The 57,671-nt window shown below is 43.2% G+C and carries 44 protein-coding genes and 1 pseudogene (2 of these 45 running past the window's edge); 34 read left to right on the forward strand and 11 right to left on the reverse strand.

Annotated elements, in window-relative coordinates; translation table 11 throughout:
* The 5 genes from NST40_RS14640 to NST40_RS14660 form a co-directional block, all read right to left on the reverse strand.
* Positions 1–898, reverse strand: the 5' portion of a protein-coding gene (locus NST40_RS14640; protein ID WP_342410825.1) for an FtsX-like permease family protein. Its footprint begins 1,691 nt before the window's first position; the window shows 898 of its 2,589 coding nt (coding positions 1–898); its start codon is at positions 896–898; its stop codon lies off the left edge, out of view.
* A complete protein-coding gene (locus NST40_RS14645) occupies positions 895–1,581 on the reverse strand; it encodes an ABC transporter ATP-binding protein (RefSeq protein ID WP_342410826.1) in 687 nt (228 codons plus the stop codon). Before NST40_RS14645 ends, NST40_RS14640 begins: the two co-directional genes overlap by 4 nt.
* Before the next feature lie 82 nt (positions 1,582–1,663).
* Entirely contained in the window at positions 1,664–2,653 is a 990-nt protein-coding gene (locus NST40_RS14650; RefSeq protein ID WP_076217557.1) for a HAMP domain-containing sensor histidine kinase, read from the reverse strand.
* Positions 2,640–3,326 carry a response regulator transcription factor gene (locus NST40_RS14655; RefSeq protein WP_341002522.1) on the reverse strand — a complete coding sequence of 229 codons (687 nt, stop codon included), beginning with the start codon at positions 3,324–3,326 and terminating at the stop codon, positions 2,640–2,642. Before NST40_RS14655 ends, NST40_RS14650 begins: the two co-directional genes overlap by 14 nt.
* Positions 3,327–3,819: 493 nt before the next feature.
* Positions 3,820–7,299 (reverse strand): sugar-binding domain-containing protein, encoded by a 3,480-nt coding sequence (locus tag NST40_RS14660; protein WP_342410827.1) that lies wholly within the window; start codon positions 7,297–7,299, stop codon positions 3,820–3,822.
* 470 nt (positions 7,300–7,769) lie between these two features.
* Here NST40_RS14660 and spoVB point away from each other — a divergent pair, with 470 nt between their 5' ends.
* Entirely contained in the window at positions 7,770–9,326 is a 1,557-nt protein-coding gene (gene spoVB / locus NST40_RS14665; RefSeq protein ID WP_342410828.1) for a stage V sporulation protein B, read from the forward strand.
* A 1,241-nt stretch (positions 9,327–10,567) separates the two neighbouring features.
* Here spoVB and shc read toward each other — a convergent pair.
* Together shc and NST40_RS14675 are read right to left on the reverse strand one after the other, a co-directional pair.
* The gene (gene shc, locus NST40_RS14670; RefSeq protein ID WP_342410829.1) at positions 10,568–12,460 is read right to left on the reverse strand and encodes a squalene--hopene cyclase; all 1,893 of its coding nucleotides are present in this window, start codon (positions 12,458–12,460) and stop codon (positions 10,568–10,570) included.
* A 121-nt stretch (positions 12,461–12,581) separates the two neighbouring features.
* Positions 12,582–13,028: an OsmC family protein gene (locus tag NST40_RS14675; protein WP_076217562.1), complete on the reverse strand. Its 447-nt coding sequence runs from the start codon at positions 13,026–13,028 to the stop codon at positions 12,582–12,584.
* Between the two features lie 191 nt (positions 13,029–13,219).
* On the opposite strand from NST40_RS14675, the pseudogene NST40_RS14680 reads away from it, so the two are divergent.
* The 11 genes and pseudogenes from NST40_RS14680 to NST40_RS14730 form a co-directional block, all read left to right on the forward strand.
* Positions 13,220–13,387: pseudogene (locus NST40_RS14680) on the forward strand (formylglycine-generating enzyme family protein); the annotation flags it as partial.
* 115 nt (positions 13,388–13,502) lie between these two features.
* Complete coding sequence (locus tag NST40_RS14685) at positions 13,503–13,832, forward strand: hypothetical protein (RefSeq protein WP_342410830.1); 330 nt, start codon at positions 13,503–13,505, stop codon at positions 13,830–13,832.
* Between the two features lie 225 nt (positions 13,833–14,057).
* Positions 14,058–15,413, forward strand: coding sequence for an extracellular solute-binding protein (locus NST40_RS14690; protein ID WP_342410831.1), 1,356 nt, complete (start codon positions 14,058–14,060; stop codon positions 15,411–15,413).
* 57 nt (positions 15,414–15,470) lie between these two features.
* Positions 15,471–16,370 carry a sugar ABC transporter permease gene (locus tag NST40_RS14695; protein WP_076125692.1) on the forward strand — a complete coding sequence of 300 codons (900 nt, stop codon included), beginning with the start codon at positions 15,471–15,473 and terminating at the stop codon, positions 16,368–16,370.
* The gene (locus tag NST40_RS14700; protein ID WP_076125690.1) at positions 16,370–17,209 is read left to right on the forward strand and encodes a carbohydrate ABC transporter permease; all 840 of its coding nucleotides are present in this window, start codon (positions 16,370–16,372) and stop codon (positions 17,207–17,209) included. The genes NST40_RS14695 and NST40_RS14700 overlap by 1 nt, the downstream gene beginning before the upstream one ends.
* Before the next feature lie 104 nt (positions 17,210–17,313).
* A complete protein-coding gene (locus NST40_RS14705) occupies positions 17,314–19,080 on the forward strand; it encodes a sensor histidine kinase (RefSeq protein WP_076217565.1) in 1,767 nt (588 codons plus the stop codon).
* Positions 19,070–20,674: a response regulator gene (locus tag NST40_RS14710; RefSeq protein ID WP_076276501.1), complete on the forward strand. Its 1,605-nt coding sequence runs from the start codon at positions 19,070–19,072 to the stop codon at positions 20,672–20,674. The genes NST40_RS14705 and NST40_RS14710 overlap by 11 nt, the downstream gene beginning before the upstream one ends.
* 201 nt (positions 20,675–20,875) lie before the next feature.
* Positions 20,876–21,268 (forward strand): hypothetical protein, encoded by a 393-nt coding sequence (locus tag NST40_RS14715; RefSeq protein WP_076125684.1) that lies wholly within the window; start codon positions 20,876–20,878, stop codon positions 21,266–21,268.
* On the forward strand, positions 21,255–21,740 hold the full coding sequence (locus NST40_RS14720; RefSeq protein WP_076184571.1) for a nitroreductase: 486 nt from the start codon (positions 21,255–21,257) through the stop codon (positions 21,738–21,740). The genes NST40_RS14715 and NST40_RS14720 overlap by 14 nt, the downstream gene beginning before the upstream one ends.
* Positions 21,741–21,758: 18 nt before the next feature.
* Positions 21,759–23,498, forward strand: coding sequence for an ABC transporter ATP-binding protein (locus tag NST40_RS14725; RefSeq protein ID WP_076276502.1), 1,740 nt, complete (start codon positions 21,759–21,761; stop codon positions 23,496–23,498).
* Positions 23,485–25,350 (forward strand): ABC transporter ATP-binding protein, encoded by a 1,866-nt coding sequence (locus tag NST40_RS14730; protein ID WP_081387453.1) that lies wholly within the window; start codon positions 23,485–23,487, stop codon positions 25,348–25,350. The genes NST40_RS14725 and NST40_RS14730 overlap by 14 nt, the downstream gene beginning before the upstream one ends.
* 317 nt (positions 25,351–25,667) lie before the next feature.
* Here the strand turns inward: NST40_RS14730 and NST40_RS14735 are convergent, their stop codons facing one another.
* Positions 25,668–26,213 (reverse strand): TetR/AcrR family transcriptional regulator, encoded by a 546-nt coding sequence (locus NST40_RS14735; RefSeq protein WP_076276503.1) that lies wholly within the window; start codon positions 26,211–26,213, stop codon positions 25,668–25,670.
* 168 nt (positions 26,214–26,381) lie between these two features.
* On the opposite strand from NST40_RS14735, the gene NST40_RS14740 reads away from it, so the two are divergent.
* Together NST40_RS14740 and NST40_RS14745 are read left to right on the forward strand one after the other, a co-directional pair.
* Positions 26,382–27,128 (forward strand): SDR family oxidoreductase, encoded by a 747-nt coding sequence (locus NST40_RS14740; protein ID WP_076217570.1) that lies wholly within the window; start codon positions 26,382–26,384, stop codon positions 27,126–27,128.
* Between the two features lie 12 nt (positions 27,129–27,140).
* Positions 27,141–27,866: a RibD family protein gene (locus NST40_RS14745; RefSeq protein ID WP_342410833.1), complete on the forward strand. Its 726-nt coding sequence runs from the start codon at positions 27,141–27,143 to the stop codon at positions 27,864–27,866.
* Positions 27,867–27,942: 76 nt separating this feature from the next.
* On the opposite strand, the gene NST40_RS14750 is transcribed toward NST40_RS14745, so the two are convergent.
* Positions 27,943–29,073 (reverse strand): glycosyltransferase family 61 protein, encoded by a 1,131-nt coding sequence (locus NST40_RS14750; protein ID WP_342410834.1) that lies wholly within the window; start codon positions 29,071–29,073, stop codon positions 27,943–27,945.
* Positions 29,074–29,425: 352 nt separating this feature from the next.
* Here NST40_RS14750 and NST40_RS14755 point away from each other — a divergent pair, with 352 nt between their 5' ends.
* Positions 29,426–30,406 (forward strand): aldo/keto reductase, encoded by a 981-nt coding sequence (locus tag NST40_RS14755; protein ID WP_076125870.1) that lies wholly within the window; start codon positions 29,426–29,428, stop codon positions 30,404–30,406.
* A 460-nt stretch (positions 30,407–30,866) separates the two neighbouring features.
* Here the strand turns inward: NST40_RS14755 and NST40_RS14760 are convergent, their stop codons facing one another.
* On the reverse strand, positions 30,867–31,730 hold the full coding sequence (locus NST40_RS14760) for an AraC family transcriptional regulator (RefSeq protein WP_342410835.1): 864 nt from the start codon (positions 31,728–31,730) through the stop codon (positions 30,867–30,869).
* Between the two features lie 143 nt (positions 31,731–31,873).
* Here NST40_RS14760 and NST40_RS14765 point away from each other — a divergent pair, with 143 nt between their 5' ends.
* A complete protein-coding gene (locus NST40_RS14765) occupies positions 31,874–33,370 on the forward strand; it encodes a glycoside hydrolase family 43 protein (protein WP_076276507.1) in 1,497 nt (498 codons plus the stop codon).
* Positions 33,371–33,889: 519 nt separating this feature from the next.
* On the opposite strand, the gene NST40_RS14770 is transcribed toward NST40_RS14765, so the two are convergent.
* Positions 33,890–34,798, reverse strand: a complete 909-nt coding sequence (locus NST40_RS14770; RefSeq protein WP_076190385.1) for an AraC family transcriptional regulator — start codon at positions 34,796–34,798, stop codon at positions 33,890–33,892.
* 156 nt (positions 34,799–34,954) lie between these two features.
* Between NST40_RS14770 and NST40_RS14775 the strand changes: the two genes are divergently transcribed.
* From NST40_RS14775 to NST40_RS14860, 18 genes are all read left to right on the forward strand, one after another.
* Positions 34,955–35,545, forward strand: coding sequence for an SDR family oxidoreductase (locus NST40_RS14775; protein ID WP_076276508.1), 591 nt, complete (start codon positions 34,955–34,957; stop codon positions 35,543–35,545).
* 15 nt (positions 35,546–35,560) lie between these two features.
* Positions 35,561–36,544, forward strand: a complete 984-nt coding sequence (locus NST40_RS14780; RefSeq protein WP_076276509.1) for an aldo/keto reductase — start codon at positions 35,561–35,563, stop codon at positions 36,542–36,544.
* A 289-nt stretch (positions 36,545–36,833) separates the two neighbouring features.
* Complete coding sequence (locus tag NST40_RS14785) at positions 36,834–38,648, forward strand: hypothetical protein (protein ID WP_342410836.1); 1,815 nt, start codon at positions 36,834–36,836, stop codon at positions 38,646–38,648.
* A 170-nt stretch (positions 38,649–38,818) separates the two neighbouring features.
* Positions 38,819–41,179 carry a glycoside hydrolase family 95 protein gene (locus tag NST40_RS14790; RefSeq protein ID WP_342410837.1) on the forward strand — a complete coding sequence of 787 codons (2,361 nt, stop codon included), beginning with the start codon at positions 38,819–38,821 and terminating at the stop codon, positions 41,177–41,179.
* 179 nt (positions 41,180–41,358) lie between these two features.
* On the forward strand, positions 41,359–42,252 hold the full coding sequence (locus NST40_RS14795; RefSeq protein WP_051491014.1) for an ABC transporter permease subunit: 894 nt from the start codon (positions 41,359–41,361) through the stop codon (positions 42,250–42,252).
* Positions 42,253–42,270: 18 nt separating this feature from the next.
* Positions 42,271–43,134 (forward strand): carbohydrate ABC transporter permease, encoded by an 864-nt coding sequence (locus NST40_RS14800; RefSeq protein WP_076125649.1) that lies wholly within the window; start codon positions 42,271–42,273, stop codon positions 43,132–43,134.
* Positions 43,135–43,305: 171 nt separating this feature from the next.
* Positions 43,306–44,331, forward strand: coding sequence for a response regulator (locus tag NST40_RS14805; protein ID WP_341002544.1), 1,026 nt, complete (start codon positions 43,306–43,308; stop codon positions 44,329–44,331).
* Entirely contained in the window at positions 44,331–46,157 is a 1,827-nt protein-coding gene (locus NST40_RS14810) for a histidine kinase (RefSeq protein WP_341002545.1), read from the forward strand. Before NST40_RS14805 ends, NST40_RS14810 begins: the two co-directional genes overlap by 1 nt.
* 209 nt (positions 46,158–46,366) lie before the next feature.
* Positions 46,367–47,929 (forward strand): extracellular solute-binding protein, encoded by a 1,563-nt coding sequence (locus NST40_RS14815; RefSeq protein WP_111504065.1) that lies wholly within the window; start codon positions 46,367–46,369, stop codon positions 47,927–47,929.
* Between the two features lie 56 nt (positions 47,930–47,985).
* Positions 47,986–49,188 carry a glucuronate isomerase gene (locus NST40_RS14820; RefSeq protein WP_342410838.1) on the forward strand — a complete coding sequence of 401 codons (1,203 nt, stop codon included), beginning with the start codon at positions 47,986–47,988 and terminating at the stop codon, positions 49,186–49,188.
* Between the two features lie 16 nt (positions 49,189–49,204).
* The gene (locus NST40_RS14825) at positions 49,205–50,236 is read left to right on the forward strand and encodes a glycoside hydrolase family protein (RefSeq protein WP_341002549.1); all 1,032 of its coding nucleotides are present in this window, start codon (positions 49,205–49,207) and stop codon (positions 50,234–50,236) included.
* Positions 50,237–50,283: 47 nt separating this feature from the next.
* The gene (locus NST40_RS14830) at positions 50,284–51,450 is read left to right on the forward strand and encodes a glycoside hydrolase family 88 protein (RefSeq protein ID WP_076190378.1); all 1,167 of its coding nucleotides are present in this window, start codon (positions 50,284–50,286) and stop codon (positions 51,448–51,450) included.
* Positions 51,444–53,246 carry an alpha-L-fucosidase gene (locus NST40_RS14835; RefSeq protein ID WP_342410839.1) on the forward strand — a complete coding sequence of 601 codons (1,803 nt, stop codon included), beginning with the start codon at positions 51,444–51,446 and terminating at the stop codon, positions 53,244–53,246. Before NST40_RS14830 ends, NST40_RS14835 begins: the two co-directional genes overlap by 7 nt.
* 239 nt (positions 53,247–53,485) lie before the next feature.
* Positions 53,486–54,229, forward strand: coding sequence for a metal ABC transporter ATP-binding protein (locus NST40_RS14840; RefSeq protein ID WP_342410902.1), 744 nt, complete (start codon positions 53,486–53,488; stop codon positions 54,227–54,229).
* A complete protein-coding gene (locus NST40_RS14845) occupies positions 54,222–55,064 on the forward strand; it encodes a metal ABC transporter permease (protein WP_036677866.1) in 843 nt (280 codons plus the stop codon). The genes NST40_RS14840 and NST40_RS14845 overlap by 8 nt, the downstream gene beginning before the upstream one ends.
* Positions 55,061–55,981, forward strand: a complete 921-nt coding sequence (locus tag NST40_RS14850) for a metal ABC transporter substrate-binding protein (RefSeq protein ID WP_036677864.1) — start codon at positions 55,061–55,063, stop codon at positions 55,979–55,981. Before NST40_RS14845 ends, NST40_RS14850 begins: the two co-directional genes overlap by 4 nt.
* A gap of 213 nt (positions 55,982–56,194) precedes the next feature.
* A complete protein-coding gene (locus NST40_RS14855; RefSeq protein ID WP_342410840.1) occupies positions 56,195–57,085 on the forward strand; it encodes a hypothetical protein in 891 nt (296 codons plus the stop codon).
* Between the two features lie 221 nt (positions 57,086–57,306).
* Positions 57,307–57,671 carry the 5' portion of a BglG family transcription antiterminator gene (locus tag NST40_RS14860; protein WP_341002552.1) on the forward strand. 1,558 nt of this gene lie beyond the right edge of the window, so 365 of the gene's 1,923 nt are visible here — the first part of the coding sequence; its start codon is at positions 57,307–57,309; its stop codon lies off the right edge, out of view.

The following is a 57,671-nucleotide window of genomic DNA, read 5'->3' on the forward strand; positions in this document are numbered from 1 at the left end:
TGTTGAACGAGTTATAAATCAGAAAAATCGAGCCTATCATTATTATGGCAACCAAAATGCCGCCAACTGAGTACAGAAGCGTGTTGAACAGTTTATTGTCCGAAGCGCCCATGAAGCGCAGTACATCATCGTTAAAGACATAAGCTCCTGCTCCGACTGTACTGCTTGCGTAAGCCGTTACACCGTGCGGATTTTTCAGTGTGACAAATATACTGAAGTTGTCCGCTTGGTCTTTAGGATCTGCTTTCGTTATCAAGGTGTATCCCGGTGCGGAATGTTCCTCAAAACTGGGTCTTTCGCAGATACCTACAACCTTGTAGGTTCTCTCTGATTTTGGAACAAGGGTTTCTTTGTCCTCTCCCGATTCACCCCCGGTCTGATAAGGGTCGTGTTGGCCGAGATTCTTGTTTCCATTCAATCGGCTTCCAACAGAAAGTGAAAGTGTGTCGCCCAACTTAAATCTAACACCGCCCTTTGCAGTAACGTGAGACGGGACGAGAATCTCCTTGCTATTTTCAGGAAGCCTGCCGGAAATCAGGCTTGTGGGTAAGGTATCAAAGGCTTCCTCACTGAATCCGGCGATGAAAAGATAGGGCTTTTCAGGGCTTTTCCCGCCTTCAAGCGTTGCATAACCGATATTTTCAAATGCTGCGCTGTTTGCAACTTTACTGTCATGGGTTCTCTCTTGCACGAAAGAGGAATCAACATCCAAAAACTCAACGTGCCAACCGCCGTATTTCGCAATAGAACCGTTTACCAGATAATTTAACAGGGAAGTGCCAAAGGTAGCGACAGCCGTAATCATGGCGGCGGACAGAACAACTCCGATCACCGTGACAATCGTTCGGGAACGGCTTTTTTTCATACTTTGCAGTGTGACTTTGTTAAAAATATTCATGGCCGAACCACCTGTTCATCCCGCGTTACTTTGCCGTCTGTTATACCGATAATACGGTCTGCTTGCAGGGCAATATTTTCGTCATGGGTGACGAGGATCAGGGTCTGCCCATATTTTTTATTGCTTTCTTTGAGCAGCTTGATGATTTCATGTCCATTTCGGCTATCTAAGCTGCCCGTGGGTTCGTCGGCAAGCATGACCGCCGGGGCATTCATCAAAGCGCGTCCTATGGAAACACGCTGTTGCTGACCACCTGAAAGCTGATTGGATAAATGCGTTTTTCGATCTTGCAACCCAAGCATTTCGAGCAGGTCATTTAGCCTTTCCTCGTTGACCTTGCGCTTGTCCATAAGGATAGGCAAGGTGATGTTTTCCACTACATTCAGAGTGGGAATGAGGTTGTGAAATTGGTAAATCAGTCCAACTTGCCGTCTGCGGAAGATGGCGAGTTTTTCATTGCTTTGGCTATATACATCTTGCCCGTTCAAATATACCTTTCCGCTTGTCGGTACGTCTACGCCCCCGACGCTGTGAAGCAATGTAGATTTGCCCGAGCCGGACGAACCGATGATTGCGGTGAATCCTCCCTTTTCAATTGTAAGTGAAACATGGTCAAGCGCAGTAACTTGATTATTTCCCTTACCATAGACTTTGCATAAATTTTCAATTTTTAAAAACTCCATTATGTGAGTCTCCTTTCTGATGGGTTACCCATATAATAGAACCTTCAACTTACATCTCTGTGACTTTCAGGTGAGAGATCTGTCACTTTGAGAAACGAATGGTAAAGATTGCGCCGCCTTGCGGGTGGTTTTTTGCGGTAATCGTTCCTCCTTGCCGCGTTATAATCATCTTGCAGAGAGCCAATCCAATCCCGTATCCTGTAGCGTTTGGGTTTTTCCCGCGATAAAACCTGTCAAACAAGCAGTGCAAATCTTCTTTCTGAAAACCCGCACCGCTGTCGTGGATGGCAATCTCGGTAAATAACCGGTTATCCGTACAATCAATCTCAATCCTCCCGTGCTCGCCTGCACTTTCTATACAATTTTTGAGGATGTTTTGAATTGCTTGCGAAATCCAACCTGGATCGCCTTGAATAAGTACTACTTTCGGCACGTCTATTTGCAAATCAATATAGCGCAGTTCTATTGGGATTAGGAACGGGCGAAGGGCGGAGCGTATCAAGCTATTTACATCTATCTGCTCGTTTTGGAACACCACAATGCCCGCGTCCAAGCGAGATAATTTTAGTAGAGAAGTAATCAGCCAATCCATCCGCACAAGCAATTCTTCTGTTTCTCGTATAAATGCTTTCCGTTCGTTTTCATTAGGGCTATTCTCTAACAAAGACAGAATGAGGTTGGCTGATGTGAGTGGGGTTCGGAGTTGGTGGGCTATGTCGGCCAGCGAATCGGCAAGATGTTCTTTTTCTTTTTTCAGCGCATCGTTTTGCTCCCGAATGCGCAGTAGCATTTTTGTTATCTCGCTGTGCAGAATAGAAAGCTCGCCCTCGTCCGACTCTTCAATGTACAGAAGGTCAGCATTATGAAGCACAAGGTCGATTTGATGTGAAATCCGTGCAATGCTTATGTATCGGGCTTTGGTAAACACGAAAAACGCTATGCCAAAAGCGGCGGTAGAGGTAGTGGTAAGGATTCCCGCCGCCATATTGATTGCAAATCCCAGCGTCACAGCGGAGGTGGCAATTAAGGAGAACAAAATGACAAAATGTCGAAACTCTCTATTCCGAAGCATACTCGTTCCCCAATCTATATCCCGTCCCACGAACAGTCAGAATAATTTGCGGACTTGCTGGATCGTTCTCTATCTTCTCCCGCAAACGTTTGATGTACACGGTCAGTGTATTGTCATTGACAAACTCGCCTGCAGCGTCCCACAATTCGTCAAGCAGCCTGCCTCTCGTGATAATACTTTTCGAATTGCTAATAAACATCAGCAACAAGCGGTATTCTAATGCTGAAAGAAAGACCTCGCTACCGTTTTTCTCCACAATGCCACTTGCCATATCGACATGAAGCCCGTGAATTTTAAAATCAGATATGGAACGCCCACTTTTTCGCAAGGCGGCTCCAATTCGTGCAATCAATTCACGCGGACGAAAAGGCTTAGTGATATAGTCGTCCGCGCCCATGTTCAGCCCGGTAACAACACTTGACTCATCGTCAGAAGCCGTCAGAAAGATTATGGGAATATCTTGCGTTTTTTTGATTTCCGTGCAAACCGCAAAGCCATTTCCATCAGGCAAAGAAATATCAATCAACGCCAAGTCAAATTTATTTCCGGCAAGCGCGGTAAGGGCTTCACTCCGCGTAGGGACATGAGAGACTGTAAATCCCTCTGAGCGGAGCAGAAGCACAAGGTTTTTAGCGATTGTCTTATCGTCCTCAACCAAAAATATCTGGTTCATTTATTTGCACCGTCCTTTACTTTACTGCAACTATATCGTCCGTTAGCCGGGTTTTTAGCGTCAATTGGAACAAGGCAAGTATTTCCCATTTTTTCGCTGATTCCTTTGTCGTTATATAATCTATGCATAACACCTCCTTAGATCTATTATATTTCTTTTGACAGAAACATACAGTCCGAGGTATAAACAAAAAATAAAGGGTGTGTAAACTTATATTAAAGGCAGAAATATGAACGCTAAAATGTAATAGGGTTAAATAGTATGAAGCTAAATGTAACAGGAAGAAATCTCTCGAAAGAAAAGAGTCTGCAAATTAAGGATGAATTTCAAAAGCAATGTCTGATAAAAGGTTTAAAACAAGAAAAAAGCCGTAGGACATGATAATCCTACGGCAAATCTCAAAAGCCGAAAACATCCTTATTGAACCGTGACAAATGCGCAGGGGATTTGTTCTGTAATAAAGCTATCCATCTAGTTTAAAGTTGAAAATACCTTACTCTGCTTGGAACTGGAACCACTTAAAATCAAACTGGCTCCCCGGTAGAAATATAAAGGTGACGGTTTGCGGACCGGTTATGCGCTCCAATACAAATTCTCTTTCGCAATAATCACTTGACTGTGTAAACTCCACAAGCTGTCTCTTTTCACCCTCTGGTCCGCTAAATAGAATATGCAGAGTATTTTTATCGATAGGCGAATGCCCGCATAAGGTTAGTTTAGTGCTTCCAGTATGACCGAAGTCCATATCTTTAAAGATGAGAGAGACGTTGTTACCAATATTTTTGATTTGTCCATCTGCCAGCGTAAAGGAATCCCCATAAATCTGATTGTATTCCAGAACGTTAAGTTGTTCGTACGCTTTTAAAGGTTTGTTAAACTGAAAGCCCTTGAGATGAATCTTTTTATTAAGAACAAAACAAAGGGTGGTGACACCTTTTATTCGCTCAGGTAATGAGTAGGTTTCCTCTTGATATACATTCCATATGGATGGTTTTTGATAGGTTACCTGTGTCAGCAGAGCTGCGTTTGGAGCATCCGGTGTACCTTTCCATATATCAATCGTATATTTATCGTTATCTAGCGCGAAGATAGGAAGGGTAAGTTCAGTAGCTCCATAATCACCGAAATCGATATTGTCGAAACATATCCAGCTTTCTCCTTCTCTTGCAGTAGCCACTCCGCGTTCATTCCCATTTGTTAAGTTCCGGCTCGTATTGCTATGATAACCAGCGGAAACAAACTCATAAGGATTCAAAAAGGCAGCTCCCATATCTCGAATATGGAATTCCATAAGCGAATACAGGCGCACTTGATCTGCACCGTTTTTCGTTGCACACCGTACATAGACGTCTCCGTCTCCCAAAGCCGAAATTACTGCTTCATGTCCATTTGCCTCAAGAACGGCTATATTGGCGTCAATACCGGCAGCATTCGTAACTCGCCATTCAATTTCCTGATAGGTTGCGTTCTCTGGATGAATTTGCACACGAACCGGAAGTGAACGGGTGTCCTTCGCTAGCTGATTTCCTTGCGGGCATATGATTTCCAGCTTGCGAACGGGAATTTCATCTGATAAATAGTCTTGGGATAACTCGCTCACATCCGATAGTGATTGTGATGAGTGTTGATAAAGTACAAGCTCTTCGTCCTTAGAATGATCTAGCTCTCGTGCTTCAGAAGTCAGTGTAAGCTCAGCAGACTGTAAGCCATGGGAAGATGCACGTACAACGATTGTACCTGACTCCAATGAAGAGGCAATGACCGCAAGCAATTTGCCGCTGAACATCCGGCGACTTGTTCCTTTATATGAATCGTAGTCAGTGCTGTCACCATTATCCAAACCAACAAGACGCCCCGGTCCTTCTACAGAGATTTGAATACGATTATTGGCGTTCTCCACGGGACGTCCTTCTTGATCGAGGGTCGAGATCTCCACAAATACCAAGTCCGATCCGTCAGCAGTCATCTGAGTTTTATCAGGATTCATGACCACAGTGGCCGAATCTCCGAAAGAAGTTACCGTATCATCAGCGATCTGTACTCCGTGTTCATCATAAGCGACTGCTCGGAGAGTACCTTTGCTATAGGGGAGCTGCCATTCCCCAAGCAGCTTTTTACCATGTTTATGGTCAATGTTAACCGTGCCCATGGATTGATCATTAAAGAACAATTCGATTTGTGGTGCGTTGGAGCATACTCGCACATCAATAAGCTGCCCTTCAGAAAAATCCCAGTACGGAAAAATATGAATCATCGGGGCGACCTTGTAATCCGTCCATTCTGCTTGATAAATATAATAGGAATCCTTTTTGAATCCCGCGGTATCCAGTTGACCAAAATACGAGTTTTTAGTGAAGTACGGGGTCGGCTCCCCAATATAGTCAAATCCAGTCCAAATAAATTGTCCAGGTGAGTAGGTCGCATCACGATCTGCGATGATGCAAGCTTCTGTGTTTTTGGCACCCCAGCTAGTAGAACTGTTCCCTAAGGCTGAGCATTGTTCATCATCGTCAGACAATACAGACTGAGCATAAGGGAAGTGGTAGATGCCTCTGCTCTGTACAGTAGACGAAGTTTCACTACCATAAATAATCCAGTCGGGATGTTCCTCATGATGCTGGTCATAGTATTTTTCGGCATAGTTATACCCTGCGAACTTCACTAGATCTGCGCATTTCTGTGCATTCTCCCATGGCATATAGTTGGAACCGATAGTAACCACTGCATTTCCTTTAGGGTCATGAACCTGCACCAGATCACGTAATTCTATGGTTAACTCTTGGCCGCGTTCATCGGCATGGGTGTCGTATATTTCATTTCCGATACTCCACATGAGCATGGAGGGGCGATTTCTATCCCGGCGTACCCAGCTGGCAATATCTTGTTTCCACCAATCCGGATAAAATCTGGCGTAGTCAAAAGGAGTTTTACTGCGTTCCCACATATCGAATGCTTCGGAAACTATGAGCACGCCCATCTCATCCGCTAGTTCCATCAGTTCAACGGCTGGCATATTGTGGGCCGTACGAATAGCGTTTACGCCCATCTCCTGCAGGAGGATAATCTGTCTTTTTAGAGCTGCCTTATTCACCGCAGCCCCCAAACATCCCAAATCATGATGTTGGCATACGCCATGAATCTTCACCTTTCGGCCATTCAAAAAGAAACCTTGTTGGCTGTCAAACTCCATCGTACGGAATCCGAAGGTTTGGATTTCTTCTTCTATTACCTGATCATTCTCCAGCAGTTCAGTTTTTAGGGAATAGCAGTAAGGCTGGTTAATATCCCAGAGCATTGGATTGTTGACGGATAAGAGGGCAGAGCTGGATACAGCAGACCCGACTTGTACTGGACTTTCATTTTCTGCATGAGAGATACAGATACCTGAAGCGTCCAGTATACTGTGACGAATTATGTAGTGTTTTGCGCTTTGCAATAGATCATTGCACAAGACTTCGGTATCTACCTCAACATTCCAGGAATCCTCTTTTTTGTGAGTAGAGATATAAATACCATCAGGCACAATATGTGTCCCTGGATACGTCTTCAGCCATACACTGCGATAGATGCCCGCACCGGAATACCAGCGTGAATTAGGAGACTCATGAACCACTTGAACATAGATTTCGTTGATACCTTCAATAATGTATGGCGTGATATCTATTTCAAACGTCGAGTATCCATTTTTCCAGACGCCTGCGATATGGCCGTTCACATAGAGAGTGGAGTCCATGTATACGCCTTCAAAACGAAGCGAGACAAGACTATTTGGCACTTTCTCATCTATAATTATGCTTTTACGGTACCAGCCTTCTCCGCTTTCATATAGATTATGTGTATCAAAAATTAGCCAGTCATGGGGTAAGGTTACGTCCATCCACTCCGAATCAGCTGCTATCACCGATTCTAAAGTGGACTTAAGCGGCTGTTTGCTGAATAACCAGTCATTATTTAATCTTGTTTTCTGACTCATGAATGAAGTTCTCCTTTATCTTTGGAAAATTTAGAAGTGGTTATTAACGATGTGAATGATTTCCGTAAAGCCTTTTGTATTCTTTTTTATCATATCAAAGATTTTGCAAAAAGACATTCACGAAGAAGAGTAAAAAAACTGTTATAACAACGCTATTGAAATCGCATTCAAAATGGTAACATGCCATTGGTAAATTATCTATTTATTTCTTAATATATCTTTTATTGCGGAGGATGAAATTTATACAAAAACAGTACTAATGAACAATACAGAGAAGTATCTCTGGTCTATGAAAGATGTTATTGCTACAGAAGCTAATGAAAGTGAGGAAAATGCCTGGTATACCGGCTTAGATGTGTCGGGCTTATTGCTGATTAAATACTTTACAAATACTTGTCTGCATGTACTTGCGTTTGTTCGAATAAGTTAGAAAGAAGGACAGGACAAACCATAGGTGGAGATGCGTATAAATGGGGATGCGTAAACAAAGTTTTATTCGTGGCACGTTCATATTAACCGTGTCGTCATTTTTCACAAAAGGGCTTGGTTTTTTGAACGGAGTCTTGCTGGCACGTTTTTTGGGAGCAGAGGGAGTAGGGCTGCTTATGATTGCTCATCCACTGCTTCCCTTATTTATTACGCTAACAGAGCTGGGGCTTCCTGTTGCGATTTCAAAGCTTGTATCGGAAGCTGAGGTTAAGCAGGATGAAGCGCGAGTAAAGCGTATTCTCACAGTATCCTTAAGCATTACGGGTACGTTGAGTATTATATTAACTTTAGTGGCTCTGTTTGGCTCCAAATGGATCGCATCGATTTTTTTGGCCGATCAGCGGGCGTATTATGCTATGGTTGCTATTACGCCGATCATTCCAATTATTGCGATGTCTGCTGTACTGAAAGGTTATTTTCGTGGAAAACAGAACATGAACCCACTTGCCTTTTCCGATATTATTGAGAATCTGGCGCAAATCATTGTCATTATCGGTGTTGTCAACGTTTTGTTGCCCTACGGTATTGCCTATGCGGCTGCTGGTGCAATGGCTGCCTCCGTTGTTGGGGAAGGTTTTGGTTTGCTCTATTTATTCGCTGTTTTCAAATGGGCAAATCGAGGTAAGATCAAAACCTTTTCACCACCTACGTCAAGAATTTCACTTAAAGGAGACAGTACGTTGAGAGATTTGCTGCGTATCGGCTTACCGATGACAGGCAGCGGTTTTATTCATTCGCTCTATCATGCCTTTCTACCACTGCTGATTACGAAAAGTCTAGTACTGTTTGGTGTAGGTGTTGAGATGGCGACCAAGCAATTCGGACTTCTGGCGGGTTATGCTCTTCCCATGTTGTTTCTCCCCAGCTTCTTCACACAATCGTTGTCGACTGCATTAATTCCGGCGATCAGCGAAGCAAGTGTGAGCAACAATAGCAAGCTTATGCATAATCGGATGGATATGGCTATGCGATCCGCGCTTATAGTAGGTTTCCCATGTACAATCATCCTGTACTTATGGGCTGTACCCTTAACAACCATGATCTATCATTCGCCAGAAGCGGGCGAGCTGTTAAAGTTAATAGCACCCTTATTTTTTCTTTATTATTTCGGAGCGCCACTGCAAGCAATTTTGCTTGGTTTGGGGAAAGCATCAACCGTTATGTGGAATCATATTCTTACGAATATTTTTGAAGTGATTGCGATCTTTGTTCTAGGTTCTAATATTGGAATCGAAGGGGTGGCCATGGGATTCGGACTGGGGCTCTTGCTGCTGACACTGTTGAATTTTTTATCTGTGGCAGGAACGATCGGGTTTTATTTTGACTTTCGTATTGTATTCAAGGTGGGAGCGGGAGGAATTGTCATGGCGCTTAGCGGGTTGGCGGCTCACGGAATTCTTGAACGATTGCACCTGGGGCAGGTCATTGAACTGTTCGGAGCGTTGCTTGTTTCGTTAATCACCTATGCAGCAACATTGCAGGTAACCCATGCGTGGGAAAGGGCACCGAAACCACCAACGATTACACCTGTTTCTTGAAAGAGGATATTTCGGTAGCATGCTCCAAAAAGTAAAATGAGTAATGCAACCCTCTATGTACCCGTATGGGGGCGGATGAAAGTAACGGATGGGGAGCAGCGAGGTGTTTAACTGTATTTTGTGCAGCTATAATCGTTCAAAATAGTTGTGCATTGAAAATAGCTGTATTTCTTACAACTATTCTCATGAGATTAAGGCTTCTAGGTGTTTTCTTTTGATTTTAATTGTATAGAATGCAGTTAAAGTCGGAGTTATTCCCTAGCAATATAGATTAAGTTTATAAAATGCAGTTATTTCATTAGATTGCGTGAAAATCTTGCGCTACAAATATACGGAGTGGGGATATCAGAAGTTACAGTCATAATTTGCTCAGGAAAAACGCCAGTGATCCTAAATATCAGGCAGCGATCCTTGATTATCGGAGATTGCGCCTGATTGACTATGTGTGAACTACGCTCAATTGACTCCATGCAAAAATGGAGTCTATCTCATAAGTAATTTAAGTAATTCCTATAGGGATGATTCATATGGCAAGTTGGATTGATTAGGTAACATTTTGCGCACACGTATTTGCTATCGGACACAGCTGACCTTAAGAGCAGATTTAGCTTACATTTGGAATTTTATCGGACCCCATCGCAGTTATTACCATGAAAAACACCAAAAATGGCTCTCTTTTTAAGGAATAATTGCACTGGAGTCCGTAACCTAACTCAAAAGCCTAAAAACAAGCAAATAGCGTCTTCTGAGTCCGAAAGCTCTAATCTTAATTAAGACTGGGTGATTTAGGTAGGTGCAACGGATAAAAGCATTCGACCCCCGGTTCATAACAGCAAAGCAACGATTCTCCTATAACGGATGTTAGCTGCTCTGCTGTTTTTTACTAAAAGAAAAAGCAGGTGGTCTTAATGGAAAGAAAACATGTAGTTTAGTTTGAACAAAGGAATACGTACTGGAGTAAGTTATTGGAGAGGGTAGGGTAGCTGATATACCAATCTCTATGGCATTTAATGAATGATTTGGTTGCATTACTGGGTCGTACCCGTTTACGGACCGACTGAAATGGAGATGTAGACTATTAAGTAAGAACTGATAAGGAGAGTTTGTCAAAAAGGACGGCATAGGGCGCGATTCAAGCTTTTACGAGACAGTTAAAAAGTGGAGCAGGACAACGCTAGTTATTACCGAGTATTACTGAGTATTACTGAGTATTACTGAGTATTACCGAGTATTACCGAGTATTATCCTTGACCGTATTTTTTTCTGTAATGACTCAGTGTGAGTAGTGGCCAGATATACTGATAACTATGATAATTGGAATAGAAATTACCGGGGAGACCAGCGCCAGTGGGATAAGAAGTTTTCCAATCCTCTTCATGAATAGACGTAATTAGTCTTTGAATTCCTTTTTCCACCGCAGCTGTTGGCTCTGGCTGAACGGCGATAATCGCATCAAGTGCCCAGGCGGTTTGTGAAGGTGTGCTTTCTCTTAAAGGAACATATTGTAGAAGACGGTCGCTGTGACAAGACTCCCCCCAACCGCCGTCCGAGTTCTGAATGCTTAGAAACCACTTCACTCCTTTTTGCAATGTATCATGATTTATAGGGAGCCCAACAGCCTGCAGGCCTGTTAATGATGCCCAAGTGCCATAAATATAACAAACACCCCATCTTCCATACCACGACCCATCCTTCTCCTGATGTTGAAGCAGCCATTTCGTACCCCGTTTAATGAACTCGTGTTGTGTGTTTAAACCAGCGAAGTTTCCGAGAAACTCCAAAGTTCGTCCGGTAAGATCTGCTTCCGAAGGATCAATGGCTGCAGATTTAGCACCATCGATAGCGAGCCATGTGAGCATTTCTTTATTGGTGTTTTTTTCGAATGCCGGCCAGCCGCCGTCGTTATTTTGCATCGATAGGACCCAATTCAGTCCGCGATTCCATGATTCCAGATATGAAGGGTGAATGGTTGATAAGCTTCGGATGGCTCGCAAGGCTGCCGTTGTATCATCTACGTCCGGATTGATTGTATTAGACTCAGAGAATCCCCATCCACCGGGAACTATATCCGGATTATGGATGCTCCAATCAGCAGGTTTATGATGCTGTTTATCCAGAAGATAAGATGCAGCGTGTTTTATTCCTTTGTGATCAACCGGAATTTGAGCCTCTTGCAAAGCATAGGAGATTAACGCTGTATCCCATATTGTAGATGGAGAGTTTTGAATTGTAGTATTATGATTTGATTGGCATTGCAGTGCGGTGAGACCTTGAATGGCCTGTGTAATTATCGGATGCTGCCGATCATAATCGAGAGCAAGCAGGGCAAAAACCATAAGAATTGTACTGCTGGCATAGCTGTAAAAGGTACCGTCGGATTCGATTCGCTGGAGCATATATTGCTCCGCTTTGTTTTTGGCAGCTTCATGTATGTAGTGTGGACTCCCGAGTAATCTGCTCAAACCCATTTGAATAACATCCTGCATCTCCTGATATCCACGGGTAGGCGATTCATCTGTATCCAATCGTGTCTCTATAAGATCTGACAGATCAGGAGCATGGGTTGTAGTGATCGAAAATCGCCGATCGGCCATAATGAGCATAGGAGTGAGGTGTACCCTAGAGTAGCCAGAGAATTCGAAATAGTTAATAGGGAAGTAAGAGGGAAACAAAAGCACCTCCAGTGGAATCGAAGAAATTGCTAAAGGCCACTTGCTTTGACCCGTTGCAGCGAGTATGACTCTAGTTAAGATACTTGTGACTTTGCCTAATCCACCTTTAGACAGTATATAACGCTTAGCCCGAAGTATTGGCTCGTCTGTTATCTTACTGTATCCAGAATAGAGCAGGGCATAATAAGCTTCGACTGATGTGGATAAGTTCCCAGCTTCTTCGTCCTTATATAACTGCCAGCAACCCTCTCGCTGTTGTGCATCAAGAATGCGATCATGTAGCTGCCGAATGAGCGTTTCATTCTGTAGGTTCAACACCCTAAAGAGAATGATCATATAAGCATCGATCACAATCCCGTTCTCAAAACAAAAATGCCATGAGCCGTCATCCTTCTGCTGTTGTAGCAAGAACGTTGACAAACGTTCGATTTCTTCATCTACTTTACTTAGTATATCCGTCATTTTTTGGGTTCCTCCGAAGGCATCATTTTTAACATTATATGAAGTCGGAGAACAGGACATGAAAAAGAGCTGCTTAGTCGCTTTTACGCAACTTTGCAGCTCTTTTAGCATTATTAAAAGGTTAATTTTCAATCACAATACGATTTAGCTTGAGATTAACCGGAGCAGCAATGGTGTCACCTACAGGGCATTTGCTCTCCAGAAATTGTACGAACTGTTCGACCTTCTCAGCAGGGGATGGAGTCTTTATGTAGAATGTATACCGAATATCGGAATAGCCAGGACGTACTTCAGAGCGGTTGAAGAATCCGTCGAGATCCAAGTCACCTTCCACATCTACTCTGAAATCTTCAAGATCCACCTCAAATTTAGAGGCGTAGACCCGAGCTACAATGGATTGGCAGGCACCCAAAGAAGCGAGCAAAGCTTCAACAGGATTCATTCCTGTATCCGTGCCCCCTAGACTTGTCGGTTCATCGATGACCAGCTCGAATTGTCTTGCATTAGTAACGACCTTTACGCCGTCTTGCAAATGAGCAGTTGCTTTGAAAGTTTGAACATTTGGCATGTGTTTACACTCCTTCTTGTGGACAAACTAAGGATGATTTAATGTTTCTTATTTTTTTGTAATTCATAGTATGTTTCTTGGAATTGTATAGATTATAGTTCTATTCTGTATACCCGTCAATACATGATTAAAATTATAGTTAGGAGGCAGCTAGAGTGTCGACCGAAATTGAGGGCTATTTGGACTATCCTATGGTTGCAATTCCAGGGGGAGAAATAGAATTAAGAGACGATCGGATAAAGCGTAGTTGGAAAGCACAATTCAAACCGTTTCTTCTTGCACCCTATCCTGTAACTATGGATCTATCCAATGCTATAATTAATAACTCATCTCAGGGAGATCTAAAGCCGTTTGTGAATATAAAGGTGAAGATGGTATACACATTACTTGGATAAGGAGTCAGACGGCTTCCATCTTACCCGGTCTTATTAATGGGCTATGGTTTTGTAAGTGGAATTAGAGGAGGGAATAATTATGCGCGAAGGGCACATAGATAAGCACGGTTATAACGAGCATCGAGAATACGGAGAGCATGAAGAAATGAATATAAATGGAGTCAAGGAGGGTTCGGAGCATCCTCACAAAAGCGCTCAGACCTTTCGTCGTGCTAGGGCTATCGCATTTTTGGACAAGCTAATGATTAATCGTTCGGCGTTGCAGCAGCAGCTAAACGAGTCAGAGATTGAATCGGCAAAACAAGTCATTAGTGGTGAACTAAAAGCTACGGAAGCGATCATCGATGAGTTCTTACATATGTTTCAGATTCATGAGATAACTTCTGATAATAGAGAAGAGAGAAGATAGAACCTAAGCCACTCAGCTATATAGAGGTGTTCATTCCCTAAGTTTTGATATGAATGAAAAAAAGACTTCTGAAGAAATCAGAGGTCTTCTTTATGTGTAGCTAATAAAGAAAAATGTCTAATGTAAAGAGAATACATCATTAAGTAAAACGCTTTCATGTTCACTCGATAAATTGATTTATATAATTAGTCCTGTAAGCAATATAAAAATGGGGGGCGAAAAAGAATGAAAAAAGTCAACAAAAAAAGGATTAGCCTAACTCTAACAGTGTTGATGGCTATGTCCATACTTATCACTGCTTGTGGTGGGAACAACGGGAATAACGTGAATTCTGAGGCTAATGCAAACGCAGGCAAAACGGGAAAAAACCCTGCGGCGGAAGAGAAGCTCAAGATTACTATGTGGTCCCAATTCGCGGATCCAAATTCTAAAGACGGCGGGTTTGTTGGTTTTTATAAAGCACTTGAAGCAACCCAGGCTAAATTTCCTAATGTTGAAATCGAGCATGTGGGTGTTGGGGGCGAATCTTATAAAACAAAAGTGAAAGCGGCTTCAGCCGCCAATGAGCTGCCCGACATTTTTTACACCTGGGGTGGCGGATTCTCTGAGCCATTTATAGCGGGGAACCGGATTTTGTCCATTGATGATCTCGCAAAAGATGGAACGCTGGACCAAATTGTACCAGGTACGACAGACAATTTCATCTTCGACAGCAAGCTTTACGGTCTGCCGATCAATATAGCTACTGCTCAAATGTACGTCAATAAAGAACTATTTGAGCAAGCAGGAGCGAAAATTCCGGAAACATGGGATGAGCTTGTTGCTGCGATTGAAGCACTAAAAGCAAAAGGCATTCAGCCGATTGCACTTGGGGCTAAAGACAGATGGCCGGCAATGCAATGGAACGCGATTCTAGCCATCCGGATGGCAGGCGTGGATGCTGTAAATGCCGCTTTAACGAAAACAGGATCATTCGACACAGCTGAATTCACAGAAGCTGCTGCGAAATACAAACAATTGATTGATGCGGACTCCTTCGGCAAACATTTTGTTGGAACTTCTTATGATGACGCGACAAATATGTTCCTATCAGGCAAAGCAGCTATGATGTTCATGGGCGCTTGGGTTAACGGACAGATTGAAGATGATAACTCTCTGGTCAAAGGTAAAGTGGTACCGATTAAATTTCCAACCATTCCAGGGGGGAAAGGAAATGCTGACGAGTGGTTCGGAGGTTCGGGTGAAACATTCGTGCTCAATGCCGATCTGAAAAACAAGGAAAGAATATGGGAAGTATACAAGTTCTTTATTGAGACCATGTCTAAAGAAGTATTTCTGGCTGGTTCAGGCTCCTCAGCATGGAAAGTTGATGTAGGTGACACTTCTCAAATGAATCCACTGGCTCTGCAAATTGGTGAATTGTCCTCATCAGCAACTGGTTTCTCCTACTGGTGGGATCAAATGCTGAATGGTAATGACACTGAATCTATGTTCGGTTCGCTGATGAAATTCGTCGCCGGAAAAACAACACCTGAAGACTACACGAAAGAACTACAGAGCAAGGTTAATCAAGGACAATAATCTGCGTCAGGCGGCGAGAATTGTTCGCCGCCTGATCGATTTAAGGTGGAGTGAAGCATGCATCAAGTATTCGGAAACAAAAAGGCTATCGCCGTATTTGTTGTTCCTGCTTTGATTTTATACATTCTTGTTGGTTTTTTCCCGATCCTTCAGTCTATGTATTACAGTCTGTTGGACTGGGATGGGATACAACCGGCTAAATTTATTGGTTTAGCTTCTTATAAGGATTTATTTTTTGCAGATACGTACGGCATGGATTTTAATCATTCGATACTTAATACGTTGTATCTGGCAGTTCTTTCTGTTTTCATGCAACTTCCGATAGCTCTGGTGCTCGCACTGGTTCTTGCCAGAGGGGTGTGGGGTGAAAAGCTGTATCGTACTTTGTATTTCATTCCAGTCTTGGTATCCTCCTCTGTCATCGGGGTTATGTTTCTGAAAATCTATCAGCCTGAATATGGCTTGCTGAATACGATACTCAATCAACTAGGCTTGTCCTCCTGGACACATGATTGGTTAACGGAAAGCGGAACTGCACTAATAAGTGTTATGATTCCAATCGTTTGGCAATATATCGGCTACCATATGCTTCTAATGTACGCTGCCATCAAAGGGATTCCTGAAGATTTGTACGAGGCTGCAAAAATTGACGGAGCATCAAGTATAAGAACCGCCTTCTCTATCACTATTCCACTTATTTCACCGATCCTGAAGGTATGCGTCATATTTGCTGTTTTGGGATCATTGAAGTTTTTCGATTTAGTCTTCATTATGACCAATGGCTACCCTACACCGGAAACTAGTGTTCCAAGTACATTGATGTATTCGTCGATTTTTAATCGCAATATGTATGGGTACGGCAGCGCGATGGCCGTGTTTATGGTTGTGGAATGTCTCTTTTTCTACTTAGTTCTACAAAAACTGATCAGAACCTACGATGATAAGGAGGAGAGCTAATGACAACAACACATAACCGCCGCTGGCCAAAGGTTGTTTTGCAGATTGCGTTTCTAATCTTCGCAGTTATTCAACTGTATCCGCTCGTGTGGCTTGTATTTTCCTCCTTTAAAACAAACATAGAAATTACAGGCTCAAATGTGATGGGCTTGCCTAATGAGTGGCGGTGGGCGAACTACGACTACGCACTTTTTAAGGCGAATATCGCACGTAACTTTTTGAACAGCCTTATGTATACAACGGTAACTGTCATTATTTCTGCTCTGTTATCGGCAATGGTTTCTTTTGCTGTCGCAAGAATGAAGTGGAAGCTTAATAATGTGGTGCTTACTTTCTTCATGCTGGGATTGATGATCCCCGTTCATGCTACGCTGCTACCTGTCTTTCAGATGTTAAAAATGACAAGCTTGCTGAATACGCCTTGGGCCTTAATCATTCCTTATACCGTTAGTGCACTTCCTACTACAATCTTTATCATGATTGGTTTCTTTAGAGCGCTGCCAGGTGAGTTGGAAGAAGCCAGCGTTGTAGACGGCTGCAATATTTATCAGGTTTTTTTCCGTATTATGCTTCCGCTTGTAAAGCCGGCTATCGTAACCACTTCCATCTTTACTTTTTTATCCGCTTGGAACGAACTGATGTTTGCCAATACATTCATTAATGATCCTGACTTAGCAACAATTACCGTCGCCATCAATTCGTTTAAAAGTGCCTATGCCACAGAATTTGGACCTATGTTCGCAGGAATGGTTGTGGCTACACTACCCATGATCATTATCTACTTGTTCCTAAGTAATCAAGTCCAAAAAAGCATTATTGCCGGGGCAGTTAAGGGTTAAAGCAATGGGATAGGAATCTTTCGAAAAATGCTATACTAGTGTCGTATTGAAGAAGCTATAAATAAAAGTCCGTATTCGCTTAATTGTCGGTCAGGAGGTTACCGGTGAGGTTTGCACGTATCCGATCACAAATCGTTTTTTACTACTTGGCCTTATTAGTGGTTTCCATGATTGCAAGCGGTATTATGTACCAACGAATCAATGAGAAATTCACCGAGGAAAAGGTAGGTGAGGTATCGCTTCAAACCTTGAACGCCATGAATTCCGGAATCGAATCACTTCTTGACAGCACGAATAATTATTCCAAGATGATCGTGTCGAACAATACGGTTCAGGAAATTTTGGGCAGTGATCTGGCGGGTAACGACATCGGAATTTTAACTTACAAGCTAGAGGTTGCTCTGTCAGATTTTATGCTCGCAGAGCCCTCTATCTCTTCTGTCTATCTATTCGATAATGCAGGACGTAAGTTTGCGATTGATTTGCAGTCTGCAAAACCGATCAGAACGGATGGGATCGAGTCAGCGGAATGGTACTCCGAGGCGGTCGCCTTAGACGGAAAAGCAATTTGGAGGAAAAATGCCGGAGGTATCTTCAATTTTGAGACGAAGGAACCCCAGCAGGATCCACAATATATTTCTCTGATTCGCATCGTAAACGACATGAACACTTCTAAGAAAATAGGAGTATTAGTCGTGAACATTACAGTTCAGGAGCTAAAAAAAAGCTATGAACGTTCGATCAACGATAATAAACCTGATTTAATGATCGAAACTGGATATGAGACACTCCTTGATTTTACACGGCCTGAATTATCGACTTATACAAACTCTTCTATGCTTGATGTGCCGCTCGGCAGTAGCAAAATCGTAAAGATCAAAGATCATAATTATCTGATCTCTTCTCTGGTTTCAATGGATCGTGGTTGGAGGTTTACTAGTGCTCAGCCTCTTGGGGAATGGGAAAGCCCTTATCGTCAATTTAATCTGATGCTGTTAATGATTATGTTGTTTAATTTCATTTCTATATTTTTAGGCTCCGTCTGGATTTCTAGATTCATTACTACACCTATTTTACATATGCTGCGATCCATGAAAAAAGTGGAGATTGGAGATTTCAGTTTGGTTCGGTACGAGGCGAGAACGGATGAGCTGAACCAGTTGAAAGATAGGTATAACAATATGATTATGACCATTGAGCAAGCGCTGAAGCGGGAGAAAGAAGAACAGAAATTGATTCGGAAACTCGAATTGGATATTTTGCAGCAGCAAATTAAACCGCATTTTTTATATAACACGTTAGAATCAGCTGGCTATTTAACTTTGTCAGGAAATAATAATGAGGCGTACCAGATTATTTCTGAGCTTGCAGCCTTCTATCGTCAGAGTCTTAGTAAGGGCAGTGATGTAGTAACGTTAAGAGAAGAAGTAGAGATCACTAAAAGTTATTTGAGTATACAAAATATTCGCTATCCAGAAATTTTCATCAGTGAAATTGAGGTGCCGGAAGAAGCTGAGTATGTTCGGATACCCAAATTGACGCTTCAGCCGCTTGTAGAAAATGCGCTTTATCATGGTATTCGCCCTTTAGGGGAGTGTGGTAAGATTCGCATCCTTGCCCGAATTCAGGGGAATCGACTGAAGCTAGTCGTGGAAGATGATGGTGTGGGGATGAATGAAGACAAACGTCGGGAAATGCAAGCTGAGCCCTATGGGCAAAATGAGTCCAGTTTTGGGTTGCGCGGTACTTTGATGCGTTTGAAGCTGTACTATGGGGCGGACATGAATTGTAGTTTGGTCAGTGCACCGGGAGAAGGAACTCGGATTGAATTGGAACTACCGCTTGAGGAGGGGAATAGTCATGGAGCTTGAACTGCTCAGAGCCATTATTGTGGATGATGAAATTAATGCGAGAAAAATTGTTCCCATCATTATAGATTGGCAAGCGGTTGGTTACAGATTCGTAGGTGAGGCCTCGAATGGAAGCGAAGCGTTAGATCTGATCGAAACCATGAAACCGGATGTAGTATTTACAGATATCAGTATGCCTTTTATGGATGGACTGGAATTAAGCCGGTTGATAAAAGAAAGGTATCCGCTAGTCAAAATTGTGATCATCACTGCACATCCCGAATTCGAATATGCAAAAAGAAGCCTGGACATTGGAGTACAAAATTTTATCTTGAAGCCGCTCCAAGCCGAGGAGGTACGAAGAGTTGCGGTAGATCTTCATGGGAAAATCCGGGAAGAGACAGAGCGGTGGAACGAATATCAGGAGCTGAACCGACAGTTAAAAGAACACGCCGTTCAACTAAAAGAAAAATTTCTAAATGATTTGCTATCAGGCCTCTGGGACCCCGATCAGCTGGATAGCCGATTCCATTACTTTTTTCCTGAATCAGCGAACAGCTTGTTTTCAATCATGCTTATTGAACTTCAAATTCCCTTAGAAGAAGGGGAGGAACAACGAATCCTGCAGTCTTTGCGTTGTAAGAGGTTTATTGATTACGCGCTTGAAGAGTATGAGGGAATCGAAGTTTTTTTTGATAACAGTCAACGGATTGTCCTTCTTAATAGAAAAGATAATCAGAATCTTACGAAGATTGGAGAGTGGCTGGCCCAATCGCTCCATGAAAAGCTTGGATGTAAAGCTTGCATTGGCGTAGGTAGTACCTGTACAGATTTCAATAGGATCAAAGAATCCTATAAAGAGGCGCTGGAGGCAGTTAGATATGGTAAGTTAAAGGGCAGTAACGCTATCTATTTTTTTAATGATGAAATTCATTTCGGGGGCCGATCCTGGGAAGTTAAGACGATTGAAATTGAGGAAATTTTGTTTTTTGTAAAAGCTGGTGTCTTAGACAAGGCTGTGCAATCCATTGAGAAAATGTTTCAGGATTTGGAGAAGTCCGAGGCTTTTTCTGTGGAACGAGCTAGGCTGGTTTCCGCCCAATTTGTCTCCACATTAATCAATTCACTCGCTGAAATGGGAGTTATACTAGATAATAATCTTTCTTTCGATATTTCGCCATATAAAAGGATTTTTGAGCTCGATAGCCTGCCAGACATGCAACAGACATTACTTGAACTCACAGAGAAGGTAACCTCTCAAGTAATCCAGGCACGAAGCAAAAAAACTAATAATATTATCCATGAAGTTAAAGATTTTATTCAACAGGAGATGCACATTCCGGAGATGTCTTTATCCTATGTATCGAATAAATTCCACATGAATTCCAGTTACTTTAGCCGGATCTTTAAGCAGGACACAGGGATTAGCTTTACGGATTATCTTCTCAAGTGCAGAATGGAAAAAGCGGTGAAGCTTCTGAATGAAACGGATTGGAAAGCTTATCAAATTGCTGAAAAGGTCGGCATTAAAGATCCATTTTACTTCAGTAACTGTTTTAAAAAAGTAATGGGAGTATCCGTTCAGGAGTATAAGAAAAATAGCTTTTCCCTATAAATCACTCCGTTGAATTTGATAATTTTTCTCTTTAAGCCCGCACTTTATGCGGGTTTTTTATTGTTTTTTTAGATATAAAGTAAGCAATAATGATGTTACAAAATGGAAAAATGATCTTGACAGAAATGGTTTCTATCGTATACATTTGTATACATGAAGAGCACGTATACAAATGTATACACCGCAAAAGGAGGAAATAAAATGCGTGAAGGACATGTCGGCAAACGTGGCGGTCATAGGGAACATGGAGAGCACAGAGATCGTGAGGGACGTGGCGAACACAGAGATCGTGGCTTTATGAAACATGGGATGACGGAATCAATGGATCCACATCCTAAAAGTGCTCAAACTTTTCGCCGTGGCAGAGCCATCGCTTTTTTAGATAAGCTTATGGTTAACCGGGCTACATTACAGCGGCAGTTAAATCAGCCTGAGCTTGAATCGATTAAACAAGTGGTTAGCGGTGAATTAAAAGCAACGGAAGCGATCATTGAAGAGTTTAAACAAATCTTTCAGATTCATGAGATCGCTCCAGAAGATACAACATCAAAAGTTAATAAAGAGGAGAGTAAAGAAAAAGATGAAAATAACTGAGCTTATTAAAACCCGTAGAAGTACAAAACAATTCAAACAGACTCCAATTCGTGAAGAGGAGTTACATTCATGGCTGGAGGCTGCAAGTTACGCTCCTAATCATCGTATGACCGAACCTTGGGAGCTTCTTTTCATCGGACCCAATACTAGAGCGAAATTAAAGCATAAGACGGATTTTGGCAACGCACCTGTTGTTTTTGCAGTTCTGTCTAAGCCTGCCGCAACTGCGTTTGAACGCGATGAGAATGTTATGGCTGCTGCTTGTTTCGTACAAAATTTCTTATTAGCTGCACATGAAGCAGGTGTAGGTACGTATTGGGCTTCGCTGGGGGCTTTGCCTCATAATCGTGAGATTCTTAGTGTTCAAGAAAATTACGATGTTATTGGGATATTTGGAATGGGGTATCCGGAGGAAGTGCCGAATGCGAAACCCAGAACACCGATTAGTTCTAAAATCACGTATTTATCTTAAACAATTGAAGGTGGCGGAATGTGGAAGCTTAAGCATTATTTGAGGCCATATTGGGTGTGGTGTGTGTTGGCACCATTGCTGATGCTGGTCGAAGTGACTATGGATTTACTGCAGCCCACGCTCATGGCAAGCATTGTGGATAAGGGTGTCATGACAAAAGATTTGTCTCATATTTTCTCGACCGGACTGATCATGCTTGGTGTAGCGTTTATCGGTCTAATTGGTGGGGTGGGCTGCACTATTTTTTCGAGTATTGCTTCTCAAAACTTCGGAAATGATTTGCGGATTAGCTTGTTTGAACATATTCAGAAATTTTCTAATAAGAACCTGGATCAATTGAAGACGGGCTCACTGATTACACGATTAACAAATGATGTGGTACAGCTGCAAACCTTTGTGCAAATGATTTTGCGGAGTATTCGATCTCCCTTGCTATTAGTCGGAAGCTTGGTGATGGCGATTCGGATTAGTCCTATGCTGACCCTCATCCTAGCCGTTGCCGTGCCACTCTTGAGTTTAATTTTGTATGGGTTAATCCGACTTTCTTTTCCTTTATTTCAGAAAATGCAGGTCAAATTAGACGGTGTGAACACAGTGTTGCAGGAAAATTTATCAGGCATTCGTGTAGTCAAAGCATTCGTCCGCGCTAACCATGAACAGAAACGCTTTAATACAGCTAACAAGGATTATACAGAAATTGCGATAAAAGCGGTACGGTTAATGTCATTAAATATGCCGCTAATGATGCTTGTACTAAATGCCAGTATTGTTGCTGTACTATGGTTTGGGGGAGTGCAAAGCTGGAACGGTGGGCTGCCAGTTGGTCAGCTGATCGCTTTTATTAACTATATAACCCAATTGTTGATGTCAATGCTGATGTTAAGCAATATGTTGACCTTCTTCTCACGAGCCAAGGTTTCTGCCGATCGGGAGAATGAAGTATTTTCCACCATTAGTGAGATTACAGAAGTTGCCAACGCTAAAAAAGATGCCATACACAACGGTCGGATCGTATTTGACAATGTATCTTTTGCTTATGATCCTACGGATGAAAATCTAGTGTTAGACGATATTAATTTCACTGCGGAGCCAGGAGAAACAGTGGCCATTCTTGGTGCCACCGGTACTGGTAAATCATCATTGGTCAGCCTCATTCCCCGGTTTTACGAAGTGTCCTCTGGATCCATTACAATTGATGGCTCCGACACTCGTATGATTGTCCTTGAAGATTTGCGTAGCAGAATCGGATATGTTATGCAGCAGGCTATTCTGTTCAGCGGTACTATCCGCGATAATATCCGATACGGCAGACCGGATGCCACAGATGAGGAAGTGAAAGAAGCAGCAATAGCCGCTGAAGCTCACAATTTCATTTTAGAACTTCCACAGGGTTACGATACAGAGCTCGGCCAGCGTGGCATTAACCTGTCCGGTGGGCAAAAGCAGCGGCTTTCGATTGCACGGGCACTTTTAATTCAGCCAACAATCCTCATTATGGATGACAGCACTAGTGCGCTCGATGCAGCGACAGAGTCACGAATCCGGCAGATGTTAAAAACACGGCTGCGCAGCAGCACGAATATTTTGATAGCTCAGCGTGTCACCTCTGTAATTGATGCTGATCGTATTCTGGTATTAGAAAACGGCCGAATTGCTGTACAAGGTACACATGATGGACTTATGAACAGCAGTGAAATATACAGAGATATCTGGAGATCACAGATGAAGGGAGAGGAGGTGCCTTATGTCAAAGCTTAATAATGGCATGAACACCACTCCTTTTAATCGATCAGGCGGATTCGGACCTGGATCTGGATCTGGACCGGGATCTGGCCCCGGACGGGGCGGAGCTGTGCCAATCGTACGTGCTAAGAATCAAGCGGGAACACTCAAACGCATCTGGATGTATTTGAACCGCCAGCGGTTCGGGTTAATCATTGTGTATGTATTTACTGTGTTAAATGCAATTCTTTCGTTGATTGGGCCTTATCTAATCGGTAAAGCGATTGATACTGCGGTAATTCCTCACGATTATCAGGGTCTTATTCGTTTTTGTCTACTCCTAATAGGTATTTATGGGCTAAGCAGTGTGGTTGCTTGGGTGCAAGCCTATGTTATGACATCCGTCTCACAGAATACCGTGTTTGAGCTGCGTCGTGATCTGTTCAGCAAATATCAACAGCTACCGATTAAGTTTTTTGACACGCAAGCTAACGGAGAACTAATGAGCCGGGCAACCAACGACATAGAGAGCGTATCCAGTACACTTAATCAGAGTGTGACCCAGTTATTAAACAGTTTGATCACCCTAAGCGGTTCACTAGTGATCATGTTAATGATGAACGTTCCGTTGACCGTAGTTTCACTGATAACGATCCCTCTTGTGTTATTGTCCAGCCGTAAAATCATAGGTTTAAGTCGAACTTATTTTAAAAATCAGCAACGCCATCTAGGTGAGTTGGGTGGATTTATCGAAGAAACCATCAGCGGACAAAAAGTAGTCAAACAATACAGCAGGGAAGAGACAGAAGTGAAACGGTTCCGCAAAATCAGTGGAGAGTTGAATAAAGTCGGCATTAAAGCACAAATTGTTTCCGGATTAGTGGGACCGGTCATGAACATGATTAATAACCTTGGATTTGCGATCATTGCCGGGGTGGGTGGCTGGATGGCTTTTCATAACATGGCTACGGTTGGCGTAATCGTTAGCTTCCTTACGTATTCCAAACAGTTCGGACGACCGATCTCCGATCTTGCTAACCAGTACAATCTAATTCAGTCGGCAATTGCTGGTGCGGAGCGTGTGTTTGAAGTTATGGATATGCCATCCGAATACGGTGACGGTGATGAACAAAGTGACGATCTGCCAAGGTTAAAAGGGAATGTTATTTTCAAAGACGTTTCATTTGCTTACAAGCCGGATTCACCGATTCTGAGCGGGGTTACGTTTGAAGCAAAACCCGGAGAGAAAATTGCGCTTGTTGGCCCAACGGGAGCTGGAAAAACGACCATTGTCAACTTGCTGATCAGATTCTATGATTTGAGCGGCGGCTCCATATTCATTGATGGCCGCGATATTGGAGAGCTGGATAAAAATGCACTTCGTAGTCAATTGGGAATGGTATTGCAAGACGCGCATGTATTCTCGGGAACGATTCGGGAAAATATTCGCTTTGGCCGTCTTGATGCGACTGACCAAGCGGTAGAGGAAGCGGCAAGATTGGCCAATGCAGACGCCTTTATCAATAGACTGCCGCATGGATATGAGACTATTCTCCATGCGGAAGGCAGTAATTTGAGCCACGGCCAGCGTCAGCTTTTAACGATTGCCCGCGCCATTCTAGCTGATCCAGCTATTTTGATCCTAGATGAGGCAACCAGCAGTGTGGATACGCGTACGGAAATGCATATTCAACAGGCGATGGAAAAGCTAATGAAGGGACGAACAAGCTTTGTGATCGCCCATAGGCTTAGTACCATCCAGGATGCTGATCGTATACTCGTTATTCAGGGTGGCGGAATTGCCGAGCAAGGCAGTCATAAAGAGCTTCTTGCGCTGCAAGGCGTTTATTACGAGCTGTACAATACCCAGTTCAAACGAGCGATTTAAAAAAACTTTACTTGAACCGATAACATTTGTAAGGAGATGCTTTTATCGGACTCCTCTGACATTAAAGGCGAGATTTTCTGATTTTCAGAATGTTAAAGGACCCCACAGTAGCTATTGGCATGAAAAACACCAAATATAAGTCACTTTCTAAGGAATAACGTCCTTGAGGTCCGAAGCCCTGCTTCAAGAGCTGAAAACTACCAAATAACGTCCTCTGGGACCGAAGTCCTTAAAAAGATGTGTAATCTATCGGCGTAATTAATGCCCGATAAAAAAGAGCGGCGATTCACCTATTATAGGAGAATCGCCGCTTTTTTTTATAAATTCCTCTCTAATAACGTTCCGAGTTGTTCAGCCAAGACTTGATAGGTCACAGGTCTTTCATTCTTGAACCACCATTCCACTACCCCTGCATAAGCCGATGCAACAAAACTAATAATAACCTCTTCATGTAACCCTTCGTTTATGCCTTCGGTGGTAGTTACTTCATGTCTAAACTCATCGAGAAGAAAGCTTAAGAAACGATTTCGGAAATAAGGAGCACCTTTACTCGCTAGCATCATAGAGAAGAAAGAATAATTTTTATCGAAGTATTCCGTCCAGGTCAACGTTGCCTCGATAAAATCCAATTCAGACGCCGATTCACAAAGTGTTCTTAGGACCTCTATATGTTCTTCGATAAGTTTATCTAACAAATCATATTTATCCAGATAATGAAGGTAGATCGTTCCCCGGCTTACATTTGCTGTGTCGGAGAGATCCTGTATGGTAATGTCGTCAAAATTTTTCTCAGACATTAGTTCAATAACAGCCTTTTTAAGCGCATCTTGAGTTTTGAGTATTCTTCTATCCACTTTAGACATTCGTGGTTCACCTAACTTTCAGAAAATACTGAACACATTCATAGGATCTGTTCAGTATTGAACAAAACAGAATCATCGTACAATTGAATGTATTTTGTAACTGTTTATAATAATAGACTATAGTCCATTAATGAATCAATATTCAATATCGAAAGGATGTTTATTCGCATGTCTAATATCCAAGATAAAGTCGTAATTATTACAGGTGCTTCTAGTGGGATTGGGGAAGCCGCTGCTATAGAACTAGCCTCTAAAGGAGCTAAGCTTGTCCTAGGCGCACGTCGTGAGGAACGTCTACAAAAGCTACAAGGAGAAATTGAACAAAGTGGTGGAACGGCCATCTACAAAGTAACAGACGTGACTTCCCAAACACAGATGGAAGAACTGGCTGCTTATGCACTTAAAAAGTTTGGCAAAATTGATGTATTAGTTAATAATGCGGGAATCATGCCACAAGCCTTTCTTTTTAAGAAAAAGGTGGATGAATGGGATCAAATGATTGACGTAAATATCAAAGGGGTTTTATATGCGATTGCAGCTGTTCTCCCCTCAATGAGAGAGCAAAAATCAGGTCATATTATTAATCTGTCATCGGTTGCTGGCCATAACATTTACCCAGGGGGTACAGTATATTGTGGCACCAAACATGCGGTTAGAGCAATTTCTGAAGGGCTTCGTCAAGAAGAAGCGATGAGTGGAACCAATATTCGTGTCACCAATGTTTCTCCAGGTGCCGTCAGCAGCGAATTGTTAGCTACTACCTCAGATGCAGAGTCAAAAGCTGGCTTGGATGAATTTTACAAAGTGGCTATTGATGCAGACAGCATTGCACGTGCGATCACATTTGCCATTGAGCAACCGTCAGATGTAGCTATCAATGAAATGATTATTCGTCCAACTGTTCAAGTTGGTTAAAAGGGGATCATTATGGACAGACCCTATATTATTTGCCATATGCTTACCTCATTGGATGGTAAAATCATCGGAGATTATTTGGATGAAGAACGGACTGCCTATTTTATTGATGAGTACGAAAATATTCATGATCGGTATGGATGTAAAGCTTGGATATGTGGCAGGATTACCATGGAGGAGAATTTTACATTAGGCAATAAACTAGAATTAGAGCAGAGTAACCTTTCAAGCATTCCAAGAACAGACTATATCGTTCAAAAAGATGCCTCAACATATGCAGTAGCTGTAGATCCCACTGGAAAATTAGGCTGGACCCAAAACTACATTTCAGAAGGAAGTCACAATAGAACAGAGGATCATATCATTGAAGTGCTTACAGAACAGGTATCTGATGCTTATCTAGCTTATCTGAAAAATCTAGGAATCTCATATATATTTGGTGGAAAAGAACGATTGAATTTTTCTGTAGTCGTGGGAAAGCTGAAACAATTATTCTCAATCGATAAATTGATGCTGGAGGGTGGGGGCGTTTTAAACGGGTCTTTCCTGAATGAAGATTTAATTGATGAGTTGAGCCTGGTTATAGTTCCCATCGCAGATGGTGCCTCTAATTCTGTGACCTTATTTGAAATGGATGCATCTATGAAACAACAGCCCCCAGCAAATCTTAGCTTAAAAAGTGTAGAAAAACTTACGGATGATGGGCTATGGTTGAAGTATGTAACACGGCGTGATTAAATCTATGTTTCTTAAAAAGCGCAAAGCAAAATATGCTTTGCGCTTTTTGAATTCGAGAAAGTAGTAAGCAATCTTCTCATTCCAAGCCTGCCAGATGCATCGTTTGTTTCAGACGATCTACGTTCACATAGATGTCCTCCAGTCCTGGAAAACGAATCGCAGGATCGGGTACACCTTGCCCGTACACCATATAATATTCGAGATTATTATGGTTGCTGATCATCCAATAGGTTGGAATAACATGCTGGGCATGGAAAATTTCAATGACCTGTGTTCCAGGCTGGCAAAAAGCCAGATTAGCGAGTCCAGCACCATGTGGACCTACGATTACTTTTGCTGAGGCGAATAATTGGATTTGCTGGGCAACCGTCCAGTCCTCTAGACAAATCGGTACGATATTATATTTTTCAAGGCAGCAGATGACTTCATCTTCATTAACCAACCGTCTTGAGCTAGCTTTTTTTCGTGAAATATAAAAACGTTCCGGAGTGACTAGTGTTGTTTCTCTATGCGGTAACAAAAATCTCCGCAGTGTATCCGTGGTCCAAGGAGGATAATGTGAATTCATCATTAAGGAAGGGACGAGTAACTGGTCAGCCTGAACATATGCTTCTGAATTCGTCCGGATCACCAATGACTCGGATATCCCAAGCATGGTCCACGTTTGTTCCACAAAGGGTCCATACGGATTTGGATTCATGATAATAGTGGAATAAGTGATTCCGCTCGATTGAAGCATCGCTAATCTAGGAAGCACATCATACATCCAATGAAAATAGTTATGGGCTCCGCAAAAGGTTAACACCGCCGCGGTCCCGGCAAAATGTTGAAGCTGCGGATCATTCCACCGGTGAAACACTGGGTGCTCATCTGCTTCAAGCATCCTATATTGCTTGGCGTCATATTCTTGGGAAAGATCAAAGATCAATTTCCCTTCTGGTGTTAGAACAGCACCAGATTCTCCCCATACCTTCCCTCTGGAAATGGTGGCAACGTATCCGCCAAAGGGCTTCAAACAATAAGGTGTTAGTGCTGGAGCAATACTCGTTTCAATGCTTTTAGGCGCTCTGAACTCAGCCGCCCGTCCGAAGTCAAAAGGAACGACATTCCCCGCTTCCTTTGTACTGTTTTCGTTGTGGGAAGTAAAGTCCCAGATGCTTTGGTAATATCCTTGGGGTGGTACCCCTTGTGCAGAAAATAACATCATGTCACCTCATATTCCCAAGTAGAAGCGCAGAAACCTTATTAAGCTATTTTATGAAATGAAGAATCTTCGGACACAGACTTACACGGAAAGAGGCGGATGAACAAGATTTGATTCAAATGCTGTTATTACTTGATTAATAGGCTTGACATGGACCAGGATTGAATATAAATTCAGTTTATTCAAACGCCGTTTAAATCATCGATTAGGTGCAATGTACTGCCGGAAGTGTTAACTATTCCGCAGTTCCTTTTCATCGGTATGCGTTGGAGCTGTTTTATGAATTAATATGTAACCCTTTAAGACAGGGCAATAGGATATTACAATTTAATTGGAAAGTGTGGATTCGAGATAAATGAAGTATACAAAACTTGGAAAAACGGGGCTGGATGTATCCCAACTGTGTTTAGGTTGTATGAGCTTTGGCGTTGCCGAACGTTGGATCCATCAATGGGTGCTTGATGAGAAGCAGAGCCGTGTTATCATAAAAAAAGCGCTTGACCTGGGTATTAATTTTTTTGATACAGCGAATGTATACTCCGATGGAACGAGTGAAGAAATCGTTGGACGAGCGCTTAAGGATTATGCCAATCGAGACGAGATTGTTTTAGCAACTAAGGTCTTTAACCGTATGCATGAAGGTCCGAACGGAGCAGGATTATCCCGGAAAGCAATTATGAGTGAGATTGATAAGAGTCTCAAGAGGTTGGGAACAGATTATGTAGATCTATATCAGATTCATCGCTGGGATTATCACACACCTATCGAAGAAACGATGGAAGCTCTTCATGATGTAGTGAAGGCTGGTAAGGCAAGATACATAGGTGCCTCAGCAATGTATGCTTGGCAGTTTCAAAAAGCGTTATATGTAGCGGAGAAAAACGGTTGGACCCGATTTGTATCTATGCAAAATCATCTCAATCTTATCTATCGTGAAGAAGAACGAGAGATGTTGCCGCTTTGTAAGGAAGAGAATATTGGTGTTATTCCCTATAGTCCCCTTGCATCAGGAAGACTTACGCGAGACTGGGCGGTATCAACTCATCGTTCAGAAACTGATCAGATTCAAAAATCTAAATATGATGGAACTGCCGATACCGATCAATTAGTCGTGGAGCGAGTTGCGACAATCGCCGAAAAACACGGTGTTCAACGGATTCATATCGCTCTTGCTTGGTTGCTTCAAAAAGAACCTGTTACGGCACCTATCATCGGGGCTACAAAAACATCGCATCTCGAAGATGCCGTAGGTGCGTTATCCATTACTTTAACCTCTGAAGAAATTGCGTTTTTAGAGGAGCCTTATGTACCACATTCCATCGTTGGTTTTAATTAATAAAAAATCAATGGGGGAGGATAATCCCGTAGAGCCGAAGTCAGCGATGTTTACCAACGTTTAACTGTATTTTGTACAGCTATATTCCTTCAAATCACTCAGCTCGGGGATATAAGTGTACTTCGTACATCTATTTCCTTGATTTTCTACCCATTAGGTAGGTTTGGTTGTTTTTAGTTGTATAAAGTGCAATTAAAGTATGAAGGTTCTTTCTGCGTACGGAATAAGTGTATAGAATGCAGTTATTTTCCAGATTCGATTAAGACGTAGAGCTAGAAGAATGCGGAGAGGAACTTCCGATCGCTTCAAGTCCAAGGTTTGTTAAAAGCGATTAGCGACCATTAGTCTGTTTATATTCACTTGCCCATAATCTGATCAGGTAATGCGCATTAATTCAAAAACACCAGGGAGTAATTTGCCAATAATAGGAGAATCGCTGCCTGGTGTTCTTTTTTTACACTCAAAGCTTGTTCCTATAGACCTTGGGTGACATCCCATAGATTTTAGTGAATTGGCGAGTAAAATAATTACTATCACTAAACCCGCATTCATGTGAGATTTGGGTGATACTGAGATTAGAATGCTTTAATAGCCCGCAAGCCCGTTCCAGACGTAAACGATGAAGATAAGCGATCGGGGTTGTCTGATGGTAGGAGCGAAAGATCCGGTTTAAGTGTCTGACTGATATGTCCGAATGTTTGGCGATCTGATCCAGTGTTAACGGCTCAAGATAACGATCTTCCATATATGAGAGTGCATTCGCCAAATGCATCAGATGGTTCCCCTGAATCCCTTTTTCCTGTTGGTCATATTGTCTGGACAAATAGACGACCAGTTCCATAAACTTGGAGCCCAGCATGGTCTGATAACCCTGTAGCTTGTTGTGATATTCTTCAATCATGCCCGCAATGAGAAAAGAGACATACTCCAGGTTAGGAATCGGCAAGCTGAGTTTGCTTGTGTAGGAATGTTTATGGCGATACAGGGGTTCCAACACAAATAAGGCTTGAAAGCCGTTGGATGTCCGCAAATCTGCCCCAGCTGTCGATAGCATTTCAGGCTGAAACATAATATTGCAGATCTTGAAATCCTGAGGATCTTTAAAAGCATGCGGGGTCGAACCATTAATTACAAACACATTTCCCTTTTTGATAAAAGACTCCTCAGTATTAACAATATGTGTAGCTGTGCCACTCAATACAATTACGAGCTTTGAAAAGTCCGCATGTCTATGTAGATCGGTGTCTTCGTCGTGATAGCCGTATTGAATAAAAAATGGAAATTGACGATCAGATGTAAACCATTTTAAATAAAATTCACTCAACTCGTTACCCTCCAAAAGCTTGTCTAGATGAATGTCTATATCATGCTATTTTAGGACCGAATAATCAAGGCTTTCTATCCAGTGGAAGCAGTATAATCCTTGACATAGGTTTCAGTGATTAAGATAGAGAAGGAGAATACTACATGAAATATAACAATCCGATTATCCCGGGGTTTTATCCAGATCCAAGCATTTGCAGAGTAGACGAGGATTATTATCTGGTAAACAGTTCATTTGCCTATTCTCCGGGAATACCCATTTGGCACAGCAAGGATTTGGTGCATTGGAAGCAGCTTGGGTACTGTTTGACTCGTGAGAATCAGCTTCAATTTGATGAATCCGTGGTGTCCGGAGGTGTTTGGGCGCCGACTCTTCGTTATTATAACGGTCGTTTTTATATGGTTACGACAAATCAGGATAGCGGAGGTCATTTCTACGTTTGGGCGGATGACCCGGCAGGCGAATGGTCGAATCTACTTTATGTGGAGCAGGAAGGCATTGATCCCTCCTTGTTTTTTGACGATGGAAAGGTTTATTTCACAAGCACAGGCTCCGAGCAAGGGATGGGGATCTACCAATGTGAGATTGATATTGAAACGGGTCAAAAGCTTAGCGATACACGCTTGATCTGGACTGGTAGCGGAGGGAAATTCCCTGAGGGTCCACATCTTTACAAAATAAACGATTACTACTATTTGATGTGTGCGGAAGGTGGGACAGAGTATGGACATATGGAGACTATTGCAAGAAGTAGATCGCCATATGGGCCTTATGAATCGTCTCCTCACAATCCCATTTTGACACATCGAAGTTCAGATTACCCCATTCAAGCTACAGGGCATGCCGATTTAGTTGAAGCACAGGATGGTAGCTGGTGGGCGGTATTTCTGGGGATTCGACCAGTAGGTTATCCTTACCGTCATCATCTTGGCAGAGAGACATATTTGGCTCCTGTTCAGTGGACGGAGGAGGGGTGGCCAATGATTGGTGATAACGGAGTGGTTGGTTTAGAAATGGAAGCTGACCTGCCTTCACCAATGCCGTGGGAAGAAGAGCCTGAAACCGACGATTTTGATCAATCTGACCTAAGAATGAGCTGGAATTTCATTCGTAATGCTAATAAGGTGGATTGGTCATTGCAGGAACGGGGAGGGTGGCTAGCTTTACGTGGATCAGATGTGAGATTAAATGAGAAGGGTACGCCTGCTTTTATTGGCTGTAGACAGCGGCATTTGAATTGTGAAATTACCACCAAAATGGAATTTAGCCCTCTTGAGGGTGACGAAGCTGGTCTTGTAGTTTTTATGGATCAGAAGTATCACTACGCAATTGGACTAACGCAGATGGAAGATAAAAATGTTATTGCGCTGCGCAGACAGGTAGGGAGCATTAGTGATGTGGCATATTCTTCGGCTTTCGAAGGAACAGGGGTAGAATTGAGAATCCAGGCATTACCTGAAAAATATATATTTTACTATCGAGGTGTGGATCAAATATGGCATCTGCTTGGCGAAGCCGAGACACACTTGATATCTACTGAAGTCGCAGGCGGATTTACTGGAGTATTCTTCGGCATGTATAACTACTCTCCTTATGGAACAACTGCTTATTATGATTGGTTTAGTTATCAAAAGAAATAAAAGGCGGTCGGCTACGTGATCGTCAGAAAAAGCAGTGTTAGCTTGTGAAAAACACAAAGCAGCGATTCTCCAAGTATGGATGAATCGCTGCTTTGTGTTTTTTGGTGGTTGTTGTTGTTTTTGGTTGTTGTTGTTGTTGTTGTTTGGATATCGTTGTTTTTTTGTCGTCGTTGGTTGTCTCCCTCAGCTTGTATTTATCAACCTCTTAGGCTTAAGGACTCAGAGGACGTTATTTGCGTATTTATCACTTTTTAAGCATAGTTTCGGACCCCAATGCAGCTATTACTTCGAAATAGATTCATATTGAGTGTTTTTTGAGCCAATAGCGGCTATGCGGTCCTTTAGCATCCCAAATGTGAGATAATACTACGTTTAAGGTCCCCTGGTCCGATAGTGATCAGCAGATAGGATAAACCTGATAGGACCAGCCCGATAGAATCAGCGTGTGCGCAAAGGTTACCTATACATGTTGATCTTTAGCGGATAGTTCCATATTGTGAATGAAGAACACGTTCGCTTTTATCCTATGAGCATATTTTCCTTCAAACGCTTGATGTCTGCTCTAGGTGGTGAACCAAACATCCGAGAATATTCGCGGCTGAATTGTGATGCACTTTCATAGCCAACACGGAACGCGACATCCGCTGCATCCGCTGATTCAGATAATAAAAGGCGGCGAGCTTCCTGTAAGCGCAGATGCTTTTGAAACTGAATAGGACTCATGGCAGTTACCTCTTTGAAGTGTCTATGGAACGAAGAAATACTCATATTGGCTGTTTCAGCAAGCTCTTCAATCCGCAAAGGTTTATCACAGTTCTCGATAATCTGTTCGATGGCCTCCCGAATGCGGTAGGTGCTGCTACCTTCCATCGCAATTTGAGCGAGTGTAACTCCATAAGGTCCCTGCAGAAGCCGGTATAGAATTTCATCAGTATAAATCGGAGCCAAAAACGGAATGTCCTTGGGATCATCCAGCAAACGTACCAATCTCAGGATCGCATCCAATAGTGATAACTCTATCTGCCCGACATACATAGCTCGCTTAGCATTTTCTTTCGGAGCGAGTTTAAATTCGGAATCATTTAGTACTTTCAAAATCTGACTCTGCGTGAATTCTAGCTTAAAGCTTAAATAGGGTGCGTTGGGAGAAGCTTTTATAATCTGACCGATAACGGGTAAATTCATTGATGATATTAGATAATTTGCGGGACCATACTCAAAACGCTCCTTGGCCAATAAGATCTCCTTTGTTCCCTGCGCAATGAAACATAAAGAAGGTTTGTATACTCTGTATACTGGCTCGGTTACATTGGAGTTACGAATCACAAACAATGAGGGGATAGCGGTCTCATATACTCCATCCTGGCTCGAATGATGTTCAATCAATCTGGCGAGTTCTTCTTTCCGCTCTAGTAATTCTTTAGACATGTGCTCCTCCTAATGTTTTGTTCTTATTCAATTATAAAGTAAAAACATCTTTTGTGTTAGTGATAGTGAGAGGAATAGGCAATCATTTAAGATAATTGAGATAACGGCGTTCACTTCATTTATCGCATAATTAGAACTAAGAAAGGGGTTTTGAAATTGAGCAATGTTTTGATCATAGGCGCTAATGGCGGAATTGCACGACATGCGATTGATTTGTTTTTGAACGAAACCGATGCCCGGTTAACACTATATCTCCGCAACTCGGACAGATTAAGCCATATAACATCCAGCCGCACTCGAGTATTTGAAGGAGATGTGTTGGATAGTGAGCAATTAAAAGAAGCGATGATCGGGCAAGATGTTGTTTATGCTAATCTGGCAGGTAATTTGGAGAAAATGTCTAAGACCATCGTTGAAGCAATGAACACCACTGGTCTTAAACGTTTGATTTTTATCAGCTCAATGGGCATTTACGATGAAGTTCCAGGAGAGAAGTACAGCAGTATATTGGATCCATATCGTAAATCTGCAGAAATTATTGAAGCTTCAAATCTTAACTATACAATTCTGAGACCTGGATGGTTTACCTATAAAGACGAGATAGACTACGAAACAACTCAGAAAGGTGAACCTTTTAAAGGGAGAGAAGTGTCGCGAAAAAGTGTGGCTGCATTAGTTGTTAAATTGGCCGAGTCACCAGATATGGAAATTCGCCGCAGTTTAGGAGTAAACAAACCCAAAATCTAAAGGAGACACATACTAATGGAATATACAAAACTTGGTCGTACTGGTTTGGATGTATCTAGAATTTGTCTTGGTTGTATGAGTTACGGAGTACCTGAACGTGGAATGGCTCCGTGGTCGCTAAATGAGGAGCAGAGCAGACCCTTTATTAAAAGAGCACTGGAGCTTGGCATCAACTTCTTTGATACGGCTAATGTATACTCTGACGGAACAAGCGAAGAAATTGTCGGACGTGCCTTAAAAGAATTCGCTCGCCGCGATGAGGTAGTCATTGCTACAAAGGTGTTTTTCCGGATGCATCAGGGACCAAATGGAGCAGGACTTTCACGCAAAGCGATTATGACCGAAATAGACAACAGTCTAAAACGGCTGGGCACAGATTATGTGGACCTATACCAGATCCATCGTTGGGATAATGACACTCCTATCGAAGAGACCATGGAGGCCCTTCATGACGTAGTAAAGGCAGGTAAAGTTAGATATATTGGAGCGTCCTCTATGTATGCTTGGCAGTTCTTGCAGGCACAGCATGTTGCTGAGCGTAACGGTTGGACTAAATTTGTCTCTATGCAAAATTACTTGAATCTACTCTACAGGGAAGAAGAACGGGAAATGTTGCCTCTTTGCCGGGAAGAAGGAATCGGTGTGATCCCATGGAGTCCGCTTGCTAAAGGTCGACTAACCCGTGATTGGAATGAACAAACAGCTCGTTCAGAGATAGACGAAGTCGGAAAGGCATTTTATGCAAAAATGGCTGAGGCTGACCGCAAGGTTGTTGAGGTAGTTGCCGGAATTGCGGCTAAGCGCGGGATTCCACGTGCCCAAGTAGCGCTTGCTTGGGTTCTGCAAAAAGAGCCAGTAACATCGCCTATCATTGGTGCAACCAAAGCAAATCATCTGGAGGACGCCGTTGCAGCGGTATCAGTGAAGCTGGAGCCAAGTGAAATAGCGAGTCTGGAAGAGCCTTATGTGCCACACCCAGTTATAGGAAATCTAAGCTAGATAAAAAGCGTGATACCCTTGGGGATCGCGCCTTTTTTTTACCTAAGCTAAACTTTCATCTACCATTTAGTGCCTTTAGAAACTTGTCTTTAGTTTGGCTTAATCGTTGCTCAGCACCATGCGGGTGCAAGGGTTTGCATAAATAGGTGAATAAGAAAACACATTCCAATCGATAAAAATGACATGTTAATTCTTCTTAAGCCAAGGTAATATGTATCCGATATGTGAGAGTGAATATAGAAAAGGAGATGAACTCTTTATTATTAATTCCACATTGAAGCATACGCACATGAATACTGAAATTGGCCAACCAGCCATCCTCAATCCAAGTCAGGTGTACCCGACGGTTTCCTTCACACCGTGTGTTAACGGAAGGGTTGCCGGTGAATTGATTTTTGATAGAACGAAACTGGTGACTGAGTTGCCTGAGACTTCTATGGTTAAAGACTCGTTAATGGAATGGACACCGTTAGGCACGGCTGATCTACTGGGTACTTATGAACTGCGAATGACCCTCAAGCAGGACGGAAAAGCTCCTCAGTATGACTCATATTATTTTACCGTGCTGGATCCAAAGAGCATCCCCGCGGGACAGAGCACAATCGCTTTCCTTGGTAACGATGGAATGATGATGTATATCGGTGATTATCGAGGTAATCGGATCTTGGACTTTTCTAATGCGGGTTATAGGGGTGGTGGTGTTGAGATCCCGAATATTCCCGTTAAGTCGACCGTTCTACCCTTGGAGGGTGACGCGACGGACCGTATTCAGGTGGCAATTGACCAGTTGGCTATGCTCCCGCTCGATAAGAACGGCTTCCGCGGGGCAGTCCTTTTGAAAAAAGGCAGATATGAAGTCGGAGGCACGTTGTTCATTAAAGCAAGCGGGATCGTCCTTCGCGGTGAAGGTCAGGACAAAGAGGGCACTATTCTTTATGGTACCGGAGCGAAACTGCGAAATCTAATTGAAATTGGTGAAAATGCAGATCTTATGCTGGACAGCAACTCGAAGCAGATGATTTCAGATTTGTATGTGCCCTCAGGCTCGCGTTCTTTCCATGTAGAAGACGGGAGTGCTTACCGTGTAGGCGATCAGATCATAGTCCGCAGAATAGGTAATAAAAACTGGATTCACGAAATTGGTATGGATAACATCTATAAGCGCCCGGGTGGAACCGTAACCCAATGGTCACCGTTCATTCTGGATTTTGACCGAGTCATCACTGCTATTGTAGGTAATACGATTACGGTCGATGCCCCATTGGCGAATGCTATCGAACGTCAGTGGGGCGGCGGAGAGATCTATAAATATACAGACCATGCCCGCATTCAGCAGGTGGGGGTAGAGAAAATGAGGGTAGAGTCCGATTTTGACCCAAGTATTATAGATATTAAGATGGATAACGATACAACAGATTCTTATTATGCGGACGAAAAACATGCTGAACGTTTCGTCGTGTTCAACAGTGTGAAGAATGGCTGGGTTCGAGAGGTGAGAGGTTACCATCTGTCCTATTCTCTAGTTCAAATGAAGCGTTATTCCAAATGGGTTACGGTTCAGGACTGTCAAATGTACGATATGATCAGTGTGGTTACTGGGGGTCGCCGTTATGTCATACATCAGATGGGCCAGCTAAATCTCGCTCAACGTATTTATACAGAGACGGCGCGGCATGCGTTCACCGTCGATAGCTGGGTACCGGGGCCGAATGTATTTCTGGATGGAGAAGCTGTTAAAAATTATAACACCAGTGAACCTCATCATCGCTGGTCAGTCGGAGGCCTGTTCGATAATATCAAAGCTCCCATCTCTATTCGGGATAGGGCGTGGTTAGGCAGCGGACATGGCTGGGCAGGTGCGAATTATGTGACTTGGAATACACAAGGAGAGCTCACTTTACAGCGGCCACCAACCGCTCAAAACTACGCCATTGGCCATGTTGGTAGCAAGATACCCGGACTGCTTCCTAACGATTATGATTCCCGGCCCCGTGAAGATGGATATTGGTGCAGTTGCGGTCAACATGTCGTCATTAATAGTCTCTACAAGCAGCAGCTGATGGAACGTTTAGGTCGAAATGCGCTCAATAATATAAAAAAATAATTTACAGTAGGGTGCGGAATTTTCCGCATCCTTTTTAGTTTGGATCATAAAAAAACACAACCCCTAACAATCTATGCCATGGAGAGACATCAGGATCAAGAGTAGCATAGGAAGTGGAGTTACTGACGAATGATATGAACTGAAAATAGGAAAGGCCAGGTGAACAAGAGTTGAGTGAAAGAAGACGAGCGAAACAAGAGGTAGCATTACCGGCAACCAAGCAGGAATCAGAACGTCTTCGATTATGGTATACAAGCCCGGCGTCAAATTGGAATGAGGCTCTTCCCATAGGAAATGGGCGCCTCGGGGCAATGGTGTCCGGTATGATCGGCCAAGATAAAATCCAGCTTAACGAAGATTCAATTTGGTACGGCGGCCCTGGACGTGCAGCTAATCCTGCAGCTCAGCCATATTTAACAGAGATTCGGCAAATGCTGAAAGACGGCAGGCAGGCGGAGGCAGAACATTTGGCACGAATGGCTATGACTGCTTCACCAAAATATGAGCAGCCGTACCAGCCACTTGGAGATTTGATTTTAAAGTTTCTGGATTCCAGTGAGGTTATAGAAAAATACGAGCGGGAGCTCGACTTGGAGCAAGCGGTCGTTACGGTATCGTACCGTTGTGGCGGGGTTCGCTATTACAGGCAATATTTTATAAGTGAACCGGACGGTGTATTGCTAGTCCGATTGACAGCTGACAGACTTGGCAAGATCACGTTGGCTGCGAATCTTATGCGTCGTCCGTTCGATACCGGCTGTAGCACTGGTCCTGCAAACACAGTTTTAATGAATGGGGAATGCGGAGCGGATGGCGTTCGCTTTTGCACAGCACTAAGGGCAGTTCAACAAGGAGGCCGCCAGAGGCTCATCGGGGATTTCATCTCTATTGAGGGGGCAGACTCCGTCACCCTTATGCTGGCAGCGCAGAGTACCTTTCGCGTAGATCAACCTGAAAAAGCCTGTCTAGAGCAATTGGATCAAGCTACGGCTCAGTCTTTTGCAACACTAATAAAGCAGCATAAGGAGGAGTACAAGTCCCGGTTTGCTCGATTTTCAATCGATTTAACTAGGGGTGGAGACCTGTACGCTGAGCTTCCTACCGATAAGCGATTACAGCGGTTACAGCAAGCAAAAGATGAAAGAAGCAATCCCAATGAGTCTGGTGATCCGGGACTAGTTGCACTATATGTACAGTATGGGCGCTACTTACTGCTTTCCAGTTCTCGACCAGGTACGTTGCCTGCTAATCTGCAAGGCATATGGAATGATAGCTTTACCCCGCCATGGGAATCAAAATATACAATTAATATTAACCTCCAGATGAATTACTGGCCTGCCGAAGTCCTAAATATGGCTGAATGCCATGAAACGCTGTTTGATCTGATCGAACGGATGCAGTTGAACGGTCAAGAAACGGCAAAAGAAATGTATGGCTGTCGCGGTTTTGTTGCTCATCATAACACTAACTTATGGGCGGAAACCCGACCAGAAGGCATCCTAATTACCTGCACGGTCTGGCCAATGGGTGCTGCTTGGTTATGCCTTCATTTGTGGGAACACTACCGGTTTGGACTGAATCTTTCTTTTCTCAAGGAAAGGGCCTATCCAGTGATGAAGGAAGCAGCGATTTTTCTGCTTGATTACATGGTAGAGGAAGGTGGCTTACGAATTACTGGGCCTTCAGTCTCCCCGGAAAACCGCTTCCTTCTTTCGGACGGAAGCAGCGGCAGCCTCTGTATGGGACCATCCATGGATTTGCAAATCGCATATACATTGCTATCCGCCTGTTCGGAAGCGGCATTAATTATCGGAGAAGAAGATACAATGTTTCTCTCTGAACTACATGAGACGCTTGAACACATTCCACAGCCGAGTGTGGGCAGTCATGGACAGATTAAGGAATGGCTGTTTGACTACGAAGAGCAAGACGCAGGTCACCGGCATATTTCTCAGTTGTTCGCATTACATCCGGGGGAACAGATTGACATGAGGCACACCCCTGAGCTTGCCACAGCAGCCCGGCGAACGCTTGAACGCCGCCTTGACGGAGGTGGAGGTCATACCGGCTGGAGCAGGGCATGGATCGTCAACTTTTATGCCCGTCTCGGTATGGGTGCGGAAGCCTATGAGCATTTAATTAAACTGTTAGCCTCCTCCACGTATTCGAATCTTTTAGACTGCCATCCACCCTTTCAAATAGACGGCAATTTTGGTGGAGCAGCAGGGGTAGCAGAAATGCTGCTGCAATCCCACCGAGGAGAACTTCGACTATTACCTGCCCTTCCCAAGGAGTGGTCTTCAGGCAGCATAAGGGGGATGAGAGCAAGAGGTGGTTTTACCGTTGATCTTTCTTGGAGCCAAGGAAAGCTGGATGAAGCGACGATTCACTCTACGGTTACCGCTGAATATCGAATTTGGTCTGCCGTTCCGCTCGATCTGCCAGAACAATCTCTTATTAGCGATGGTCAGGGATTTGAATATACTTTTTCTTCAGTTGCAGGGAAGTCCCGCAAGATTTGTGCACAATAGTCAATCGTAATAAAACACAGGCAAGCCGAAAAATCTCCATTTTGAAGACCTGGATATTGGATTAACATTAGCCATACAACAAAATCCAAACTGCAACCAAAGGAGCGATATTTATGCCACAACAAGTGCCAGCCGCATTGCCAGCGAGCAGGCCAGATCTTTCCCCATTCCAAAGACGAATGACCAATTTGCGCAAATATAAAGCGCTGTATCTCATTTCACTTCCGGGCATTATTTTTTTTATCGTATTTAAATACTTACCCTTGGCGGGTTCCATCATGGCCTTTCAAAACTACAACATATTCAAAGGTTTTACAGGCAGTCCGTGGGTTGGCCTTGATCAGTTCCGGCGGATGTTCACCTATCCAGAGTTTTTGAGAATTCTTGAAAATACTATCCTGATCGGCCTATATGATATGGTCTTTGCGTTTCCGGTTCCCATAATATTCGCCCTCCTTCTTAATGAAGTGAGAAAAGCTTTCTATAAACGGATTTTGCAGACCGTCGTTTATTTGCCCCATTTTCTCTCATGGGTCATTATTGGGGGGATTATGATTGGCATTTTGTCCCCAACGACAGGTATCGTGAACCAGATCTTAAATGCTTTTGGGCTCGACTCCGTTTATTTTCTGGGCGAGGACTCGTATATTCGTACCATCCTGGTTGGAACAGGCATATGGAAAGACAGTGGATGGGGAACTATTGTTTATTTAGCCGCACTCGCTGCTGTGAATCCTGAGCTGTACGAAGCGGCCCGGATTGACGGAGCAAATCGTTGGAAACAAACCTTATCTATAACGATCCCGACGATCTTGCCCACTATCATGATTATGTTTCTGCTTCATATCGGTAACTTCCTTGATTTTGGCTTTGAGCGAGTGTTTGTATTTATCAATTCGCTTAATGAGACCAATGGAGATATTCTCGATACTTATATATACCGAGTGGGTCTTATTGATCAGCAATACAGCTATACAACAGCTATAGGCCTCTTTAAATCGGTCGTCGGACTGTTGCTAGTCATGATCGGGAATACGCTTAGTAAAAAAGCATCAGGGGATGGACTTTACTAGAAAGGAGTCGAAGAGTAAATGAAAAATAAAGGTCGCCTATTTGACGTTTTCAACTATATATTTCTGATGCTGGTCGGGTGCTTGATGGTCTTCCCTCTGCTGCATGTGCTCGCCAAATCATTTAGCAGCACTCATGCCATTAATGCAGGCGAGGTTAAGCTATTCCCTGTAGATTGGACGCTTATGAATTATCAAGTTATTCTTGGGGATACCTCCATCTGGAGAGCTTTCATGGTAAGTATATTTATTACCGTTGTCGGAACGCTTATTAATCTGATTTTAACTGCATCACTGGCCTATCCTTTATCCAGATCCGAATATTCGATGCGCAAAGGAGTTCTGATTTTAATCCTAATTACGATGATATTTCACGCTCCGCTCATACCGAACTATATGGTCATCAAAAACTTGCACTTGATCGACTCTTTATGGGTATTAATCATCCCATCGGCCATCAGTGCATATAACCTGTTCATCATGCGTTCTTTTTTCTCAGCCCTGCCTACTGAGCTGATAGACAGCGCGCGAATGGATGGAGCGGGAGAGCTGCGCACGATGTGGAGCGTCATCCTTCCTTTGTCCAAACCAGTTATGGCAACTATGGGCTTGTTTTACGCGGTATCCCATTGGAATTCTTATTCATCGGCGTTGTATTTTATCAATACACGAGCGCTTTATCCACTTCAGCTGCGGCTTCGGGAAATCGTACTGAGTAACGACCTTGGGCAAGCGGGCAGCTTATTAGAAAACGTAAATGAAGTATCTCCGGCAGGTGTGCAAATGGCAGTTATTGTCGTCTCCGTCATACCGATTATTATCGTGTATCCGTTTCTGCAAAAGTATTTTATCAAAGGGATGTTAATCGGATCTATTAAGTCTTAAATTAATCAGCTTGCATCATCCTTTAAAAGAAACAGCCATCTGCTTATCAAAATATGGTAAGATATAATCCAAACTCAAAAATGGAAGCGTTGCCAATAATCGCAACTTCAAATCAATTTCATACCACAAGACAACTGATTCTGATTCCATTCCGGAAGGGATTTGATACAAGTGCGAGTATTGATTGTAGAAGATGAGCCTGTCATTCAAAAAGGATTGGTGAAGATGGTCCAGCGTTATCCGGTCTCATTCACCGCGATTTATACAGCCGACGACGGCGAAGCAGCCTTAGAAACTATCCAAAAGCTAGAACCGCATTTAGTGCTGACAGATTTGCGCATGAAGCGGATGGATGGCCTTGATTTATGTGAACGAATTCACCGTGATTACAGTCATGTCCAGGTGGCAGTCATTTCCGGGTACAATGACTTTCAATATGCACAACGAGCAATGGCCTATGGCGTTAAACGGTATTTACTGAAGCCGGTTCTCCAGCAGGATGTGCATGATATGCTGAGAGAACTGATATCCGGCATGACAGGCAGCATTATTCCTGTTCATAAATACGTGGATTGGGCCGAACAGCTGGAACAACACATCTGGCTGCTGCAACGTGATGAGACAAACCGTCTGCTTGATGAAAGAGAAACATCGGGTTTATTTGAAGGATTGAACGTCTTTAGCATGGATGCAGTGCTGAGTGATTGTCTGCAAATGATCGTAGATCGCTTGGAACGCCGAGGCTGGAAGCCTCCGTCCCGGTGCTGTGGAGGGGTAAAAGCCGCCAATACGAAAAAAGAAACGATGTTAGCATTTGTCGCGATAATAAACGGTATACTTGCGGAGCTGCAGCTTACTCGCAAAGGCAACTATAAGGACCCGGTTGAAGAAGCAAAAGCTTTCATTGATAAACATCTGGCTGAGGATGTGTCGTTAGAAGAAGTAGCCAAACGGGTGGGACTTGCCCGCACCTACTTCAGCGCATTATTCAAAAAAATGACGGGGGAAACCTTCGTACACTATCGGATCCGGAGACGAATGGAGGAAGCGCGCAGACTTCTTGCCGTACCCACCATGACAATCAGTGACATCTCGATTCATGTAGGTTACGAGGATTATCCTCATTTTACGAAGACATTTAAAAATCTCGTGGGTGTGTCACCTTCGGAATACCGTGCTTCGTTTGGCATTGAATAATGAGAGCAACCCTCAGCCGGAAGCTGCTATTTTATTTTACCATTGTCATCTTACTTTCCCTGTCAGCGCTGGGGATTTCCTTTTACAGCATTTCTGCCAAGCAATTGCAGTCAAGCACTGAAAACCAAATGATTCAGATCGTAAATAATGCAGTTCATCATACCAATCTCTATATTTCATCCTATCAACGGTCCACCGTGGCGCTACTAACGGATTTGAGAGTTAAAAGATATATTGATCTATCAGCAGATCGTGAGGAATATGAAAATTACCGCTACACGACCGATATTCGCGATGCTATTGTTGAACCTGTATGGATTCGCAATCCCGAGATTGAAGCCCTATATATTATCGGGTATTCCGGGAATGCGCTTTATTATTATAATGGCGGTTCAGCGCCATCTTTTACACAGGAAGACACCGCTAGACAGATCCGGTATTTCAAAGAACATACAGATGTCAGTGGACAGTTGAATGTAATCAATTACAGTATCCGTGGGGATCAAACGCCGATGTTGACCTTAATCCGCAGCATTCGCGGTCTTCAGTCACCAGAGATGAAAGGATTCGTAGGCATCGAAGTCAAAGCGGAGGAGCTCTCTACGTTATGGAAAGGAATCGATCTTGGTCCCGAAAGCTATTTTTTTATTGTAGATGGCGAAGGCAGGATTCAATATCATAACGATCAAAACAAAGTAGGGACGTTGATTCCCGATAGTCTTGGCAAGCAAATTGAGCAAGCAGGAAAGGCGATGTTCCGCAGTTCGGCAGAGGGCGTGGAAAAATCTTATATCAGCCGTAATGCGGAATATTCCGGTTGGCATCTGGTTGTATCCATCCCAGACACTCAGCTGCAAAAGCCGCTAATTACCATCCGGAATTATATTATTGTTGTCGCGATTTTGACATTTATGATAGCGCTGTTTCTGGCAAGCCGATTTGGTAAGTCCGTTACTACACCCATCCGTATACTGATGAAAGGAATGAGCCAGACCGAAAAAGGAAATTGGGAATTAATCTCCCTTCCGAAAAGCCAGGATGAGGTCACTGGGCTTATCGTTCGTTACAATCTGATGGTAACCCGCTTGTCAGAGCTTGTGGACACCGTGTATCAGTCAGAACTGAAGAACAAGGAAATGGAAGCTGAGCGGCAGAAGGCCGAATTCCAATCCTTACAACTGCAGATCAACCCTCATTTTTTATACAATACGCTCGAAACGGTGGTCTGCTATGCAGTAATTCAGGATTCAGATGAAATATCAGAAATCGTCGGAGCCCTGTCCTACATGCTGCATTATTCGGTGCGCACCAATCTTGAAGAGATAACCGTAGCAAATGAGCTGAAGCATGTCATCCATTATATGGTCATTATCAATCACCGGATCGGAAGGCCGTTTGAAATCGATGTGCGGATAAAGCCTGAAATGCTTCTGCGCAAAATGGTTCGCTTGACCTTACAGCCACTTGTGGAAAATGTGTTCCAGCACGCCTTTCGTTATGGTGTTGAAGATTATCACACGATTACGATTGATGCTGGAGAGGATGGCGATATCTTCTGGGTCAGCATTACGGATAATGGCAGCGGGATGACCCCGGAGCGGCTTGAAGAACTTCGCCTCAAACTGAGTGAAAATCGACTCGCCGATGTGGAGGAAGGGAAAGGAAGCCCAGGCGGCATCGGTGTGCAAAATGTTCATCGCCGGATTCAGCTTGTCTTCGGAGAAGAATTCGGCGTTGACGTAGAAAGCAGTCCAGAATGCGGAACACGCATGATCATGAGAATGCCGATTTCCGGAAGGAAGGAACATCAAGTACTTAATGCATAGGTGCTAATCGCCGAAGAGAAAGAGGATCAAAAGGCTGTCCTGAGGTCCGAGCCGCGGACTTTTTGGGATGGTCTTTTTTTATAACGACAACCGATCACAAAAAAACACATCCCACAATAATCCACCCCATGGGAGTGCTGTTGATACAGCTTTATGATGGGTACAGGTAAACCAAATACCTTTTTATACTAATAAGGGGGATTATCCAGATGAAAAAATGGGTTAGTCTGATCCTATCCACGGCGCTTGTCTCAAGTCTCGTCGCAGGATGCGGAAGCAATGAAACATCGGACGGTAACGTCGATGCAGCAGGCGAATCAAAACCGCTTAAATTTAGTATTTCGTTAAACACAAGCGGAAACGCTTACACGGAAAGTTCTAAAGACATTAACACCGATAAGTGGGTCAAGGAGTTGGAGAAACGGGCGAATGTCGATTTAGATATTAAGTTAATTCCTTTGAAGGACTTTGATTCCAAAATGGCTGTTATGTTTGCCGGCGGTGATATCCCGGATGTGGTTCAAAATGTCGGAGGGGCTACGGATAAATCGATGGCTGGGTCGGTTCAGGCTGGTGTTTTTATGCCGCTGGATGATCTGCTGAAGGAGAATGCGCCCAACCTGATGAAGGTTGTCCCGCAGGAAGCATGGGATGAAGTCAGCTACGACGGAAAAATATATGGCATTCCGACTTGGCTCAGCAATCCATCTCGACGTGCCACCTTTATCCGAACTGATTTATTGGAGAAAACTGGCCTTCCGGTACCTGTAACGATTGAGGATTTCTTGAATGTGCTGCGCGCTTTTAAGAAACTCGGTGTGAGCGCTCCTTATCAGATGCGTGAGAACTTCAAGTATGCAGATATCGCATTTGGTGCATATGACGCGCTTGGCTATCAGTTTACAGAGGACAATGGAGAGATCGTACCCAAATTTTATAATTCCGAGAATATGGAAAAAGCACTGAACGTATACAAAACGATGTATGACGAAGGCCTCATTCAGAAGGATTTTGCGACAATCCAAACGGCACAGTATGGTGAAAATATTGCTGCAGGCAATGCAGGGATCTGGACAGCTAATGCGCAGAATCTCCTGGATTTCCGGACCCAGATCGCCGCGTCCAATCCGGAAGCGAAAGTGGATATTATCTCGTCGCCAACCGGTGACCATGGACAAAAAGGATACGGCTTGTATAGTTCGGTCAATACCTCACTGTATATCAACAATAAAGTCAGTAAAGAAAAGGCTGCCCGGATTGTCCAAATGTTTGAATGGATGCAGACCCCGGAAGCCAGTAATTTCTATAGCTTTGGGATTGAAGGCGAGAATTACACGGTAAAAGACGGAAAAGTTGATTATAAGCTGCCAGAGAACAAGGCTGCCCAAGATGAAGAGAAATTCCGCACACAGCTGCGCTGGGTAGGGGACGGAACAATCAACCGCGAACGAACTGAGCTGCTTACGGGTGGTAAAGATGTCTTGAAAGCATTGGATGAAACTCTGAGTAAAGAAGGCTTAGGGGGCATCGGATTTGTACCTGATCTGGAGTCTTTCAGCAAGTTCCCTGATCTTGCCTCCAAACGTCCCGATCAGGCACCAAAACTGATCATAGACCATATGGTCAAAATGATTTATGGCAAAGAACCGATTAGCGATTTCCCAAAAGTCATCGAGGAATATAAGCAAAAGGGCGGCGAAGAAATCTTAAAAGAAGCAACAGAACGCTACAAAAATAATGAGGGAATCCTTAATCAGCAAAGCCGGAAATAGAAAGATTCTCAGGAAGCCTCTTCATTCGAAGGGCTTCCTGCCAGTTAGGAGGGAGTATGATGAGTCAAACTGCTTTGTGTGATGAAATCATGCGTATGCCTGTAATCGATACACATACCCATCTTGTCGGCGATAAGCTAAACGCGGCTGACTTCTGGGAAATAGCCGATTATTTCTGGTTGAACCAAGAGCTTCAGTCAGCAGGATATCCGGCAGATGCGGACCAACTTTCGAAAGAGAAACGGACTGACTCTTTTGTTAGAGCTTACCACGCTTCCCGTAATACGATGATGAATCGTGCTTTTACAGCAATCATGAAAGATTTGTACGGTATCTCCATCACTGATTCAGAGTCGGTGTTCAAAGCGGATATAACGGTTAAACAGCAAAGTAACGATCCCGGCTGGGCGCAAAACGTAGCTGACCGCCTGCATGTGCAGCGGTTTATTGTAAACCGTCCGGAGCATGCCAACTTTGCACACATGAGAGAAAATGCTCTACTGATTCCTCGAATTGACTCCTGGCTGCCTGAGCTGGCAAAGAATATTGCAGATGCCTCTGATCCCAGCCGGGAAGCGGCTTATACTCAAGCGAAAAAATTTATTAGCGAGCAGTTGCACTCATATCAGACGATGGGCTGTCCGGGAATCATGACTACGTTGCCAGCCTTTGAAGCCAATGCTCATGATGTTTACAATCTTAGCAGCGTAACTGAACCGGATGAAATCATGATGCTGCTCCTTCATCATATCTGTTCGGAACTGCAAGTAAGAGGAATGTTCTTGCAGCTGTTTCTCGGCGTCGAACGCAGATGGTGTAATACATCGGCTGCGCCAGTTAACGATCCGCTACGGATTGTTAAACTGTATGGTTTGTTTGAACGGTATTCCATTCCGTTTGAGCTGGTGGTGGCTTCAGAATTAAATAACCTGGATATTGTGCAGGCTGCATGGAATTTCCCTAACGTTCATGTAGGTGGGATGTGGTGGTATAACTTCAGACCCAGTACCTATTTGCAGAGCATGCAGTATCGGTTGGAGGCACTCGCCCCGCTCAAGTGTTCGCTCATTGTCTCGGATGCGCGCTGTATCGAATGGACATATGGCAAGCTGCTGCTCGTTAAAAAAATACTTGCGCGCTTTTTGGAAAGTCAAATAGCGGAAGGCTGGATCAGCCGGGAGGAGGCGCTGAATATTGCTGCGGAATGGCTACATGGCAGTGCTGCTAAACGTTATGGACTAACAGATGTAAAGCAATAAGCCGTGGAGGTAGAAAATGACTTTTTCATTGATGAACCGAATGTTGCCTGCTCCTTTGAACGGAGGGTTCCGCATGGAGGATTGGTGGGTGTGGTGCGGATCAGCTGTGCGTGGCGAGGATGGGCGTTTTCATTTATTTGCATCCCGTTGGCCGAAGTGGCTGCCGATGCATCCGGGATGGTTACTCCGCTCAGAAATTGTCCGCGCATCTGCCGATAACGCGGAAGGACCTTATACGTACGAAGAAACCGTACTACCCGCAAGGGGAGCGGAATACTGGGACGGACGAAGCACCCATAATCCGCATATCCTTCGTTATGGTGATAAGTATCTGTTGTATTATATGGGCTCAACTCATCCATTCGCTGAGCCGCAGCCTAATGAAACAGTGGAACTTGACGACTATCGGGTGATTGCCGCTCGTGCCAACAAACGTGTTGGCTTAGCTATAGCCGACAGTGTATTCGGACCATGGACAAGGATGGACGCACCTATTCTGCCTACACGTCCGGGCAGGTTCGACAGCTTCCTCACATCCAATCCGGCTCCTTGTATTCGCCAAGATGGCTCCTTGCTATTGGTATATAAAGCCCGCAAATACGAGGGCAATTCCTATGGACAGATGACGCTTGGCATTGCCGGTTCACCTAAGGACGAAGGGCCATATAGAGTAATTAACAACGCACCGCTGTTTCCAGCAGAGCGGTCTCATATTGAAGATCCATTTATCTGGCGGACCACGGACGGGTACCAAATGATCGCCAAGGATATGGATGGCCGGATATGTGGAGAAAAGCACGGTGGGATATTTGCATCATCTCCGGATGGAACCGACTGGCAGCTGGCTGATTCAACGCAATCGTATTCCCGGCGGGTACTCTGGGAGGACGGCACAGAGCAGTGGATGGGCAGCTTTGAACGTCCGTTCCTATTATTTCAAGAAGGGGTCCCTACCCATTTATTCGCTGCAGTAGCAGATGGACCGGGAGGGTTCCGAAATGCGAAGCACACTTGGAATATGGTAATTCCACTACGGACAACGCTTTAAGAAATTAAATTTCATAAATATCATCAGTGTTTACAGGAGGAACTAAAATGAGTGAAGTAATACCAACTCAACAAACTCGCGGACTGGTAATTTCGGAGTCTACTCTGGAATGGGCGGATGGCGCTTGGCAACAAATTGTAAATAAAGTGGAAAAGACTAGTAAGCGAATTGGTGTTAGTTTTCCGCATGCTTCCGTGAGCGGAGTATACGACAACATGCGTCCATCGTGGTGGACAGCAGGGTTCTGGCCGGGTATTTTGTGGCAGATTGCCGCAGAAGGTAATCATCCGGCGCTGCAAGAAATCGCCGAGCAAATTGAAGAGAAATTGGATGAACCTCTTTATGCCCTTACCGTACATCATGATGCTGGTTTTATATGGACACTCTCAGCTTTGGCCAATTACCGAGTGACTGGTAATGAACGCTCCAAGCAGCGCGGGTTGATGGCTGCTGCTCAACTGGCCAGCCGCTTTAACCTGAAAGGGTCATTTATCAGAGCCTGGCATGACACGGAGAAGATAAACCGGGCGGGATGGTCCATCATTGATACAGTAATGAATCTGCCCTTACTATACTGGGCATCGGAAGTTACAGAGGATCCGCGTTTCCGGCATATCGCCGCTGCGCATGCGGAAACGGTAGTTGAGCATTTTTTACGTCCGGATGGATCAAGTTATCATATTCTGGAGTTCAACCCGGAATCAGGCGAAAAAATCGGCGCTATGGCCGGCCAAGGTTATGCGGAAGAATCCGCTTGGGCACGGGGCAGCGCATGGATGATTTACGGTCTTACTTTGTCTTTTCACTATACCGGAGAGAATAAGTTTCTAACGGGAGCTAAAAGAGCTGCGCACTTCTTCTTAGCTAATCTTCCTGAGGATCATGTACCTCACTGGGATTTCAGGGCACCTGATGCAGGCGAAAAGCCGCGTGATACCTCTGCTGGTGCATGTGCGGCATGTGGCTTGATTGAGCTGGCAAAGATCGTACCACAGGCGGAAGCCTCTTTTTACCTGCGAGCCGCAGAACAAATCGTTCGCTCACTTTATGAGAATTATGGGACTTGGGACATTCCGGAAGAGGAGGGCTTGATTCTTTCTGGAACATCCAATCTTCCAGGGGGTGTGCACATTGATACGCCACTGATATATGGCGATTATTTCTTCGTCGAGGCTGTATCTAAACTCCGCGGAGCCGTTCTTCAGTTATGGTAAGGAACGGAAAAACAACAGAAAACCTTCTCGATGATCCGTATAGTATACAGTCGGTCGAAACTCCGATAGATAACGAGCAGGCTCGGCGTATGGAATGGTGGCAGGAAGCCAGGCTCGGCTTGTTTATTCACTGGGGCCCTTATGCCCTGCCTGCGGGTGAATGGAAGGGAAAAGAAATACAAGCTTCTTACAGTGAGCATATTATGCTACGCGCGAAGATCCCAGTGGCTGAATATGTGGAAATGGCCGCAGCGTTCAATCCATCAGCTTTTGATGCAATGAAGTGGGTACGGACTGCCAAGCGTGCTGGCCTAAAATATATCATCTTTACAGCTAAACATCACGACGGCTTCGCGATGTATGACTCAAGTGTATCCGAATATTCGATCGTCAAGCACACCTCATTGGGCCGTGATCCCCTTCGGGAACTAATGGAGGCATGTCGTGCGGAAAAAATGGTACTCGGAATTTACTACTCTCATGCGATGGATTGGCATGATCCAGACTCTCAAGGGAATACCTGGGATTATCCACTGAATATCGGCGCTTACGATGACGTTCAAACGTGGATAAATGATACCGATAAACGCACCCGCTTTGAACGATATTTGCACAGCAAATCAATCCCTCAAGTCCGTGAGCTGCTGACGGACTACGGCAAAGTTGGTTTAATGTGGTTTGATTGCGGAGGCAAACTGACCCGTGAGCAAGGAGAAGCGTTTTTGGCGGCGGTTCATGCAATTCAGCCAGAATGTTTGGTCAATAGCAGAGTATGGAAAGCACCACTTGGAGATTATTCAAATACATCTGATAATCAACTTACGACTCGTAACCTTGGTAAGTACTGGGAGAATATTATTACGTTAAACGACTCATGGGGGTATAAGAGATCCGATCACCATTGGAAATCCCCTGTAACTATCATCCGTCAGATCATCGATGTTGTAAGTAAAAATGGAAATCTGGTAATCAATATCGGCCCAACAGCAACAGGGGAATGGGATCCGGTATCCGAATCCATTTTGCTTGATGTAGGAGATTGGTTAAATACCAATGGGGATAGCATTTACGGTGCTGGAGAATCGCCCACAGCCAAACCGTCATGGGGCAGATGCACTCTGAAAGGAAACACATTATATCTGCATGTTTTCGATCTTAAGAAGAGAAATAAGCTAATCGTCCCCGGTCTGAAGACCGCTGTTCAAAAGGTATTTGCTTTAGATGGAGGGGAGGAGCTGATTTTCACAAAGCTATCTGAGCAGGATCTGGAAGTCGAACTCCCCAGCTTACCGAACTTTGCCGAAAATTCTAACAACATGCCGCTGGTCATCGCAATTGTCTGTGCAGAACCTGTAGAAGGTAATCCAGTCCGATTATTGGAATTTGGAGAAGATACCTTACAAGAATTAGGGGTATTTGAAAGTGAGATCGTTGGTCCAACCCTCCGTTACGATACAGGAAAAAAAGACCATGATAATCTGTTGGACTGGAAGGATAGAGAGGATACCGCAATTTGGCATGTCCGGACATTAGGTCCGGTAAGATTTCAGGTTAGTATCGAATATCGCAGCGAAGAAGGAGAGAATGGTGGTGGCGGAGACTACCTCATCAAGGCAGCGGATCAAATTTTACAAGCTAAAGTTCATTCTACTGATGGGGTTAGTAATTTTCAAAGCTTTCAAGTAGGTGAGCTGTATTTCCCCACGGCAGGAGAATATACGATTCAATTGCAGGCAGAGGGTATTACAGGAGGTTATTTGATGCAGCCTAGATGTTTAAAACTACTGCAACTATGAGATTTTTATATTGAAATAATGCAAAAGAACTCAAATCACTTGGGTTCTTTTTTTTGTTGATTTAAGGAATGTTGTTGACATATTGCCCTCGGGTAAATATATTGTATATAAGAATAAAAGTTTACCTAGGGAAACAAATTGGATCAAAGGAATCATTGTTTCTATTGGGAAATAAATTAACAGGATGAACAGAACAGTGCTACATATGAACTTAACAGAGATAAGGAGTTTTTTTTATGATTGAAATCAGAAACCTAAACGTAGATTATTTCGGTAATTCTGCACTAGAAAATGTAAATATTGATATCCCCTTTGGGTATACAATCGGAATTATCGGACCAAATGGTGCGGGAAAATCTACATTCATCAAGTCATTGCTAGAGGTGATAAAGAAGAGAACAGGATCAGTTATGGTGGAGGGAAAAGATATTTCTGAGTACAAACGGAAGATCGCATATGTGCCGCAAAAGAATGACATTGATCTTTCTTTTCCAATCACGGTAAGGGATACAGTGCTGACTGGAACTTACCCTAATTTGCGAATCTTCCAGCGTCCCGGAAAAACAGAGCGGCAAAGAGTCGAGGGATGTATGGCGATGGTGGATATAAGTGATCTTGCGAATAAACAAATCAGCAATCTGTCCGGGGGACAACTCCAAAGAGTTTTTATCGCCAGGGCACTTGCACAACAAGCAAATGTATTTTTTTTAGATGAACCTTTTGTAGGCATAGATTTAGTCAGTGAGAAAATCATTGTAAAGCTGCTAAAACAACTTCGCGAAGAAGGGAAAACCATACTCATTGTTCATCACGATTTGCATGAGGTCGAAGAATATTTTGACAAAGTCATCATTCTCAATAAGAAATTAATTGCTTTTGGTGACGTTAAAGACACCTTTACGCCAGAGAATATCCTCAGCGCCTATGGTGCCTCCTTAGGTAATCTGGTGATCAAAGGGATGGGGGCGACAGATCATGATTGATTATTTCTCAGGAGTATTAAACATTCCGATATATGCACTTAACGCGGGATTATCTGCTATCATTCTTGGAATTGTATCAGGGGTTTTAGGAAGCTTTATTGTACTTAGAAAGATGTCATTAATGGGAGATGCGTTATCACATGCGGTGTTACCCGGGGTGGCGTTATCTTATATCTTAGGCATCAACATTCTTCTTGGAGCTTCACTATTTGGACTATTAGCAGCAGTTCTCATTCAATTTATTACAAGTCGCAGCAATATTAAAAGTGACACCTCTATCGGCATTATTCTCAGCTCATTTTTTGCGCTAGGTATCGTCCTAATTACTTTTGCCAAAAGCGGGCTTGATCTAACTCACATTCTGTTTGGTAATATTCTGGCCGTCCCACAGTCGGAGTTAATGCAATCCTTTATTATTATGATTGTTGTTATTGCCATCATTTCATTGCTGTATAAAGAGCTTTTAATGAGTTCGTTTGATCCGGTTGTTTCCAAAGCCTATGGGTTAAAAACAGGGTTCTATCATTATTTATTGATGATGCTCCTATCTGTGGTTACCGTATCTTCGTTATCTCAAGTAGGAATTGTGCTTGTGATTGCAATGCTGGTTATTCCGGCTGCTACATCCTATCTCTGGACGAATAAGCTGTTCCACATGATTATCCTGGCTTCTACAATCGGCGCTGTATCCGGGATTATAGGTGTAATTGTAAGCTTTAAATTCAATTTACCTACAAGTGCCACGATTGTTCTGGTCGGCGTAAGCATGTTCGGAATTTCATTTATAATCTCACCCAAAAATAATTTTTTCAGGAAAGGGTTGAAACAAGGATGAAGACCATAAAAATACTCTCTTTGACAATGTTTATCGTACTTCTTACCGCATGCTCAAAGATTAGTGAAGGAGATGCAGACCATGATAAGCTGCAGATTGTTGCAACGTACTCCATTATCGCTGATATGACCGAAAACATTGTAGGGGAGAAAGCTGAAGTTTACAGTATGGTACCCATCGGAACAGATCCGCATATGTACGATCCATTACCCAAGGATACAAGTAAGGTTTCTAGCGCAGATTTAGTGTTTTATAACGGTTTGAACCTAGAAACAGGTAAGGGGTGGTTTCAAGATCTTCTAGATGTGACTAATAAAAAGGATGTTGCTTTTGCAGTCTCAGATGAAGTATCTCCAATGTACCTAACAGAAAAAGGAAAAGAAACACAGGTAGATCCTCATGCCTGGCTGGATATTCAGAATTCAATAAAATATGTAGATATCATCACAAAACGTGTAATCGAAAAAGATCCCGACAACAAAGAATTTTATCTTAATAATCAATCGGAATATGTGAAGAAACTGAATGAATTGGATCAATATGCAAAAGAAGCAGTCGAAAAAATTCCACAAGAGAAACGTATCCTTGTTACCAGCGAAGGAGCATTCAAATATTTTTCCAAAGCTTACGGATTTGAATCAGCTTTTATCTGGGAGATCAATACGGATAGTCAAGGAACGCCAGAACAAATGAAAAACATAATTAAGATCATTGATGAAAATCAAGTGCCTGCATTATTTCTGGAAACTAGCGTAAATCCAAAAACAATGGAAACTATCGCAAATGAAACGGGAGTACCGATACACTCTAAGATTTTCACTGATTCTTTAGCTAAGAAAGGCGAAGAGGGCGACACATACATTAAGATGATCAAATGGAATATTGATAAAGTTATAGAAGGTTTATCTCAATCCTAAATGCCGGCTCCAAGCCTATATTAACCGACCTAAGATTCAGTTTTTTAGCTGATGATTATGTCGGTTTTTTATTGAATAGAATCTACATTCGAGCCTCGAAATATTACGTTTACGCCTTGGGATAACCTGCTACAGGAAATATCTTCTTGTCTACTTTTCAAAAAAATCTTGGTAAGGTAGAGGCTAACACTTAATAAGAGGTGAAGAGTTGTCATGATTAAGAAACACTGTTTGTTCTGTGATGAGATTGTTTCCATTGAACCAGAAGGCGATAACGATAGATATATAGGCTGTTCTTGTTCACCAGGCGGGTTTTATAGTCTACGTAGAGACAGCTACGAACCCATTAATTCGCTCCCGCATCAAAAGAAACGCGACATGCTTCATGTAGTATCTGCTTACATACGTGAGCTGACTGATTGTGATGAAAAGATCACTATATGTGCTGATGATTTAGAGTCCATTGTAAATTCACCCAAAATACCTGTGAGCATTGAAGATAAAGGAAACCGTCTACTGCAATATTTATATAGACATTCTGAAGGCCCGGGGGAAGCGGTTGTCATTCAACCCATCTCTAGCAGCTATAACTTGACGTATTCTCCCAATCTGCAAGAGCTGGTATACATCATAGACAAGTTGATTAGTGATCAGCTTCTGATCAGGGAAGGCATGACCTTTAAGCTTACTGAAACCGGCTGGAATGAAGCTGCGGAAAGCGCTGGAGGTAAAAAACTAAAACCTTGTCTCGTGCTCGTGTCGGATGAAGAAAATTTGTCTACAACATGGTTGAAGAAGTTATTGCCCAAAATAGAGCAGTGTGGTTTCCTGCCGCGCTTATTAACACATACGAAAACTCAAAACGGCGAAAAATACGAGTTGGATCAAATCGCAGAAAGCAAACTGATTATCGCAGATTTAACGGGGCAATCCCCAGAGGTGTATTTTTCAGCGGGATATGCACTTGGTTTAAACATACCCGTATTATGGACCGTAAACAGTATTGAGGCGGATAAACTTTTTGTACAGCTTAAGGATATTCGTCCTATTGTGTGGGATTCAGCGGAAGAGCTAGCAATTATACTGCAGCAGAAGTTGAGTTAACCCGTAAATTTCTTGCCATGACTCGTCAAACGAAGCTGAAATTTAAACAGGTGTCTTCTTAAATGAGGACGCCTGTTTCTTATGTTACTGTAAGAACACTATCAAATTTTCTTAGGAAGTGATATTGTAACCGATATAAAAAAATGAGCAAATGTATGTAAATGTATGCTTCAGTTAATATTAGCTCATATTCATACTCTGGATAAGAAAGAGGGATACAATTGTTTTCAAAACGGCAAAAAGAAATACTTTTATACTTAATTAATTCTAATCAACCTGTCACAGCTGCATGGATTTCTAAGGAACTGAATGTTAGCGATCGAACGATCCGTAATGATTTGAAAGAGTTACAAAATATATCCGCCATAGTAGGACTAAAAATAGAGTTAATTCGTGGGAAGGGCTTCGTTGTAAGAGTCTTCGATAAAGATATATTTTCCCAAAAATTAAATGAGTTAACTAATGATAAAATCAATCCTTCTACAGTAGACTTTTCTGAACAAGATAATAGGGTTCTTTATTTGTTGAGTCGGTTTTTATTAGAAAATAAGTATATCAAGTTGGCCACTATAGAAGATGAGATGTT

It is taken from the genome of Paenibacillus sp. FSL R10-2778 (genome assembly GCF_038593035.1).
GTDB classification, from domain to species: Bacteria; Bacillota; Bacilli; order Paenibacillales; family Paenibacillaceae; genus Paenibacillus_AQ; species Paenibacillus_AQ odorifer.

Coding starts and splice junctions, on each gene's coding strand:
- NST40_RS14685 (WP_342410830.1), top strand. CDS start 13,503: ATGCGCGAAGGGCACATAGATAAGCACGGTTATAACGAGCATCGAGAA.
- NST40_RS14820 (WP_342410838.1), top strand. CDS start 47,986: ATGATGAGTCAAACTGCTTTGTGTGATGAAATCATGCGTATGCCTGTA.
- NST40_RS14825 (WP_341002549.1), top strand. CDS start 49,205: ATGACTTTTTCATTGATGAACCGAATGTTGCCTGCTCCTTTGAACGGA.
- NST40_RS14770 (WP_076190385.1), bottom strand. CDS start 34,798: ATGTCTAAAGAATTACTAGAGCGGAAAGAAGAACTCGCCAGATTGATT.
- shc (WP_342410829.1), bottom strand. CDS start 12,460: ATGACGGATATACTAAGTAAAGTAGATGAAGAAATCGAACGTTTGTCA.
- NST40_RS14690 (WP_342410831.1), top strand. CDS start 14,058: ATGAAAAAAGTCAACAAAAAAAGGATTAGCCTAACTCTAACAGTGTTG.
- NST40_RS14780 (WP_076276509.1), top strand. CDS start 35,561: ATGGAATATACAAAACTTGGTCGTACTGGTTTGGATGTATCTAGAATT.
- NST40_RS14815 (WP_111504065.1), top strand. CDS start 46,367: ATGAAAAAATGGGTTAGTCTGATCCTATCCACGGCGCTTGTCTCAAGT.
- NST40_RS14800 (WP_076125649.1), top strand. CDS start 42,271: ATGAAAAATAAAGGTCGCCTATTTGACGTTTTCAACTATATATTTCTG.
- NST40_RS14695 (WP_076125692.1), top strand. CDS start 15,471: ATGCATCAAGTATTCGGAAACAAAAAGGCTATCGCCGTATTTGTTGTT.
- NST40_RS14750 (WP_342410834.1), bottom strand. CDS start 29,073: ATGATGTTATTTTCTGCACAAGGGGTACCACCCCAAGGATATTACCAA.
- NST40_RS14795 (WP_051491014.1), top strand. CDS start 41,359: ATGACCAATTTGCGCAAATATAAAGCGCTGTATCTCATTTCACTTCCG.
- NST40_RS14785 (WP_342410836.1), top strand. CDS start 36,834: ATGAATACTGAAATTGGCCAACCAGCCATCCTCAATCCAAGTCAGGTG.
- NST40_RS14720 (WP_076184571.1), top strand. CDS start 21,255: ATGAAAATAACTGAGCTTATTAAAACCCGTAGAAGTACAAAACAATTC.
- NST40_RS14655 (WP_341002522.1), bottom strand. CDS start 3,326: ATGAACCAGATATTTTTGGTTGAGGACGATAAGACAATCGCTAAAAAC.
- NST40_RS14645 (WP_342410826.1), bottom strand. CDS start 1,581: ATGGAGTTTTTAAAAATTGAAAATTTATGCAAAGTCTATGGTAAGGGA.
- NST40_RS14755 (WP_076125870.1), top strand. CDS start 29,426: ATGAAGTATACAAAACTTGGAAAAACGGGGCTGGATGTATCCCAACTG.
- NST40_RS14725 (WP_076276502.1), top strand. CDS start 21,759: ATGTGGAAGCTTAAGCATTATTTGAGGCCATATTGGGTGTGGTGTGTG.
- spoVB (WP_342410828.1), top strand. CDS start 7,770: ATGGGGATGCGTAAACAAAGTTTTATTCGTGGCACGTTCATATTAACC.
- NST40_RS14740 (WP_076217570.1), top strand. CDS start 26,382: ATGTCTAATATCCAAGATAAAGTCGTAATTATTACAGGTGCTTCTAGT.
- NST40_RS14850 (WP_036677864.1), top strand. CDS start 55,061: ATGAAGACCATAAAAATACTCTCTTTGACAATGTTTATCGTACTTCTT.
- NST40_RS14675 (WP_076217562.1), bottom strand. CDS start 13,028: ATGCCAAATGTTCAAACTTTCAAAGCAACTGCTCATTTGCAAGACGGC.
- NST40_RS14715 (WP_076125684.1), top strand. CDS start 20,876: ATGCGTGAAGGACATGTCGGCAAACGTGGCGGTCATAGGGAACATGGA.
- NST40_RS14835 (WP_342410839.1), top strand. CDS start 51,444: ATGGTAAGGAACGGAAAAACAACAGAAAACCTTCTCGATGATCCGTAT.
- NST40_RS14765 (WP_076276507.1), top strand. CDS start 31,874: ATGAAATATAACAATCCGATTATCCCGGGGTTTTATCCAGATCCAAGC.
- NST40_RS14710 (WP_076276501.1), top strand. CDS start 19,070: ATGGAGCTTGAACTGCTCAGAGCCATTATTGTGGATGATGAAATTAAT.
- NST40_RS14660 (WP_342410827.1), bottom strand. CDS start 7,299: ATGAGTCAGAAAACAAGATTAAATAATGACTGGTTATTCAGCAAACAG.
- NST40_RS14745 (WP_342410833.1), top strand. CDS start 27,141: ATGGACAGACCCTATATTATTTGCCATATGCTTACCTCATTGGATGGT.
- NST40_RS14730 (WP_081387453.1), top strand. CDS start 23,485: ATGTCAAAGCTTAATAATGGCATGAACACCACTCCTTTTAATCGATCA.
- NST40_RS14830 (WP_076190378.1), top strand. CDS start 50,284: ATGAGTGAAGTAATACCAACTCAACAAACTCGCGGACTGGTAATTTCG.
- NST40_RS14650 (WP_076217557.1), bottom strand. CDS start 2,653: ATGCTTCGGAATAGAGAGTTTCGACATTTTGTCATTTTGTTCTCCTTA.
- NST40_RS14810 (WP_341002545.1), top strand. CDS start 44,331: ATGAGAGCAACCCTCAGCCGGAAGCTGCTATTTTATTTTACCATTGTC.
- NST40_RS14855 (WP_342410840.1), top strand. CDS start 56,195: ATGATTAAGAAACACTGTTTGTTCTGTGATGAGATTGTTTCCATTGAA.
- NST40_RS14845 (WP_036677866.1), top strand. CDS start 54,222: ATGATTGATTATTTCTCAGGAGTATTAAACATTCCGATATATGCACTT.
- NST40_RS14700 (WP_076125690.1), top strand. CDS start 16,370: ATGACAACAACACATAACCGCCGCTGGCCAAAGGTTGTTTTGCAGATT.
- NST40_RS14735 (WP_076276503.1), bottom strand. CDS start 26,213: ATGTCTAAAGTGGATAGAAGAATACTCAAAACTCAAGATGCGCTTAAA.